Here is a 47,433-nt window from a genome sequence, read left to right as displayed (position 1 = left end):
TAGCTTCTCAGTGCCCTTAATGCCTTAGTGGTTCCTCCTTTCCCCAATAGCGACTCCGAGGAAAATTCTTAATGCCTGAGTGCCCTTAATGGTTTTGCCTGCTCTTCCTTAGTGTAGCTTCTCAGTGCCCTTAATACCTTAGTGATTCCTCCTTTTTCCAGTAGCGACTCCGAGGAAAATTCTTAATACCTGAGTGCCCTTAATGGTTTTGCCTTATCCCTTAGTGTAGCTTCTCAGTGCCCTTAATGCCTTAGTGGTTTCCCATCCTTTTTCAAAACCCAACCTTCACCATCAAATTAGGCGTAAATCCCAACCCCAATTTATCCACCTGTTGAATATCTACAGGTGGATCCTTGTCACGGTTGTACTGTATGAGAAATTGCCGGCCGAGCGAATTGTTTCTATTGTAAAGATTGAGCAGAGAGATGCCAATTTTTCCCGTCAGCCCACGATCTTTGGAACTGGTAAAATCGTAGAAGGCGGAGAAGTCCAGCCGGTGAAATGCGGGTAGTTTCGCATCGTTTAATGGTCCGGGCTCTTCCTGGATGCGTGGAATTCGTTCATCTCCACGAAAGCTGATCCTTATTTGGCCAGGCACGGTATACCGATTGCCCGAATGTATGCGCCAGCCTAATGAAAAGGACCAGTTGTTGTGCTGATAGGTATTCACGATCCGGAGTTGGTGGCGCCGGTCGTTGTCGGCTGGGAAATAGCCTGGTTCTGGTTCCGTAGGGCGTGTCCGGAAAGGGAATCGCCATTCCGTTTTACTAAGGGAATAAATGGCCCAGGTGCGAAAGTTTTTCCAACGCTTTTTGATGAGCAGGTCCAGGCCTTTGCTTCGGGAATCACCGTGCAGAAAGCCCTCGTTTTGTAGTGTGGACCCCAGCGTAGATAAGCCGTCGACCTGCTTGTGGTACAACTCCAGGTCGATCAACCATCCTTTGGGTTGGCCGCTGATGCCGAAACTGCTTTCCTTACTGGCCAATACCCGTGTTCGCTGCCCGTCAGCCATAGTCCAGAGCGGAGTAGTGGCGCTCAGCCGTTGCGCATCGAAGGTGATGATCTCCAGCGGGAATTGGTGGTTTTCTCCGTAACCGGCCTTGAGGATCCACTGATCGTTAAGCCGGAAGCTCCCACTGATCCTGGGTTCAGGATAGACCTTTTCGGTCGGCTGGTAATATTGCATACGTAGCCCAAACTCTGCCCGCCAGGGGCTCCCTTCGGGAGACCATACGTAGGTGCCGAAGGCGGCAATGGCGTCAGCCGATCCGTCCGTTACGGACACCCGGTTTAAAGTGTCGGCAAGTTCATTCGAAAAGCTGAAGTCCAGTTCATGGCCGTATCGTTGTAACTGCGTGCCCAATTTCAAGACATCGTTATCACGAACGGGGACATCGTAATTGACCCGAATGGAGGTTTCCTGCAGGGCACTGGACCGGTTTTCGCTAATTGCGTTCCGGAGGTTAACAAAACCAGTGTTCCCAAGATTAGAAAAATCAGTCAGTGCCGCCTGAATACTTAACTGTCGACGTTCCGAAAACCGATGGACATAGTTTAAGCTTGCGCCAGCGTTATTTGTCTCGATATTTTCCGAGAAAGTGCGGGGCACCCGCCCAAGCAAGTAGCCGTAATCATCTCGCTGCAGAAAGCCACTAATGGTGAGCTGTTGTTGATCATTGAAGTTGTACTGCCAGCGGCCGTTGAACTCTTTAAAGTCGAAGTCCTCAGTAATCGTAAGGTCGTTTTCCGCTGCATTCAGAATTTTCTCAAAGGCGTCCCCCTGGAATACCTGCGCGCGGTAACTTTGGTAGGTTGCAGCTTCGAGTAATCCGTTCATGGAGGCAGTGTACCCCAGGTGCAGGTCAGATTTGCCTTTTATCAGTGGCGCTTTTACAAAGGCATTTACGCCCAGTAAATTAAGCTCGGCACCGGCCCGGAGGCGTTCCGTAATCTCTCGATCCGTATTGATTTTGATGACCCCGGATACCCGACCGCCGAAGGCGGCCTCCGCCTGCCCCCGCCACACACTGACGTCGTCAACCAACTCCGCATTGAAGTTCGAGATCATCCCGAAGTAATGGCCGGAAGAGTAGACGGGGATGCCGTCCCACAAAACGAGGTTCTGGTCGCGGCTCCCTCCGCGAATGCTGAGGTTGCCGGCAGATTCTCCAATGTTGTTAACGCCGGGTAGTAAAGCCAGCATCCGGGTAATTTCGGTACCCGCAAAGCCTGGAACCGCTGGTGCCTGGCCAGGGTCAAAGTTCACCTGCCGTCCGTCTGGCGTAGCGGTGATCCCGTCCGTCAGGTATTCAGCAATTACCACGGAAGCCAACTCTATCGAAGATGGGGACAAGGTGATGGTGGGGCAACCCTTGCCCACGAAATCAGCAACGGCAAATTGGACCTGCTTGAACCCGAGCGACTGAATGGTTATTTCGTCGGTTAACGCAGCCGGTAATTTGCCGACAAACTTCCCGGATGCATCCGCGCTTACTGCCCGCCCCGTTCGAGCTACGCCAATGGTGGCGAAGGGTAATTCGGTGTTGTCATAGCTAACGACTTGCAGGCATAAATTCCAGGTTTTTTCTTCTTCCGGACGCACTGGACGAAGGGTTACGTAACCGTCATCTAGCCGTTTAGCCGTCAATGTATTAATGGCAAAAAGGCATTGGTCGATCTCTTCCCAGCTTGCATTGTAGAAGTGGCAATTGACATTTTTACTAGTCACTTCTTCTCGGGGGAAGGAAAAAATAAGGCCAAATTTTCTTTCTAGATGGGTGATGGCGTCCAGTAATGGAGTGTCTTTGAAATCAATCGTCAGCCGCAGGTCTTCCGTTGGCTGCGCGTAGCTGCCGAGTGGAAAAAGTAAGCAAAAGAAGACCAGCAAGTACCGCATGTTGTATAGATCGGTTTGTCGATCAATTTTTCTGACCAAATAGCTATCTGGGCAGGAGGGTGACCTTGTCCCCGTCCCGATTATATGTGGTGTATTTAAGCGGGTTAAGGATGTTCTCCAGTGCCAGGTCCAGGTCATCATTAGGGAAAGTGACGTCATAGGTCTTATCAAGATCCATTTTGGAGGTACGGACGACCTCCAGGTCATACTGGCGCTCGAATTCTTCCAGGATTTCGGATAGCGGACGATCAACAAATACCGAACGGTTTTCCAACCAGTCAAGATGCTCTGCTCCGTTCTTACTTTCGGTAACTTCTCCCGAAGTGTAAATGCTTACGGATTCCCCAGGAGTCAGCAGGTAAGCTTTTGGATTGGCGTTGAATTTTACCTGTACTTTCCCGGAGGTACAACTCACCGCCATCCTTCCCGCACGGCTGTACACATTAAAGGAGGTGCCGACCACAGTAACTTGCCCAAGCTCGGTTCGTACGATGAAGGGAACTTCGGATTTTTCGACTTCGAAGTAGGCCTCACCCGCCATGGTCGCCAGCCGTTCCTCTTCGGTTGGAACGAAAAGAAGGGTACTGCCGTCGTTAAGTTTTATCATGGAACCGTCCTCCAACTCAGCAAATTGCGATACTGCTCCATTCAGCACTTCAAAGTCCCGTTGGGGACTACGCAAAAGGAACCAGGCCATACAAGCCAGCGCAACGGATGCAGCCGCTGCGTACCAGACTTTTCTTATGGAGTTGTTCTTTTTTTGGCGCGCACGCAGGTGCAATTTTTCGGAGAGAGGAGCCGTGCGGGCTGCGGATAGGCGGGAGAATTCAGCCGCTTCATCAAATTCCGGCGGTTTCATCCGGCCTACATTACCGAGCAGCCGTTCGTAGTCCTTAAACTCAGGGCGTTGCCTCAAGTCGGTTTCTTCTGCCGCACTTAGCTCCCCGCTGAGCCAGCGGGCGAGTAAGGTGTCGTCATTATAAGATGGTTTGGCCATGGTAAAGGAGGCTTGCTCATTGTAATAATCCGAAGATAGGGATTTACCCTACCTCGGGGGGTGAAAGTTTTTTCCGGAGTAACCACTAAGGCACTAAGGACAATAAGAAGCAACACTAAAGGGAGGGGTAACCATTAAGGGCATTCAGGGTTGCTTCGCAACAAGGAAGTTTTCACGGAGGACAGCGCAGAGGGAGGCGCTGAGGATGCACAGATTCTTCAAACGTTGCTACGAGCGGCAGCGCGTACCTGCTTGCGGTAGCCCAATCAAATACCCGCATGAAGTTCGCGCAGTTCCACCAGCGCCCGGTGCATCCGCTTTTCCACCGCCTTCTGACTGATGTTCAGCAGTTCCGCAATCTCCCGGTATTTCAGACCATCGATCCTATTCATCAGGAAAACCTCGCGTGCACCGTCGGGGAGTCCCGCAATGGCTGTTTCCAGTTGCTCCTGGAATTCTTTTTCCCGCAACTCATCTTCCGGGGAGGCGTAAGCTGGCTCCGGACCGGCCATCCGCCACTCGTATTTACGGACAACCTTTTCTTTCTCTTTTTGCTTGAAGAAAATATTTTCCGCTACCCGGAAAAGCCAGGCACTGGCTTTGTCGGGTAAAACCTTTGCGCAGTTCTCCCACAGCCGCAGAAAGGCGTCCTGAACAATATCTGCAGCAATTTCCTTGCTACCCGTACGGTAATAGGAGAAGTTGCGAAGTTTAGGGGCAACTTCCTGAAAAACAGCGTAGTACACGGCTTCTTTGCAGACGCCTTCAGGAGTATTTGGTTCCATTTTTTCAGCTGGCACAGGAATAAATTTAAAAATAATTTCTTCGGTAAGGTAGGGTAAAATGAAGTTTGCGGATTGAAATAAGCGAACCGTAACGGCGGTGACGAGTCGAATGATCAACAACTTGTACCCCGCTGATAACCTGCGGAAATTCGCTAACCCAACGGGTCGGAAATTAACCCTCCGACCATTTCAAAAATGCTTTTCCATGTACGTATTCCCAAAAAATATTCGCTTACTTTTTCTGGCACTGGGCCTGATGTTAACCTTCACCGCCTGTGACAACGAGATCGCCCAGGATGAAATCACACCAGAGATCATTACTGAAGAGGAAATGCCCGAAGTTCTCATTGAAGCACTACCTCCTGACCCCACTACCAGCGACCCTGTCGAAATGCGTCGGCGCCCCTGCTTTCGCTTTGTTTTTCCGGTGCAGGTTGTTCTGCGAAATGGTACGGTAATCACGGCGAATGACGCCGAAGACCTGCGGGCGGCATACCGTCGCATTCGTAGTGCTGGTATCCAGGCCAACTTTGTGTATCCCTTTGACGTCCAACTGGCCAACGGAACTCAAGTTACGATCAGACGTTTCGAAATGCTGCGTCGCCTCCACCGTGCTTGCCGCGACATCAACGACGATGACCAGCCGCGCCCATGCTTCAACATCAATTACCCGATTAGCGTAGTTGGCCGTGATACCACCTTCGAGGTCAATAGCTGGAGGGAATTTCGCCGCGCCAATCAGGCCTTCAGTCCCCGTGGTGTAAGCATCGTCTATCCGATCAACGTTACCCTCGCAGAAACTGACCGCGTGATCACCCTCAACGGTGACCGTGAACTCTACCGCCTCCGCAACCTTTGCATTGACCGCGGTGACGACGATGATCGCGAACCCTGTTATTCCGTTCTCTACCCCGTTACGCTCAGCATCGGTCAGAATACCGTTACCGTAGTTAGCAGAGCCGCCTGGCGGGCAGTTGTTGAAGCTGCTGGCGAAGACGTAGATGTCAGCCTCAACTTCCCGATCACCATCGTTAACCGGGACACCGAAGAACAGATCAGTATCGAAAACGTAGCAGACTGGCGTGCCGCCAGAGAGCTGTGTGACTAATACTTGTAGGTAAGCAAGCCAAATCGTCGCGTTGACCCGGTGTAAGTATTTCTAGTGCTGCCGGTCAGTGCGATGGTTTGGCTCGCCCCAACCCGTCTAATTACATCCCTGAAATACTTTACCTAAACCCCCTTATTAAAAACCGTAATTATGAAAAAGATACTTGCATTCGCATTTATGCTAATTGTCCTGCTGCTATGCACTAATAATCTGGAAGCGCAACGAGCAAGAACTAAGATTCATAAAGGAGCACAAGGCCAAAAAACTGTTATCCATAAAGGGACGCGCGGTAAAAAGACGGTTGTTCATAAAGGAAGAAGAGGTAATACCACCGTTGTGCGAACGAATAGAACAAGAACCAAAAGAACGAAGGTCGTACACTACCATTATCGCCATTTACCCAAAAGAGGAGCAGTGGTGAAAACCGTAAACGCTAAAGCGATCACTGTTCGGCACCAAGGTATTGGGTTTCGCTACTATTCTGGTATTTGGTACAGGCCTAGTGGTACCAATTGGGTGATTTCTCGTCCCGCTTATGGGGCCCGTATCCGGGTGTTGCCCGTCGGTTATCGTAAAATCGTTGTTGGCCCACGGCCTTATTACTACTATTACGGAACCTACTATGTAAATAATAATAATGAGTACGAGGTAGTAGAAGCACCAATGGGGGCCGAAATAGATTCTTTGCCCGATGGCTACAATGTCACCACCGTAAATGGTAGTGAATATTATGAGTTGGATGACGTGTACTACATGCCAACAGAAAACGAAGCAGGGGAAGAGATTTTAGTGGTAGTTGATGATCCAACACAGTTATAATAGAAAATTCTTGTAAGTAGGAACAAAAAGAATTAATCCCATTGTTCAGTCCCTTAATACGGGCGTAGTGTGGCAAAATGCCGGACTGCGCCCGTTTTCTATGCTAAAAAGCGCGGCCAGGACTCCTCCCGACCGCGCACTATCGCACAACTATCATGAACTCAAAACTCAGGTTTAGTTCTTTTGCAGTTTGCCCATTACTTCCATCAGCATGTTGATACCGATGGCATCCATAGGATTGGCGCCGTTGGCGCCATTTCCGGAGCCGCCGATCACGATGCTGGGAACATTGACCTTCGCCAACTCGGCCGCTACACCAATGCGGGTCTCTTTTTCGATCTGGGCCTTTTCCAGGGGGGACAGACCAGCACTTACCTTGAGACGGGCGACCTCGGCGGAAGCACGACCTTCGGCCAGCGCCTTGTCGGCCTGGAACTTTGCCTGAAGCGCCTGCTCCTTACTCACGGCCGTTTGAGCCTGAGCACGGATCTCCGCTTCAATCTTAGCGGCTTCCTCGGTAGCGCGGACTTCGGCCACTTTCTGGCGACCACGCATCTCGGCGGTGAGGGCCTCCTGCTGAGCGGTGACCAACTCCTGCTTGGCGATGGCCTCACGGGTGCTCTGCTCTACCTTGGCCTTCAGCTTCTCGTTTACCACAGTTTCGTACTCCACAAGCGTTATCGCTACGAAGTTGGGCACGATCTCGTACTGCTGTACGTCGCTCTTGGCAAGGGCGAAACTACCATCGGCGTTCTTCCTTGGCGTATTCTCGTAGCTGCGGATCTTCTCTCCACTGATGGAATCGATACGCATCTCCTCGTGCTGCTCAATGATGTACTGACCATTGCGTAATTGGTACTTAAAGGCTTCGGCCAGTTCTGACTTACCTCCGCTGTAGTGCTTCTCAGAGTCCATCAACTGAAAGGAGTAGTTGGCGCATTCTTTTGAGTAGTCGGCCAGGCTGGCGGCGAGGCGGCTCTGCTCCCGGTAGTCCTTATGTATGGCCAGCATCCGCTCCTCATTGTTGGGGAGCTTCCACTTTACGGAGTAACCTACTTGGTTGGCGTAAGTACCATCAGCAAACTGACAACGGATGGGCTCCGAGAAGTAACTGATGTCTGACTTCCGCTTCTCCGGGCGTTCCACCTGAACAGTAACTACGTCGGCGTATTCAGTGGTTTTGCTGAAGAAACCGGCCCAATACATGCCGGGCTCAAATTGGATGAATTCATTTCCCGTAATGCCCTGTACTACTGTTCTGTAGCCCTGGTCATTGACCGAAAAAGGATTAAATAGTGCGGCCATTAACAGTAATACTACGGTGGTGGCTGCGAGAAGGATTTGCTTGGTGTTGAATTTCATAATCGGGGTGTTTTAATTGTCTTGTTTCCCTAAATTTAGGATCAAACATAAACGTGGCAAATAATCCTCGATTAGTTGGGATGAGAACTCGACGAAGCTGGATGGAAGAGTACTGTTAGCGATCGATTTGGCGCGAACGCAGGTGCAAAGAAGATTGAAAAGCAAGGTTGCCAAACCGTAAACAAGGTCCTCCCCCCTTGCTCCTTTTATCCGTACCTTGCATCCTGCGTCCGCGCCCCTTTGTTGGTGCTGTTGCTCTATTGGTGCTATTGGTCTATTGGGCCGGGACCAACAGACCAATAGCACCAACAGACCAATAGACCAACAGTCCAACACCACCAACATGCGTCAACTTCTCGAAACCGATCAAAAGGCCCTGGAAATCAACCTGAATCCCAATATTTATGGCACTTTTGCCGAGATTGGTGCCGGTCAGGAGGTCGCCCGTTATTTCTTTCAGGTGGGTGCTGCTGCGGGAACGATTGCGAAAACAATGAGTGCCTACGATAAGGTTTACTCCGATCAGATTTATGGTGTTGAACCCAGCGGTCGGTACGTCTGCGAAAGCCGTATCCACAAAATGATGGATCATGAGTATGAGCTCATGGTAGACCGCTTACGCCACGATAAGCCGGAGACAAATTTCTTTGTCTTCGCTGATACCATCGCTGCCATCAACTATTCCCGAACTATCCCCGGAGATGGGTGGATGGGCCTCCGGTTTCAGCTTGATCCGACCGATAGCACCCATAATGACCTGTTGCTACACGTCCGGATGCTCGATAACGACAACCAGCTACAGCAACAAGCCATCGGTATTCTCGGCGTCAACATGATTTACGCCGCCTACCATTACCACAAAGATCCGGAGACGCTCATTCTGAGCCTGCTGGACAGCCTCAAAGGGCGTATTTCGATCGACATGATCGTGCTGGAAGGTGCCAATTTCACCGTCGATAACCGCCTGCTCAGCCTGTGGTTGGTAAAACATGGCCTGACGGACATCACCATGTTCGACCCTCAAGGCAGGAGCATTCATCCCAGTGAATTTCTCTACCGCAAATCGGTCATGGTGGTGCGTGGCAGTTTCCGACCGATCACGCTGGTCAATGAGGACATGCTCAGGGCCGGTTATAAGCAGTTTCGGGAGTCCAGTACGGTTGATCCGAGCAAAACCTTCCTGCTCACAGAATTGACCCTCGATAACCTTCAGCACAGCGCAGAGATGAACGAACGTGACTTCCTGCACCGGGCAACCTTGCTGAACGCCCTGGGGCAAACCGTCGTCATTTCAAATTATGGCCGCTACTCTGACCTCATAAACTACCTGAGCCTCTACAAGGTCAACCCCGTAGGAATTGTTCTCGGGGTCAATGAGCTCCTGCAGCTTATCTCCGAACGCTTCCGCGATAACCAGGACGGGCGGCTGCTGGCCGCCTTCGGAGAAATTTTTACCCGCAACGTAAAGCTGTTCGTGTATCCTGCACAGCAGGAGGGATCTGCCGATCTTATGACGGCTCAAAACGTCCCCATCCCCGAAGGCGTAAAGTTCTTGTACAAGCACCTGCTCGATAGCGGGCAGATCGCAGACATCAATAATTTCCACCCCGAAAACCTTCACATTTACTCCCGTGACGTGCTTAATCTGATCAAATCCGGTGAGCCCGGTTGGGAAAAACTGGTGCCTGAAAAGGTCGCCCGGCTGATCAAGACAAATAACCTGTTTGAGTATCCTAGCGAGCAACTGTCGTTTGAATATTAGGGGCGCTTCGCGTGCCAGTCGCTTCGCTCCTTGTAGCATAGGTCGCTTACGCTCTCGTTGCAGGGCGCCTTCGGCGCGTTGCAGTAGTTGCAGTCACCCCATGAGGCAGCTCGCTCTGCTCGTTCGGACAATTTTTTGCTTGAAACCCCTGCAACATGAGCGCAGCGACCCTGCAACGTGAGCGAAGCGACCCTGCAACGTGAGCGAAGCGACCCTGCAACGTGAGCGAAGCGACCCTGCAACGTGAGCGAAGCGACCCTGCAACGTGAGCGAAGCGAATCCTGCAACAGGAGCGAAGCGACCCTGCAACGTGAGCGAAGCGAATCCTGCAACCTGAGCGAAGCGCCCCCTACTCAAACACCACCTTAAAGTACACCCGTACAGGTTCATCCCCCTGCACCACCTCCCAAACGGAGGAGGTTACCAGCGTTTTACCGATATAGTCCATTGTGGCCTGGTTTGGCTTGCCTCTGAACTGGACATCCGTTAGCGTGCCGTCTGGATTAACGAGGAAGCTCAGTTTGACCTTGCCCGATGGGAGTTCGGCGGGCTTGTTTGCTTCAATGCGTTTACGCAAGGCGTTGTACCCTTCTAAAGGACTGGCATAGCCTGGTTTCTCGTCGAAGACAATGCGGGTACTGGCTCCATTCTGTTGCCAGCGCGGGCGATCGTCTTCTGGGACAAACGCTTTACGCTCCAGGCTGATCTGAAATTTTTCGAGAAGATTGGTCAGGTCTACCTGCTCTGATTCATAATCAGGATGGGAGATCATCAGTGCGGTGGCAGCGGCGTCTGCGGGCAGCTGAAATACGCCGTTGCTATCGGTCCGTTCACCTAATGGCAGCCCCGGCAGGCGGACGAGTGCATTAACAATGGGATAACCGTTTTCGTTAGTGATTCGGCCATCGAGGTAGGCGCCGGCTCTTGGCACATTGCGGGGGTATCCAGCCGCTGAATCACCGTACGCTGCGGGCGATAGCGCCTCCTTTAGCCTTGCTCCGGCTCCTGCGTCGGTAGTAGAGGTCGGGGCGGCCGCTGGTGCGGTAGCTACGCTGGGGGCGGGAGCAGGTGGTGGCGTCCGTTGGGTACCTGGGACTACGGCGTCGTCAGCTATTTCTTCCGCTATCACTTCTGCCTCAAAAGCGGGTGATGGTGGAGGCGTTGTCCTTTGCTGTTTTTTCTGAGTGGTTTCTTTCCTCCTTCTTTCTGTAACCTCGTCTCGGGCAGCGGCCTTTAGTTCATCAGCTCGGGAGGTTGCACTGGTTTTGGGGCTGTCCTTAAGTTCGGTTTTCGGGCGCGGACGCAGGTCCGGGGTCGGAGATGAAGGAGCAGGGGAGGGTGACAATGCCTCGTCATTCGATTCCGTACCACTAATTGCCGGTTGAGCGGACACGGATGAAGGTTTGCCTGGAGATGTCTGAATTTTTTCAGTTTGTGGGACCGACTCCATTGCGAGGTCCCCCGTAGTATTGTCAAGCAGATAAGGCAGTAAAAACAGAGAACTGACCATTAATAACAATATGGCTGCCGCTGCCGCCCAGCGGTAGCGATTGGGGCGTGTGCGCACCAACCTGGCACCGGTTTGCCGTTGCTGCCGGGCAGCATCAAGCATCCGGCTTACGCGGGCAGCGTGATCTTCTTCCGGCGCAGATCGTAACCCACGCATGGCCTCGGCCAGTGAGGGATCATTTAGGGCACGACGCTCCAACTCCGCCTCCTCGGGGGCGGTTATGGCGCCGGTCAGGTAGCGGCGCAGTAGATTATTAGTGGAGCGGTTGGTAGAGGACACTATTCTTCAGATTGTTTTTCTTCCTGCCCTTCCAGGCAGATTTTAAGGTTCCGGCGGCCGTTCTGCAAGTGAGAACGTACCCGGCCTACGGATAGATCAAGTTGTTCGGCTATTGTTTGGTAACTCTCGCCCTCCTGGAGGTAAAACATGGAGACGCAGCGACGTTGTTCGTCCTTAAGCTGCTTCAGACAATGATACAGCGGGCGGGTGTCAGGAGCCTGATGATGGTTTGATTCAGTACTTAGATGCAGTAATCGATCCGACTGCATAAATACATCATCATTATTTGTTTGCTGTAAGGGATCGCGCTTCTCACGGCGCAGTTGCATCAGACAATGGTTCCGGATGGTCGTCTGTAACCAGGACCGAAAATTACTGATCTCGTGTTTCGGAAGCTTGTCGAGTAAAACGGCCCATATTTCCATGCCGGCGTCTTCTGCCCTTTGGGGCGTACCGAGGTACCGTAGTGCCAGGGCGTAGATCAGTTCGGCATGGCGCTCATAGAGTGGTAATAGATCGTTGGGGGAGCTGCTCTGTTTGAACCGCAGGAGCAGGTCCGCGTCGGAAATTTCCGACGCAGCCGTTTCTGTGGGAGTTTTGGTTCGGAGCAAGCGTAGCATCTGGGGCTAAGATAGGGCTCAGTGGTCAGTATCCAGGGTTCAGGAATCAGTGGTCAGTATTCAGGGTTCAGTAGTAAGAATTATTGACTTTTGAATACTGAGCACCGAATGCTGTGGACTAAATACCGAATACTGAACCCTGATTCTTAATACATCGGACATCCGCATCCAGCAGCCTTACAACCGCTGATGAAAAGAAGGACAATTGCAAAAAGAAAGAGGATGTATCGATTCATTTAGCTAAGGTAGGAAAGAGGTGTTACTTTTAGCATAACTTCTACCAATCAAAACAGACCATGTACCCTTCAATTTTTGACCAGCAAACCGTTACCGACCTACTCGAACGGATTGATAAGCTCACCCCGGAAACAACCCCTGAATGGGGGAAGATGGATGTCGCTCAAATGCTGGCACATAACAGTGTAGGCTTTGACATCACTTACGGCAAAATTCCCGTCAGCTACAACTTTTTTATGCGCTTCATGCTGAAAATGTTTGTGAAGGATACCGTTGTTGGCAATAAGCCGTACAAGAAAAACGGGCAAACTGCGCCGGTTTTCATCATTTCCGACGAACGTGATTTTGCCAAGGAGAAAGCCGAACTTGTGGCTAATATTCAACGCGTTCACGCTGATGGTGCTACGGTCTTCGAAGGTAGGGTAAGCCCTTCTTTCGGCAAGCTTTCGGCGCAGGAATGGAGCAACCAGTTCTGGAAGCACCTGGATCATCATTTGACCCAGTTTGGGGTTTAGGCCCGGCTGTGCCGGGAGTAGGTTATCGTGTTTTCAGGTTGTCCTCGATAACCCGACAACTTGATAGCCCGAGTCTTAAATCAACGTCGGAATCATCTCCCCGGCAACCTTCATTCCTTCACTTCCACCCATCTCAATGGTGTGGATATTGCCACGCAGCTTTAATTCGTAGTTGATGGTCGGCTTGGGGTCGATGTAAATGACGGGAACAGTGTCATCAGCATAACCAACCAGCCCCGCAGCGGGGTAAACCTGCATGGAGGTGCCAACTATGATGATCAGGTCCGCTTGGCGGACGACCCTGACGGCATTCTCAATTTCCGGTACGGCTTCGCCGAACCAAACGATGTGCGGGCGCATCTGTACCCCCCGGTCATTCGTGTCTCCAAGTTTGATGTCTCCGGGCCAATCCACAATGAAGCCATCTCCCTTCGCTGGCCGGGCCTTCAATAGCTCTCCGTGGAGGTGAATGATGTTGGTGCTGCCTGCCCGCTCGTGCAGGTCGTCGATGTTCTGGGTGACGACCGAGACTTCGTAGTGCTCCTCAAGTTCGGCGATGAGCTGGTGGCCAGCGTTAGGCTTTACGGTGTGCAGCTGCGCACGCCGCTGGTTGTAGAAACTCAGGACCAGCTCCGGATCCCGGGCGAAACCCTCCGGGCTCGCCACGTCTTCTACGCGATGGTTCTCCCACAGGCCGTTACTGTCGCGGAAAGTGGCGATGCCGGATTCGGCGGATACGCCGGCACCGGTGAGGATGACGATCTTTTTCATGGATGAGTCGCTTCGCTCCGGTTGCAAGGGTTGCAGATGAATACCCCTTTATCCAGGAACATATTTTTGAAAAAAGTTACCAATAAACCAAGGTGTGAAGGCCTGTAAAAGTTGCAAAGCAATATGGGATGGTGGAAGTAATTGCAGCGTCAAACTCTGCTATCGTTTTTTTCCCAGGCTCCCGCGTCCGCGCCATAAAAAAAGCAACGAGTAAAATATTAATATATCAACCAATTTAGCTTTTTTGCAACCCCTGCAACCCCTGCAACCCCTGCAACCCCTGCAACGTTAGCGAAGCGAACCCGCAACCGGAGCGCAGCGACCCCAACGAGAAAAGCCCTTCCCCGCACTGCGGAGAAGGGCTAAAGTTCTTAAACGACCCTCCGGGCTTAACCGGTCGGGTGTTTTACTTGCTGTAAGTCTGGTCGCTTACGGACAACTTCGCACGGCCTTTGGCGCGACGGCGAGCGAGCAGTTTACGGCCGTTCTTCGTGCTCATACGGCTACGGAAACCATGCTTGTTAACACGACGGCGCTTGGAGGGTTGGAACGTTCTTTTCATTGTACTTTATTTTGGGATCGGACGGGGGAGGACCGGCCGGAAGGTTCGTTAAGGGGCGCAAAGATAAGGGTTTGTAGTTTATCCTACAAAGTGTCACTTGAATTATTTATTGGTGCAGGTGGACCTTACCTTGCAGGTACATATAGATTTGAGCGGTTTTAGCGCTTTCCGCCGACTTGTTTTACTTCAAAATTGAGATTACATGTTTCTTTTTTTACGCAAATGGGCCCTTGCACTGGTTCTGTGTTATTGCACTGGCCTGCTCCCGGCCCAGTATGCTTTGCCCTCCGATCAGCTGGCAGGAATACCCGTAGAACGATTGCCCGCCCAAGATAATCGTGCGCTGCTCGAAGCAGAACTGGAAGCTCGAGCACCTGGCCGTGCCGACCGGTTTGCGGTGCCTATTGCTACGAAGATTCGACCTGCCACCCATGGTATTTGGTCAGAAGATGGAGCTAACGCCACCTGGCGGATGCGCATCAGCAGCCCCGGGGCAGAGACCCTGAACCTTGGATTCTCGGAGTATAACCTACCCGAAGGAGCAGAACTCTATATTCGTTCGGGCACCGGGAAATTTGGACCTTACTCAGCATCAGACAATGAGGAACATAACGAGCTGTGGACACCGGTCATGGCAGGAGATGAATTAATGTTGGAGCTCACTGTGCCAACGGCTAAAAAGAAAGCGGTGCAGCTGTACCTGACTTTCGTCCACCACGATTTTGTGAATGTCAACGAAGTACTTTCGGCCTCCTGTAACCTCGACGTAGGTTGTAGCGAAGCCGATGGCTTTGGTCTTGTCGATAACTACCGGGACATCATTCGCAGTGTTGCCCGCATTACGATAGGGGGAACGCTTTGCACTGGCTTCCTGGTAAATAATGTCAACGAGGATGGAAGGCCCTTGTTTATGACCGCCAATCATTGTCGCGTAACTACGGCCACGGCCGCCAGAGTAGTCGCCTATTGGAATTATGAGAACAGCTTCTGCCGGCAACCTAACTCCGCAGCAAGTGGCGCTAATGGTAATGGCCGTCTTGACGTTACCAATTCCGGGACCGTTCATTTGGCAAGCTATTTTCCTTCAGATTTTACGCTTCTTGAACTTGATGACCCGGTTAACCCCAACGCTAACGTGTTTTTCGCCGGCTGGTCTGCCGAAGCGGCGGTTCCTCAGGATACGATGATCGGCATTCATCATCCGGAAGGAGATGAGAAGAGAATCTCTTTCTCCTTTCAGGATACCTATCGGGCACCATATCTTGGCGCGCCGGACCCCAATGGGGATCACCTGGTGATCCCTGATTGGGACATTGGCACCACGCAAGGAGGTTCTTCCGGCTCCCCAATCTTTGATCGTTTCAAGCGGGTTCGTGGCCAACTGGAAGGTGGCCGGGCCGCCTGTGGAAACGACCTCCTGGATAGCTACGGTTATTTCCATACCAGTTGGGACGGCGGAGGTACGCCGGCTAACCGGTTACGGGATTACCTCGACCCCTGCGGCACTGGTACCCTGACGATCGACGGGCTTGAATATTCAAAATTAGCCACCACCCTGATTGCTGAAAATAACTGTCCCATCGGCTGTATTACCCAGGAAACGCGCCTGCCCTTCGTACTTGGTATTGGGTTTCGTACCGGAACGGCCCTCAGCATCCTCAGCAATACCGCCGGTATTGCCCCAATACTTTCAGCAGCCACCGCCGGGGGAGGAGAAACAGTGGAGTTGATTATTCCTGCCGATGCAGGCAGGGCACCCGGCACCTATACTATAGTGGTGGGCGCCTCTGGAGGTGCTGCCTCCGATGAAATTACGTTTAACGTTGACCTCAGCGCCAGAATGGCCGAAGCGCCCAGGCTGGTTAGCCCGGCAGACGGTGCGATAGGAATCCAGCCAGGCACCCGATTCACCTGGGACCCGGTAAGGTTTGCCATCGGTTATGACTTTGAGGCTTCTGTGAACAGTGACTTCTCTACGATCTTGGAGGCCAGCAGTACAACAACGGAAACCGAGGTTAGTCTGTCCGGCCCTCTCTCTGGTAATACCCGGCATTATTGGCGGGTCCGCACGATCAACGAGTGTGGTCCCGGCGATTGGACAACCATCTCTTTTACTACCACGGATATTTCCTGCGGCGCATATGACGGTAATGACTTACCTGCGGCAATTTCTGATCAGGGAGCTCCCGAAATCCGGGTTGAACTCGACATAAGTGATGCCTTCCAGGTACAAACCTTTGAACTTAGCCTGGACGTTACCCACTCCTTCATTGGTGATATCCAGGCGCGCCTGCGGTCTCCCCAGGGGACAGAAATTCAATTGTTCAACCGAATTAACAATGGGCGTTGTGCCGGAGAAAACTTGTCTGTTATTTTTACCGATGCGGCAATGCTGACGGCTGATGATTTCGACGGCTCGTGTTCAGGAGGCACGAACTCTACGCAGGGCGTATACCAACCTTTAGACGCATTCGGTGCTTTCGTCGGAGAGGCTGCCCGGGGGACCTGGACGCTTATCCTAAAAGATGAAGCTGATGACGACGGTGGTGCAATCACTGCCTTCAACATGTTGTTTTGTAATATCGAGGGCAATGAAGACCTTACCATACAAAGCGGAATTGATGTGCTGGAGTCTTGCCAGAACGAGTCCGCAACAGTAGCGCTGACGCTGGGCAGTGATTTTACTGGAAACGTTACGTTGAGTGTAGCTGCTGGTAACGAAGTACTGAGCAACTTTACCTCCTCCTTTAACGCCCCCGAACGGATCCTTACCGTCGATTTTACCGACTGGAGCGTATTGCCCGTGGGCGATTATACGCTGAATTTCACGGTGACAAACGAGGACGGAGCCGAGCGGGTCGCCTCCATTACCCTGCGAGTAGGCACCGTCGTCATCGAGCCTGCCCTGGTAAGCCCGGAAGACAACGTGGAAGTGCAGGAAGGCGAAGTGGCCTTTAGTTGGGACCCCGTGCCGGGGGCTGCTTCCTACGTGCTGCAGTATTCCAATACCCCGAATTTTTCCCTGATTACCTTCGAGCAATCAACCACTGGAACCGTAATTTCACGCATCGATCTGCCTACGGGAGAACCCATTTTCTGGCGGGTAATCTCCCGCAATGATTGTGGCGAGGCCATCAGCGATGTTCGTGAATTTCGGATAATTCCAGCCGGCACCCACGACTTTGGTGCGGGGCGTGTGCTCAGCGTATTTCCTAATCCGGTGAAGGGCCTGCTTACAGTAGATGCTTCCGGGAATTGGCCCGGAGGGCTGAACGCCGTTCTTTTTGACGCTACCGGACGTCAATTGGCCAGGTACCGTATGGATAATGCTGGTCGGACCCAATGGGACCTCGGTGCTATTCCCGCTGGTCTCTATTACCTGCGCTTCCGTGGGCAGGGGCGTGAGCAGACGGAACGGTTGGTTATTCTGCCTTAATTCGTTAGGGCTTCATAGTTTTTATGGCCGTGCCCGTCCCGATTTTGGGGCGGGCACGGTTTATTTGGGTGCTCACCCGGCGTGAATAAGAACATGGATGAATGGGGAATAGCTGCCGTAAGTACCGTTCGCAGCGGTTTACTTGTGGCTGCCTCCGGCGATCGTTTGCTACCATGGCGAACAAGCGTTGCGCAGTGAGTGGCAGCAACGGTAGCCTATTTATTAATTTACGAATTCTCTCATTCACTTGGCGCGGTCGCAGGTGCAGAGTAAGGGGGTTAAGGAGCAAAGGGGGAAGGGCCGTTGTCGCTGCGTAACGGATTCTGATAACTCAGAGAGACCATTTCAACTACGACACTACCGGGATTAACTATCTTCGTGCTTCCCCTTAAATCCCTTCCCTTGCGACAGTTACTTGTTCTTATTATTTCACTTTACTGCCTGCCCGTTGGTGCCCAGGCGTCTATCCAGGACCACATCCGTGACTTCGCCCGCGATCCGGAACTGGCCGGTGCGCAAATGTCCATAAGCGTAGTTGAAGTGGCCTCCGGCCGACTGGTCGGTGCGCACCAGGGCCAGACGGCCTGCATCCCCGCCTCCATCCAGAAGCTGCTGACTACGGCGGTAGCCATGGACGTACTTGGGCCTGATCATCATTTTCGGACGCAACTGATTATTACCGGAGAGGTGACTAAGCAAGGGGTATTGGAAGGGGATGTTTATATCGTTGGGGGTGGAGACCCCAGCCTGGGCAGCCCGTACCTGGACGGGGTACCCGGCCTGGAGGCTACCCTGGATCGTTGGCGGGAACGCCTGCACGCCGCAGGCATCAAACGAATTAATGGCCGGATCATTGGAGATGGTAGCTACTTCGGCTCCGACGGTCCCGCAGCCGGCTGGCCCTGGAGTGATATCGGCAATTATTATGGCGTGGGTGCTTTTGGCCTCAACCTCCACGAAAATTTTTACTTCCTTGATTTCCTGCAACGGGGTAGGGAAGGGGCTATACCTCCGGTCCAGCGTACCCGCCCCGAGGTGCCAAACCTGAAGCTGACCAACGAACTTCGGAGCGGGCCAAAAGGCAGCGGAGACCAGGCCTACATTTACGGTGCTCCCTTCGGCTACGACAACTACGTACGGGGTACCATCCCCGTTGGCTCCGGGAGGTTTACGATAAAGGGAGCATTGCCCGATCCTCCCTTATTTGCCGCGCAGGCCTTGTGTCGCCATCTGGAGGCTGGCGGTATTTCGGTTGCACAACCCGCCGCTTCTGATCGTGAGCTGGGGAGTGGAAGAACCGTTCCTGGCCGGGTAGTGGATACCTATGAGTCACCGGCACTCAGTGTTTTGGTGGACCGTACGAACCTCCGAAGCCTGAACCTTTACGCGGAAGCACTATTGCGAGAGATCAACAAGAGCAGGGGAAGTGAGCGCCATGCGCTGACGGAGACAGCCGGTGTAACCGATTGGCTGAAGACCGCCGGGTTGCCAACTTCCTCCGTTAGTTTAGAAGACGGTAGTGGCCTGGCTACCCGAAACTTCTTCTCCGCTGACTTTATGACCAGTTTCCTGCGGCACCAGGCAAGTGCCGAACGCTGGCGGGAAAGTATCCCGCTTGCCGGCAGGACGGGAAGCATGCGGGGTTTTCTGAAAGGCACCGCCGCTGAAGGGAAACTGTGGGCCAAAAGCGGCTCCCTTGGCGCCGCCAGGTCTTACGCCGGCTACGCTACCCAACCTGACGGTACGGAACTTGCGTTTACCATTATGGTTAATAACTTTACCATCGAAAGTCAGGACCTAAGAAAAAAAATGCACGCACTGATGCTTCAATTTTGCCGGAACTAACGGCAGCTTTTTCCGTTGTTTCCCGAGTACACCTTGTTAACATCCTAGCCTCCGGCCTATCTTATGCCGGGAAAACCTATCCTTCATGCGTCTTTTCCTTTCAGCTATTCTGCTTCTCACCCTTTTTGCCGCTTGTGTCGATACGCCCGATCCGGTAGTAGAGGACGATATCTACCTGCCCGAAGATGAGGCGCTGCAGGATAACCGCTCCCGTATGATCTGGCAGCAGCCCGGCGCAGTGATGGATGCAATGGGGGATATCCGGGAAAAGGTGATCGCCGATATCGGTGCCGGCGAGGGTTTTTTTGCCGAACGCCTGGCACCCATTGCCGACCGGGTCATCGCGGTGGAAATCGATGAAAAGTACATCAGTTACCTTGATACCCTTCGGCGCTTCGGACTACAAAAAGAATTCCGGCCCCGCCTGGAGCCCCGCCTGGCCACGGCGGATGACCCTCACCTGGAAAAATCTGAGGTGGATATTATTCTGATCGTTAATACGTTCATGCTCATCGAAAACAAGGTCGAATATCTTAAAAAACTCTACCCGGCTCTACGCTCCGATGGCCGTATTGTGATCGTTGACTGGAAGCGGAAAGACACGACCATCGGTCCCCCAAAGAATGACCGTCTGGCCCTGGGGAGCCTGGAAGATATGCTGCGTGATGCCGGATTCCGGGTTACGTCAAGTGACGATGGGACCCTGGAATACCAGTACATCGTTGTGGCGGAGAAGGAGTAGTGAATTGGAGAATTTTTGAAGGAGAGAATAGCTGCCGCAAGGAAGCGCTCGCTTCGCTCGTTTGGGGTTAGGGCAATCGCAAGCCTGCTCGTCCGCCGAGTGAGCGGGGTGTAAAGGACCGTAAAGCCTTTTCCCCTTGCTTCTTTATCCCTTTTCCTTGCACCTGCGGCCCCGCCCTACTTGTCCAGCCACCTGAGCAATAAAGGGATCAACAAAAGGTCACTTACCACCGCACTGCCCAGGGTCAGGCTGATGAGCAAACCGATCGTGACGCTGGGCGGGTGGATGCTGAACAACATAACCAGGAAGCCGAAAAACAACACGACGGAGGTAAGTACAATGGCTTTTCCCGCTTCGCGAAAAGTGAGGTGAATGGCTTCCTCGAGTTCCAGCCCCTTGTCTCGGGCAAGTTTGTATTTTGCAAGGAAATGGATGGTGTCGTCTACCGCAATACCGAAAATGATGGCGAAGACAATACTTACGCCAGCCTCCAATTCGATGCCGGTAAAGCCCAGTACCGCCCCTGCGAATAACAAGGGCAAAATGTTGGGCACCAGGCTCACAAACAGCATTTTCCAACTCTTGAAGAGCAGTCCCATCAGCACGCAAACGATCAGTATCGCCAGCCCGAGTCCCTGCAAGAGGTTCTCGCGGATGTATTGCGAGTTTTTGTCGATGATGACGCCGGTGCCGGTGCTCCGCACCTCAACCAGCGCGGTATCAATATTTGAGTTGACCCAGCTGTCGGTCCTGGCGAGGAAGGCCTGCGTGCTGTCTGCACCAAGGTCGTTTAAGCGACTGGTAATCCGGGCCCGCTTTTGGTCCTTGCTCATAAGCACGTTCAGGTTCAGCGCCGGGATTTGTTTGGACAGTCGCTGGTATTTTGCGTAAGTCTGTTCGTCATCGGGCAGCACGTAGGCATCCGGTCGGTTATTGTTGAACATCTGGTTGATGCTTCGGTAAATGGCGGTAATGCTGGCGGTGCTCCGCACCACATCAAACTGCTTGACGTAGTCCTCAATCTTGCCGATCTCCTGCATCACCCTGAAGTCAGTGATCCTGGCGGTATCCTTAGCCGTAACTGCCATCTCGAAGGGACGGAACCCGGCAAGCTCCCGTTCAAAGAACAAGAAATCGGTAGTAATCTTTTTACCGCGGGGTAAGGCGGAGGTAATCCGGTTGTTGGTCGTAATCTGACTAATACCGATGGCACAAAGGACGGCCGCCACGGCCATCCCTATCTTGATCTTTCCCGGGCTGAGGAGCGTGAACTTGTAGGCGCGTTCGAGCAACCGGTCCCAGAAGGCCTGTTGCTTACCGATCTTTACGATTTGGTCAACGCTGAGGTAAGAAAGCAGGGCCGTGGTGAAGAAGATCACCGTTACGTAAGCGATCATAACGCCCAGCGCTGCGTTGATGCCGAAGTTCCGGATCGGGTCGATCCGGCTGGTGAGCAGCGTCGCAAAACCGACGGCCGTAGTAAGCGAGGTAAGCAAGGTCGCCATTCCGATCTCCCTGATGGTGATCCGGATGGCCGTTTCCTTGTCTTTGCCCGCCCGTAACTCATCGATGTATTTGGACATGATGTGGATCACGTCTGAGGTGCCCACAATGATCATCAGAACGGGGTAGAGGGCGGCAATAGCGTTCAGCTCCCGGCCCAGCAGGCCGAGGGTGCCAAGGAACAGCAATAGGCCGAGCCCAATGCTCACAAGGGAAACAATGATGCCCAGCGGCCGGCGGAAGAGCAGGAACATGATCAGGAAAACCAGGAAGCCGGAGACCACGGCGGATACGGTGACTTCCCTGATCTGCATATCGACCATTTCTTGCTGGAAGTAGGCGGAGCCGAGGTAGTGGTAGTCTTCAAAATTGTAACCGCCAATCAGGTCTTCCACCCCGGCCATCAAAATTTTACTCTTTTCGATGCTGGAGAGTCCTTCTCCTTCCCCCGTTAAATTGATGAGACTTTCAGTTTTGAGAAGTACCACCAGGGCGGTCCCCTTTTCGTTGATGAGGTTGTTTACGAAGCGCTCGTCCTGCATGATCCGCAGGCTGTCAGCCGCGTAGCGGCTGGGGTCATTGCGGTGGATGGCCGGAATGGTGGTAACGGCAAAGGGTGTTTTCAGTGGGTAGCTGAACATGGTCAGCGACTGAACGCCTTCGATGTATTCGAGTTCCCGCGCGTTGAGGGCAAAGTCGTGAGCCTTGTCGAGGAAGGTAGAATCAAAGACACCTTGTTTTCTTTCCAGGGCAACCAGGAGGAAATTGTCGTCTCCCTCGAATTCTTCGATGAATTCCAGGAAGAACGCCAGGTCATCATCACCCCGGGGGAAGAACTGGGAAAAGTCGAAACTGAACTTCAGGTTGAAACAGCCATAAACGGCGGCTGCGGCAAAGAAAGAGAAGGCGATGATAACGGGGAGACGGTACTTGCGCATCTAAAATAGTCTGGTAGTCCGGTAGTCTAGTAGTTCAGTAGCGGCATAACATGAAGGCATGCCTGCACAACGGAAGGACAAGGACTACTCACGGAGTCGGTGTACACTTCCTAAGCGTTGCCCGAAGAAATGGTTGTTAAAAAGGTGTTTTACTGACCTACTTTTTACGCGACCCGCTCCCTTTTCGGGTTTCGGACTTCCCACCGGCGCCTTTGGGCTTACGTTTGTACACCAGGTGCATCCGGCTGGTGAGCGGATTGGCGCTGTCTTCGGCGTGCCGCTCCCGGTTAATGAAGGTTTCCCGGGCGAGGAACAGGGCACTGATGAAGGACTCCGGCGCGGCTTCATTTTTACCGACAATGTCGTAGGCGGTACCGTGGTCCGGGCTGGTACGGATGGCCGGCAGACCAGCGGTGAAGTTGACGCCCTTGCCGAAGCTGAGGGCTTTGAAGGGGATCAGTCCCTGGTCGTGGTACATCGCCAAAACGGCGTCGTAAGTGTTTTGCTTTCCGCTGCCGAAAAAGCCGTCTGCTGGGAACGGGCCCATGGCGAGAATACCTTTTTCCTTGGCAGCTTCCACGGCCGGGCGAACAACCTTGATGTCTTCTTCACCGATCCGTCCCTGGTCTCCACCGTGTGGGTTGAGGGAAAGCACGGCGATGACCGGCCGGGCGAGGCCGAAGTCGGCCCGCAGGCTCTTGTCCATGATCTCCAGCTTCTTCATGATGGCGGCTTTGGTCACGGCTTTGGCGACTTCGGCGACGGGGATGTGGTTGGTCACTACGCCAACGCGCAAATCGTTCGAGACAAGGAACATCAGGCTTTCTTTGGCGCCGAGCTGCTCGGTGAGCATTTCGGTGTGGCCGGGGTAGGGGAAGCTGTCGGGTGGCATGACCGATTTATTGATCGGGGCGGTAACCAGGGCGTCCAGCTGGCCGTCTTTGAGTTCGGCTACGGCGCGTTCGAGGGAGGCTGCGGCGGCGCGGCCGCCGCTTTCGGTGGCTTCGCCTGGGGTGAAGACGGTGTCTTCGGGCAGGCACTCGATCAGGCTGATGCGGCCATCTTCGGCATCATCGGCCTGTTCAATGACGTCGTATCTAAAGGCAGGTGCATCGTTAGCGGGCTTGTACTGCTGCAGAGCAGCTGCCGAGGCGTATATGACCGGCGTCACCAAGTCCAGGATACCCTCCCGGGAAAGTGCTTTGATGACTACTTCGGGGCCGACGCCGTTTACGTCTCCAATTGAAATGCCGATGCGTAGAGGGTCCATGGGGAGTATAATTTGGGGCAAATATAGGTAGACGGTCGCTACGCGACCTTTGTAGATTGATAGATTGGTAGCCTATCAATCTATCGCATCTACCAATCTATCAATCTAAGAGGCGTGCGGCAGCCTAAAAGTCTATTACACTATCACATCTATCAATCTACAAAGCCCGATTATCTTTGCCCAATGCGCACGCTACTTTTCTTAACCCTGCTGACCCTCGCCGCCTGCGGCTCCACCGAGGAAGACCCCGTCAACATCCGCCTGACCATGGATGAACGGCAGCGAATTGACGATTTGGTCAAAATACATATGGACAGCATCCGGCCGATTGTGGACAGCCTGTGCAAGGCCACTTTTGCTGACCGGGTGGCGGTAGCCACCGACAGCATCATCCAGCGCAGATTGGAAGAAGAAGCGCGCCTGCGGGCCAGAATCCCCCAAAACCTCCGGCAATGAGCAAGCGCATTAAACCCTTTACCCTGGTGTTAATCCTGCTGGTTATAGCCACTGCCTGCACGCCGGAAGTCGTTGATTCCACGGCCCTGGTATACGAGCGTTACCTGGAAAGAGCCGGGGCATTGACCGGAAATTTACTCAACGAATGCCAGGACGACGTGATCGAAGCGGCACTGGAAAGAGCCGATTCCCTGCTCATCGACCGCGCCCGGCGGATGCGGCGCATCGAGGGCCGGCCACCGCGCCCGAATCGGCCGGGGGCACCACCTGTGCAGGAGTTGTCGCAGCCTTTGCCGCTGCGGCCGCTGTTTCCCTTCGAGATACGGTTTGATACGCTGCTGCGGGATAGTCTGTACCAGGATAGCTTGCGGTGGGATAGTATTGATCGGGGGTTGTTGCCGGAGGTTGAGGTTTTGCGGGATAGTTTTTAGGGGCGGGGGCGCTGGTGCTGGGGTGGGAGATTATGGAGCAGGGGTAGCAGGCCATGCTCAACTATGCAATTGCAGAAATTGCGTGAGTGAGGGGTTCCGTCGTTGGCTTTGCCAACTCTATCACCCCTCTCTACCCTAGACGTCCCTTCGGGACTTTGAGTAATAGTCCCGAAGGGACGTCTAGGGTAGCGAGGGGTGATGCGCCGATCCGCAGGATCAAGCGAACCCCTCGCGAGCTTACGGGTTTACCCCACATGAATAAGCTGCTAACGCTCCTGTTCCTGTTTACTTTACCCCTAACCGCACAAAAGATGATTGCTCCTCCCGGTGCTACCTGTGATCCCCTGACTGGCCTTTGTACACCAGCGCCGCTCGGCGCTGCTGCCGGGGCAGAGGTTGAATTTCGTGACGACGTTGAAATCATCTACGTTGGTGACCCGATGTGTTCCTGGTGCTGGGGCATCTCTCCCGCCCTGAACCGCCTGGAAAAGGCGGCTGCGGCCAACGGCATCCCTTACCGGATCGTCCTCGGCGGACTGCGGCCCGGCGGCGGGGAACCGTGGAACGAGGAGTTCAAGGGTTTCCTTAGCCACCACTGGGAAGAGGTGAACAAACGCAGTGGTCAACCCTTTGGCGACAAGCTCTTCGAGCGGGAAAACTTTAACTACGACACGGAACCGAGCTGCCGCGCCGTAGTCGCGGCCCGCAGCATGGACCCCGCCATCGAAAGCCGCTTCTTCGAGCTGACCCAGTACGGTTTCTACGTGCTGAACGAAGACCCGTCCGAGACGAGTTTCTACGCGCCCATCTGCGAAAAACTGGGCCTCGACTTCGACCGGTTCAAAACACTGTTCGAGAGTGCCGAAATGAAAGCGGCTACTATGGCCGACTTCCAGCTCAATCGGGGGTGGGGTGTGACGGGCTACCCGACGGTGGTCTTCCGAAAAGGAGACCAGATGGTAGCGATTGCCCGGGGGTATGCGGAGTTTGAGGAAATGTGGGGGGCGGTGAACCAGCTGAGCCAGGAAGAGTAAAGATGGAAGGGGCTAAGGAGCAAAAGGTGGAAGGGGCGGTACAGTATCCGTTGGGAGGATTGGCCGTCCTTTAAGTTTGTCTGTCGGCTTAAGCCAGCCAGGGTGAAAGGGCCGTCGGGCGGATGTTTGAGTCGTATGCGTTAGCCCCGCCCCCTAACCCTGCTCCTCCAACTTTCAATGCATCCTGCGGCCGCGCCCCAAAAAATCGACCTCTCCACTTGATTTTATCGCTGAGCGGCGTCTAAACCTCGGTACCTTCGCTTATCCACAAAAATCACCCATGCATTTTCGTCTTCTTTGCCTGCTTTTATTGGGCACGCTCTCCACACTCTCTGCCCAGCAAACCCACCCCAACCTCCTACTGATCATCGCTGATGACCTCGGGGTAGACCGAGTCAAAGGGTACCATGATGGCGACTTGATGGCAACAACGCCAACACTGGATAGCCTCCGCGCCGCCGGCATCACCTTTACTAATGCCTACGCTGCCCCGATGTGTTCTCCCTCCAGAGCAGCGATGATGAGTGGCAAATACGGTGTCAATAATGGTGTTCCTGGTGTTCCAGGAAACCTGGACCTCGACCAAATCTCTATTTTCAAAGAGCTTTCGACCGTCACCAATGGTGCTTACGCCGATGCTGTTATTGGCAAATGGCACATCGCTCAACCTTCCTATGCCGAACATCCGCTTGACCACGGCGCGGACTACTATATGGGACTCTTAGGTAACACCACAGACTATTTCGCATGGGACCGCACGGAGAATGGAACAACCAGCCTGTCGACCGAATACGTTACCACAGCCCTTACCGATGCTTCTATCACCTGGGTAAATGAACAAACGGACCCCTGGTTTCTTTGGCTGGCTCACCCGGCACCACACGGACCCTTTCACGTGCCGCCAGCAGGACTGTATACGATAGAAAATACCGACAATACGGTAAGGCAATACGTCGCCATGGTAGAATCTGTCGATCACGAGATCAATAGGCTGCTTAATGGTATGACAGACTCCGTTCGGGAAAATACCTTGATTGTATTCGTTGGGGATAACGGAACACCCGCTCAGGTTTTACAAGACTACCCGACCCGGCGCGGTAAAGGCACCTTGTACCAGGGTGGAGTTCGTGTACCGTTTATCGTTGCAGGTAAAGGCGTTGATCGCCAAGGTGTGCGGGAAGATGCCCTGGTGCACCTGGCGGACATTTACGCAACATTCCTCGAAGTCGCCGGCGCAGATCTGCCGGGAGGCATTTACAACAGTCAGAGTTTTGCCCATCTCCTGAATGCTGGAAGCATGGAAGTGACACGTGATTATAATTACACGGAAATAGGCAGTGGGAACAATCCAGGCTGGACAATCCGTAGCAGTCGCTACAAACTCATTAATTGGGACAACGGGGTCCAGGAATTCTACGATGTCGTCGTGGATTCTTTTGAACTGATCGACCTACTGGCGATGCCGCTGACGGACGAAGAAGCCGACGTTAAAGCAGACCTGGAAGCCGAAGCCTTAGCGATCCGTACGGGCTGGTCTTGCCGCGATCACATCCAGAATGGGGTAGAAACAGGCATTGACTGCGGTACCGATGATTGTGGTGCCTGTACGACCAGTACCACGCAAATTAATAATGCGTTGGCCATTGATATATTTCCGAATCCCGTCAGGGAGCAGTTCACGGTTTCCGTTGCAGATCAGCCAATTGAAACGGTGCGGGTATTTGATGGCCATGGGCGATTACTGATGGAACGTTCCGGCAGTCAGGCCCGACGTTTGACACTCAACGTTGGCGAACTGAACGCGCGGCTGTTGCTGGTGGAAGTGAAAACGGCCGAGGGAGTGGCCGTCAAGAAAGTAGTTAAGTGGAATTGAGTACAACCATGACCGTAGCAGTTATTTGTTTATGATGCCCTTAAGCCAGGTCCTTTCTTCTGTTTAAAGCCCATTCTCTAATTCTCCCATTCTCTTCTTGGGCGGGGCCGCAGGTGCAGGGTCAGGTTGCCGGGTTGTCGAGTTGTCGGGTTATCAGGTCGTCTGTAGCTCCGGGTTTCGGTGTGCTTGGCAGGTGTCTCCTTTAGCAGCGTAACAAATAGGCCACCGATAACCCGTAACCCGACAACCTGATAACTCGCCCCTGCACCTGCGGCCCCGCCAAAAAATGCTCTCCCAAAAAACTTTACCTTCAAGTGTAACCATCTTCGAAAAGCCGGGTAACCCTTTTCGAACCCCACATACATGCGTACTGACGAAGACATAATGAAGACCGTGGCGAACGGCGACCTGCAACAGCTCGGTGAGCTGTACCAGCGCTATCGCCGGCCGATCTATGGCTTCCTGCTCAAGCGGGTGAACGTACCCGCCAAAGCCGAAGATTTGCTACACACAACCTTCGAACGTGTGATCAAGTACCGGGGCTCTTTTCGGGAAGGGAGCACCTTCCGGAGTTGGCTTTTTACCATTGCCCGGAATGCTATGCACGACGGGATGAAGCAAGAAAGCCGCATGCCGATCAAAAATGGGGTGGACATAAGTAACCTGTCTTTGCTCACCCCTTCTGCCCAATGTGATTGGGAACTTCGGGAAACCGACAACCAATCGCAAGCCGCGCTGGCCGCCTTGCCCGACACTTACCGCGAAGTGGTAGACCTGGCCTGGAAGCGCGGGTTGAAATACGCCGAAATTGGAGAAGTCCTGGGTATCTCCGAAGCCAATGTTAAAGTGCGGATTCACCGCGCCACCAAACAACTACGCGTTAATTACGCCAAACTGAACCAACAATGAAACTGATAACTGAAGACATGCTGGTGGATTATCTGGCCGGGGAGCTCCCCGCCGATGATCGTGCCCTGGTCTGCCAGGCCCTGGCCGAAGACCCTGCTCTGGCCGGGGAGCTGGAGGAGCTGGAGTCGTTGATGGAAGACATCGCCCTGACCCCGGAGCCCGAACCCTCTGCCGCAGCGGACGAACGCTTCGAACTGATGCTTGCAGCTGAAGTGGGGGGAGAGAACACGACCTCGTCGATTCACGAAGACCAGGCGAGAGCAATCTCCGTAACACCCGCTGCTACCGTTCGTCGCCTGCCGTACTACCAGCGACCTCTGATGAAACTTGTAGGGATCGCTGCGGCCATCCTGCTCATCTTCCTTGCCGGCCGGATTTCTGTTGCCGGCGGTGAAGCTGACCTCAACGAAGAGTTGGCCTCCACCCGGACCCTAATGCTCGACTTGATGAAAAACGAGCTTACCTCCGAGCGCATCCGTGCCACCACCGTAACCTTTGAACTGGAATCGGCTGACCCCGAAACTACCCAACGCCTGGGTTACATGCTTCGCAATGATGAAAACGCCAACGTGCGCCTGGCGGCGCTCGAAGCCCTCCGCCGATTCCCAAATGACCCCATGGTGCGTGAAGAACTACTTGCCGCCATGAGCGAAAGCCCGCCCGATGTGGTGCGTTTCGAACTCATCGAGACCCTGGTCCGGGCAAATGAAAAACGTATTCTGCCCTACCTCGAAGAAATCATGGACGCCGATTCCCTGCCCCAGGTGGTTCGGGACGTGGCGGAGATGGCCAGCTTCAAATTAATTTAGGCGAGGTGCCGAGGTCTCAGGTTGTCGGGTTTTCTGGGTGTCAATATCACGACAACCCGACATCCTGATACCCCGAAAACTTGACAACCCGATTCCCCAAGTGAATCCCCCAAATAACTCAACAACTCGATAAAATTCAAACTTAAGATGAAAAACATACTCTTCCTCTTCCTTTCTTTATCCTCTTTCTTCCTTTTCGCTCAGGCGGAACACCGTGTATCGGTTGGTAATAAAACGATCGAATTCCGGGAAATCGACCGCCTGGTGATTGTTGGGCATGATGAAAAAGACCTGAAAATTACGCGTAAGGGCGGCGACTCAAGAGAAGACGAACGTGCCAAAGGCATGCGTAAAATCAGTGCCAGCGGTAAAACAGATAACACCGGTTTCGGTATTTCCTCTCAGGGTTTTGATGATAAGGTCGTCATCGATCAGGTAGGCAAGGGCGATGGGACCATCATGGTCTTTGTCCCCAATAGTTCCGTCGTTAAGGTCGTACAGTCTACCTACCGGGGCGGTGACCTGGAAGTGAATAACTTTAAAGGTGAACTCGACGTGAGCATGCATTACCATAAAGTGAAACTGACCAATACCTACGGCCCGTTGGCCATCAACACCATCTATGGAGGTATCGAAGCGGCGTTTTCTTCCGGTCCACCTTCTCAGGATATTCGCTTACATTCTACTTATGGGAATGTTGAATTGATGCTACCCAAAAATACTGCGGCTAATCTGCGACTAAGCACCAGTTACGGTAGCATGTATACTGATTTTGATATTGACGTTAAGGCGAATATGGCCAACGCCGAAGGGCAAAAAGGATCGGACCACGATCATGACCATGGTGGACTGACCGGAACCATCAACGGCGGCGGGAAACTCGTTTCTTTGAACGCTACCTACAAGAACATTTACCTCCGGAAATTAGAGTAAACCCAACCTGCAACCTGCACCTTGCAACCTGCAACCTGTAACCTGCAACCTCCATCCTGTAAACTTTTTCAACATGAAATTCCTACTCAGCCTCCTTCTGGCGGCCAGCCCATTTTTTGTCTTTTCCCAAAGTGGGCGGCAGGAAATCCCATTAAAAGACGCCCGTGAAATTTTCGTTTTTGGCGATTTAAGCGGTGTGCACATTACCACCGGTGGCACCAATACAATTGCCGTCAATCACGTACTGACGGTAAACGGTGAGGACCAGCAGGAGCTGCGTCAACTGGACATCGTCCGTGAGGGCAGGACGATCAGGATCCTGGAAAAGAAACCTACGGCGGAGTTGATCAAGGATAAATTCCCGGGTGGCGGGATGAACGTCGCCCATGGACCCGAAAAAAAAGAGTGGGGAGATTACGGCGGCAAAAAAGTCGTAGCCTATCTGGAAATCGTGGTGCCTGCTGGCGTGAAAGTATCTGCCGAAACAGTTTACGGAGGGCTTAACGCCCGGGGCGTGACGGAAATGCCCATGGCCAAATCTAAGTACGGAGTGGTTGAGGTAGTCTTCGCTGCTAACGCCAGCATCAACGGACTTGACTACGAAAGCGAATACCAATCTGTAGACGTAACCCTGCCCGCCAATACCTCCGGAAATCTGCACCTCCGGACAACTTTCGGAAACATGTTTACCGACTTCGACTTTCCCATCAAAGCAAATATGGATCAGGCTGGCCACGATCATGGCCCAAAGAGCCAACCCATCGATGCGGAGCTGAACGGAGGAGGGAAAGACATCACCCTAAGGGCCAAATACCAGAATATTTACCTCCGGAAACTGGAGTAGCGTCAAGTTGCAGGTTGCAGGTGTCAAGTTGCAGGTTGCAAGTTGCAGGTTGCAGGTTGCAAGTTGCAGGTGTCAAGTTGCAGGTTGCAGGTTGCAAGTTGCAGACTGTAGGCGATTCCCTTGTTGGTATCCTTTGCAACCAGCAACCAGCAACTTGCAACTTGCAACCTGCAACTTGACACCTGTAACCTTTCCCCATCCGCCAACGGCACCTAAGCGAAACCCCGTCTTTCCAAATCAACAAACCCAGTATCATGAAGCGCCTTTTTCAATTGCTGCTTATCAGCTTTCCCATTTTAGTTTTTGGTCAGGGAGACCAGCAGGAAATTGCCCTGGAGGGCGCTACGGCTATTCACATCTATGCAGCCTTCAGTTCCGTTTCGGTAACCACGGGTGGTCAGGGTGTAGTAGCGGTAAATCATACTTTCACCGTTGATGGCACCGACCGGCCAGACCTTCGCCTCCTTTCCATTGAACGCAAGGATGGGGTGCTGCATCTAAGAGAAGTTAAGCCTACCGCAGACCTCCTGCAAGGGGAGTTTTCGGGGAAGAACAGTAACCAGATTACCGGCGGAAGGGAGGGCGGCAAAGGCGTTGTTAACGGCGTAATGGTGGATGCTACGTTGGAGATTGTAGTGCCGGCAGGCGTTACGATCGAGGTGGAAACTAACTATGGCGGGATCAAGGCCGTCAATGTCGACGGCCTGGTCAAGGCCCATGCGAGGTATGGCGCGATAGACGTAATCTTCGCCACGGTTAGCCCAATGCCTGACCTGGATTTATACAGCAATTATGGCACGGTAGACGTCACCATCCCCACCGGACGGGGCGCCAATCTCGACCTTGTCACCGAATACGGTGAATTATTAACCGACATGGAAATTCAGATTGATAAAAAGGCCAGCGAGGAAAAAGACTTTTTCCAGCGGGTCATCGGCACCATCGCCGGAGGGGGCGCGAGGATAAAATGCGAAGCTCCTTATGGGGACGTGTATCTCCGGGAGGGGTAAGCGCCTTCGGCGCGTTGCAGTGACTCACTGCGTTCGTTGTTGCAGAGGTCGCTTCGCTCCTTGTTGCAGAGCGCCTTCGGCGCGTTGCAGGTTGCAGCTACCGCATGAGGCCGATCGCTCCGCTCGTAAAATTCTCGATTCTCGAAGGGTGATTTGCTGCGCAGTACTTCGTGCGCTCGATTCTTGATTGGCTACCGCGCGAGGCAGCTCGCTTCGCTCGTAAATTTGCGATTTTAGTAAAAAAAACTTAAAAGAATTTGCTCAGTTGCCTGGTGCAATTTTTTTTGTGCAACCCCTGCAACCCCTGCAACCCCTGCAACCCCTGCAACCCCTGCAACCCCTGCAACCCCTGCAACCCCTGCAACCCCTGCAACCCCTGCANTGCAACCCCTGCAACCCCTGCAACCCCTGCAACCCCTGCAACCCCTGCAACCCCTGCAACCCCTGCAACCCCTGCAACCCCTGCAACCCCTGCATAGAGTAGTCTCAGCTCCGGGCCTCAAAGCGCTACATCGGTACCGCTAGAGGACCCGGAGTTTTTATCTACCGCATCCCGTAATCAAAACCGATTTTGAGCAGATCGACCATTTCAGGTGTGATCTCTCCGGGGCCGCTGATGCGGATGGAATGGCGGAATTTGTCTTTTTTAATGGCGAGGTTCGATTTGTGTATGGCGGAACTGCTTAGCTCCCCCGAGGAATAAAAACTTAACTCCAGCAGCTTACTCATGGGGCGGACGATGAGCCAGGCACGTTTATTCGTGAAAACAATAGCTTTTGTTGCTGCGCCGATGTGGTTGGGCTCCCAGTCCATCACCGCCAGTAGCACCTCGTCAAAAGCTAGCACCAGGTCATCCGGTTTGCCGGCAAAGATGTCGTCGACCGTGATGTCGTTACACATGTGCGACTGGTTGCTGGAATGAAAGGGGCGCTGGCATTTGGGGCAGGTCCACATGGGTAGTAATTTGGTCTGTTGGTCTGTTGGTACTATTAGGTTGGCACCAATATACCAATAGTACCAACAGACCAATGAAGGGGCGCGGTCGCAGGTGCAAAGAGGTGATCTAGGCAGGCCGCGGGTCAGGTTAGTTCGCCGAGTAAATCTTCAAGATCCAGCTGCAGGGTGGCCATTTTTATACTTCCGTCGGGGAGAAAGGCCCATGTTTCGCGTGGTCGGTCCCAGTAGAGTTCCACGCCGTTACCGTCTGGATCGTCGAGGTAAATTGCTTCAGACACCAGGTGATCCGCCGCGCCGGTCAGCGGATATTCAGCATCGAGTAAACGCCGGAGGATGACGGCCAGGTCCCTTCGGGTGGGTAAAACAATGGCGGTATGAAAAAGACCAACGCCTCTTTTTGATGCTGGCGGCATCCCTGCACTTTGCCAGGTATTCAGGCCAATATGATGGTGGTAGCCTCCGGCGGAGAGGAAGGCTGCCTGGGGACCGAATCTGCTGGTCACCTGGAACCCCAATAAGTCACGATAAAACTTTAATGATCGCTCCAGGTCAGCCACCTTAAGGTGAACGTGTCCGATGCGGGTGGCGGTGGGCGTTTGGTAATTGTTGGCCATGGAGCGATGATTTTATACGGGAGAAACATCCGCTTTGTCGGGAAGGATGAGCTAGGGGAGAAATTAAGGCCTGCAGCGTTTCCTTGCTCCTTATATCCCTTTCCCTGCATCCTGCGGCCCCGCCCTAATTAGTCTTGTAGTTCATTAGTCGGTAGTCTGGTAGCGCTATCGCAAAGGGGTGCTCGTTACGCTAGGTGAAATGCGAGGTTGCTACTATTAGGCTAATCCTGTGGTAGCAGACTACGGAACTACTAGACTACCGACTATTAGACTACATCCCCTTTGGCAGATGAAAACCACCATTTCGCAGAATAGTGAAGCGCTATGTCCCCGTCTTCCCGCATCTTGTGGTCTTAGTACCACCCACATGAAAAAGTCCTTGATCGCCATATTACACGTTGGGTACTGGTTTGTCTACCTACTGCTGGCGATGATAATGATGTATGCTGTGTCCAGTAGCGGCAGCCTTTCCGAAACAGTCGGTGAAGAGGTAATTGCCACCGCCTTCTTCTTTATGGTGCTACTACCTGCCGTGGTAACCTTTTATACTTTTTACCTGGTGCTGTTTCCCCGGTATTTCGGTCGCAAACAATTCGGCCTCGCCTTCTTGATTGGTGGATTGGTGTCCGTGGGGACCACCTTGTTGGGTTTTGCCATCCTGGGGACATTCTTTTACCCGGAATGCGTAGCAGAAATGGACCTGCCCGGATTCCTGTTTTTTGTGTCCATAGTTTCCTTCTTTAACCTGCTGGGTGGCGTAGTCGCCTTTGTACTTCAGGGTTTCTCCACCTGGTTTGAAGAGGTTAAAATCAAAGAAGCGCTCCAGGAAAAAAACCACGCCATGGAGTTGGCATTGGTCAAATCCCAACTCGATCCGCATTTCCTGTTCAACACCATCAACAACATCGATGTACTTATCCTGAAGGATGCCGATGAAGCCTCCGACTACCTCAACCGCCTTTCGGATATTATGCGCTTCATGCTCTACGAGACAAAAACAGAAACAATTGCTTTGAGCAGGGAAGTGGCCTATATTGAAAAGTACATTGCGCTGCAGAAGATTCGGACGGCCAACGAAACCTACGTCGATTTCCGGTTGATTGGCTCACCAGCCGGCAGGGTGATTGCCCCCATGGTGTTCATCCCGTTCATCGAGAACGCCTTTAAGCACACGACCAATAAAAAAGTGGAGCGGGCCATTCGCATCGAATTGGAAGTGATGTCCGAAGCTGTCCGGATGAGCTGTGTCAACCGGCTGGATCCTTCCCGGAACCCGCCGGTCGCCAAAGGCGGCCTGGGCAACGAACTCATCCGTAAGCGTCTGGAACTCCTCTACCCCGGAAAGCACCACCTTGAGGTGCGGAACGAGCTGAACGAGTACCACGTCAATCTCCTCATCACCACCTGATCATGGAAAACTACCGCTGTATCATCATTGAAGACGAACCACTGGCGATGGAGCGTACCCGGATTTTCGTGGGCAAAGTCCCGTACCTTCAACTGGCAGCTACCTTCGACAATGCCCTGACCGGACTGGCCTACCTGAAGGAACACCCCGTTGATATGCTGTTCCTGGACATCAATATGGACGAACTCTCGGGGGTAGAGCTTCTTGAGAGCACTAAAATATCCAGCCAGGTCATCATCACTACGGCCTTTCCAGAGTATGCCCTGAAGGGCTATGAACTGAACGTAACGGATTACCTGCTCAAACCTTTCACCTTTCCCCGGTTTTTACAAGCGACGGAAAAAGCGCGGGTGCAGCTGGCCGAACCAGCCTTGGCGACCCTGGATTATCTCTTCGTAAAGACGGAGCACCGCCTCGAAAAGATATCCGTTCCGGATATTCTCTACATCGAAGGTATGCGGGATTATCGCCGCATTCACACCCGCAACAAAAGGATCATGACCTTACAGACCTTCGGAGAGCTGGAGCGATTGTTGCCAGCAGACCAGGTTTGCCGGGTACACAAGTCCTATATGGTCGGAATGGCCAACATCGAAGCGGTGGAACGAAGCCGTATCCTTATCGGAAAAGAACGGATTCCCGTTTCGGAGACCTACCGCTCCGCCTTCTTTTCGTGCATTCGGCAGGAGTGATTTGACGGGCGATAATCCCCATTTTGAAGAAGAATAGCTCGGTTTTGCATAGTAAGATTGTGAGCAGGCGAAAGCCTGCGGAAGTTTGTCAGACAATAACCCCAAAACTTCCTGACATGACTACCTCTGCGCCAACCCATGACTTTTCCGTTCCATCACTTTCACGGGCAGATAGAACACTTGGATGGACGACGACCGGCTGGTTCGCCGTGGCGGTCTTCGGACAACTTTTTTTCGCTGCTTATGTCGCGATGTTCTACGGCGGCACCGCACTAAATGGAGCATTCGATCGCTGGGATGATGTAGGCTACCAGGAAGGAAGTACCGTCCGGAACATCGTAATAATGGTGCACCTTCTTGTTGCTATGACCATTATGGTTGGTGGTCCATTACAGTTCATTACCGCAATCCGGCAGCGATTCCCCGTTTTTCATCGCTGGAATGGCCGGGTCTATGTTTTACTGACGGCCCTGGGCGGCCTGTCCGGGTTGTACATGATCTGGACGCGGCAGTTGGACGCTGCTCAGGTGAACAAAATGGCGATGAGCCTGGAAGCCTTGCTCATCGTTGTCGCAGGTTTTCTCGTCTACAGATTTGCCGTAAAAAGGAAGATGCAACAACACCAGGCGTGGGCCTTTCGCCTTTTTCTGGTGGCCAGCGGTGTTTGGTTCTTTCGGGTCCTCCTCATGTTCTGGTTCATGGCAACCGGCGGATTATGGATTGATACGGAAACGTTTACCGGCCCTTTTCTAAGTTTTATCGCTTACGCCCATTACCTTCTACCGCTGGCCGTTTACGAGCTTTATCTGCTTGCTAAACGGCGGGGCGGGGTCAACGGCCGCTATGCGATGGCGGGGTTAATGGTGGTTTGTACACTCATCACGGCCATTGGTGTATTTGCTGCGGCTATGGGGATGTGGTTGCCGGAGATGTAGGGGGGGAGCCGTTTTTTTTTTGGCGAGGCCGCAGGTGCAATACGAGGTTTAAAGGAGCAGGGTAATAACTGATTGCTGCCTCTTTTGCTCTAATTAACTTTCCTTGTATCCTGCGGCCCCGCCCCCAAAGGACCCTACAACATCACCTTTCCATTCAACCACTGGTCCTCAAAAATCGGGTCCTGCTTATTATAGAACCGCATGGCCGCAGCGTCGTCGGCCACCACTTGCCATTTGAGCAATGCGCAGTTGCGGTCACGACCACGTTGTAGCAGCGCATCCCAAAGCAGCTGGCCGATACCCTGACGGCGGTGGCGCTTACTGATGACAAAGTCTTCAAGGTAGATCATCCTACCCTTCCACGTGGAGTATACGTAACAGTAGAGGGCCATTCCGACAATCTCTTCTCCGTTATCCGCTACAATAGCATGAAAAAAATCGTCCTTAAAGTCTTTTTCAAAACGTTCGACGGTACTGGTGAAATGCTCGGCTTCGCCGAGATGGCTGGCCAGTTCGGCTACGAGGGAATGCAGGGCGGGGATGTCGTCGAGGGTGGCCTGACGGATTTGAATGGACATATAACTAAATGATATTGGCTAAATAAGTACTAACAAACTGATGCTAAAGGTTGTTGACCGATACCGATAAGGTCTTTTTACTCCAACACCTCCAGCACTACTTTTACTTGTACATTCTTACACAAAAAGAGGCTCTTTCCTTCAAGAAAGAGCCTCCGCAATAAGGGGTTTTAGGGGTGGTTCCTAAACTACTAGCATATACATTGTCTTAAAAGGCGGCTTTATTAAGGATGTCCACGATCTTAACTCGTGGAGGCACAGTAGGCTCTGTATCTCCGGACAGGTCTAAGAAATCGTCGTCATCTCCATTAATAAAGAACCATAGCACCTCGGGGTTTTCCAGGTGCCATTCCTTGATGTAGCCCTCCAGTACGTCATGGCGACGCTGTAGCCGCCGTAAATTTTCCAGAGCACTGGGGGAAGTAGTGCCCTGAGACTTACAGCGCCGGAACTGGTAATCCAACATGGTGATATCGCTGTCGATATTCCGAATCCGTTCAATGATTAGCCGTTGGTTTTGGGCTATTGTTTTAGAGCGGCCATTGACTTCATCAATTTGAGTCCAGATATCGGCGGCCCACTTGTCTCCAACCTTTGCTCCCCTGAGCGCCGTTTGGTAAGTGATCACTTCATCCTTGTTAAGTGCAAGAACGTTGTCGAGTTTCAGCGTCAGGGCAGAAAGTTCCTTTTTTAGGTAGGTGCCCCGGTCCAGTGCGTTCGCAAATATGCCCGTCTCGGAGCTATTATACGCTCGATCATCCCGGCGTTGACGTAAGTAACTGACGAATTTAATGGTCATTACGTATACTGCAATGAGTAATCCCGTACCAAGGATGGTAACTGCTACTAGTCGAAAGAAAGCTTCGATTACGTCAAGGTTGGCCATGATTAGTCCATAAACCCACACAAATAAACGGATCAGGGCTGCGGCTGTGGTGACGCCGAAGCCAAGCCAGAAAAGGATAGCTTTATCTTCTTGTTTCATAAGGAGTGTACTTTGAAGGGGTCTAAAGTTCTGCTGTTGGTGGTCCTAAGTAAGTGACGAAGGTTTGTTGTTGTTCAAAAGGTTGGCTTCCTGGCTAGCAGGTTGGAAAAGTGTGTCCAGATTATGGCAGAGATCAAGGTGCCGGCCAGATATATTGTTCAGGCTTATGCTCCAAGTTATGTTTCCGACGGAAGGCGATCGCTTCGCGCTCGTTGTTAAAGGGACCATATCCGACCTTACTGCAATCGATGCCCTTCACGTAAATCTTTAATCGTAATTCCGTTGGGCCACTAAGGCTATTGAAAGCTTTACCTGGCTTTTTATAGCATCCAACAGGTACTATGAAGAACTTGCGCTGGTTTTTTGTCTTCTCCCGCACATCCTTATATGTATGGTTCGTAGGTGGGGGAGGTGGAGCTTGTGGTACTTGCTGCATTCCTGTCTTACCGTCTAAACGGGAGAGGTCGGAATCATTAACTGGGGACGGCTTGCCTTTACGATGGTCGCCGGTTTCTTGAGACCTGTCGTAAGTGTTGGGACTGGCTTGCTTATTGGGGCTGGTGTCTTTTTGACCGGTGGGGTTGGCTTGGATGGGATCAAATAGGGTGGAGATGCGAAAATTGGGATCGGAGAAGAAGTAGAGGATAGCTATTACGATTGCTACTCCGATTATGAATTGGAAGATGCCTCCGGCTCCACGGTCGACAATTACGTCGCTACTGCCGTTGTTATTACGACTCATAGCGAACATTGCCTTGAAAAGCAACCAGATGCCGAAGGAGAGTGAGAGTATAACTATCGCTAAAGCTGCGATTAGGAGGTGATTCTGTTCAATGTACATGGCCTGAGGATTGTGCTGTGAGGAGTGTAAGTGGAAAAGATCAATCCAAAGGTACGAATTTTCAATTCATTTTTTATAATTTATCTTTTCAAAATATGAATTGAGAAATGATTTTACTTTTAGCGACATGTTGTGAAGTGCGATTTTTGCCAGGTTTGTAGCTTGGGTTTGCTTAATGATAGCACCAACGCTGTAAGCAAGTGTTCAACTGAACACTTGCTTACAGGACTATATAGTGGCTTGCAACTGTTGAGGATTTTGAAGCTTCTCCACTCTATTCTTTTGACTTAGGCTTCAAAGTCCTTAATGATATACGTGAGACAAGATTCTCATTTTTGGCATTTGGGGTAAGTACAGGCAGGTGCCCACGGCACTACTTAAGTCCACAGTTACTTTAGGTGAAAGGACCCTGAGGTCTAGACAAAAGAAGAGCTTTGTGTGACTTTTAAGAGAAGAAATCTATGTTGAGGAGGTTTGGAAATCTGTAAAGAGAATCGTAAATTCATTTTAAGAAACACGAGTATTTTGAAAAGTGAATTTAAAAAACTATCTTTGCAGCCGCTTTTTAACGAGGCCTGTAACTTTGAATCGTAATCTCACAATTGAAATAAGCCTTATGGAAATATTAGAAGGACATATGCCCTGCATCGAATTTATTATAACATATGAAGACTTGGAAATACCCAAGGATAAGACTATCAAATACCCCACTAGTAAAGATTTAGACAGTAAGGACCTAATAAAGTGGTTTAATGATAATGTAGGAGTAGCTAACCTTTTAGAAGGATCGGTTGATGTAAAAGGAGTTGTCCGGGATGAGATTGGTGATAAGGCTTATTATGAAATATTAAAAAGTCTCTGCCAACTAAAAAAAAGAATAAAAGTTCATCTTCCAGAGACGAAACTTGATAGACAAGATATTGAAGGCTCGATAAAAGCACATTCTGGTAAAGACATTCCTTCTGGACCAATAGATAAGTTTGATACTTTGTCAAGAATTGTAAATAATTCTAAGGATTTATTTGATGGCTCCTCCGTCAGGATAAATAAAGCTAGAACAAAATTATATAATTTCTTCCTTGATGAAACGGGAAAAAAAATTATTAGATTTATTGTAGATAAAAGAATTTCTGGAGAGTCTCAAAAAGATATTGCTGATTTACTAAATACAGTAGAAAGTTTTAAAAGATACAATCAAAAGCCATTTAATTTTAGTCAAGTTAATAAGCTATATAGTACTACAACTTCTTTTATAGAGAGGTTTTCTAATTCGGAAATTTTGATGGATAGGTTAGTTAAGCAAAGGAGGAAAATTGCTTCATTAGGAGCTTATTTAGCTCTCGACCCACAAGATTATAGTTTTGAGGAGAAAGACTTACCCTATCTTGCTGAAGAGAGTAATATGGCAGAAAGTAGCCCCCCAAAAGAGGCGAAAAAACTTGCTGTCAAAATATCACTTGAGAATGACGTGTTGATTTTAGGAAAGCCTGATAATTTTATTAAATCAAAAAGACTTCTTTTAATAATTTATTCTTTTTCGGAAGAGAAACAATTTTTAAAAGGAATTTCGTTTGGAAACAAGTCAAAAATAGAAATTGATCTTAATAAGGAGGCAAAGCTTTTTCCTGGTGGGTACGTTTATCAATTAATTGACGAAGATTCTATTCATTTTAATGATGAATTATTTTCTAAGGTTAGAGAAGAGGAAGATATTTACGAGCCTAAATTTGGGAAGTTTTTCTTTTCTTCCGAGTTGTATCAATTGCCTAGAAATTATACTTGGTCGAAAACAACTCACAAGGGTAAAGTCAATTATCAACCGCTTATGGTTAAGGTTGAAGAGATTCCATCTGGTCTCCAATAAAGTGAATTACTCCCCACTGTGAGGGATGGCTAATTAACAAATCGTCGTTATTTATCAATGAAGCCATGGCGTTTTGATAAGCAGGACCAAATTTTTCATTATTGCTTATTTGTTTTAAAAATTCTACAGTGAACTTAACGGCTACAGTCTCATTGAGCTCCTTCGAACTGTAGATGATATTTCTGGCACGTGCGGCCAAGAATGCGCTGAAAAAAGATCTTGGCACATTACCCGTGCGAGAATGACCTACACTTCCTTTGCAAGTTAGCAGTAAAGTTATTTTTACTTTTGATAAGTTCAAATTAAGTATATCCGATTGGTTAAGTACCAAGTGATGAGTTTCGTCACCTTCTTTTGACTTTAGCAAAAAGCCTAAGTGATATTTATGATCGCTTGATTTTGTGCTGTGCCCTAAGAGGACTACAACGTGAGCGCTTTTCAATTTCTCCTTTAGGTCTTGGACTGTATGCTTGTCCGGATCGAAATTAAAATGATCTCCACTAAATTCATCGCCCTCTTGAGCAAAGGCAACATCTCCTTCCTTTACACGGAAGAAGGCTCGTTGAAATCGCTCAATTAAATCTATTCTTACATCTTCATCTTGACCACCCTTCCTTGTAAAAGCAGTCAACATCAGACCTTTGTCTTTCTCATTTTTCTCAAAGTTTTCTAAAATGTCTAACATGCCAATCGAAACCTGCTGAGAGATCAGATTTTTTTTAATCAGGTAGAAATCTTTTATAAACCGTCTACTCTTGACTTCTTGAGTAAGTAAGGCAGGCCAAGGGATTTTCCAGCCCCATTTATCACATACAATATAGTATCGGTTAACAGTATTGCCATCAACTAGAATAGGGGAAATCAATGTTTGGTATAAGTTGGCAAGCCCAGTTTTAAACTTTTTGTCAAGAGTAAAGATTTCTTTATCACCTGAGAGTTTTTGAATGGCATCAACGTTTGCGTTTTCCAATTGAATGAATTGACAGCAATAATCATCGACTTCACTTATTAACTTCTTTAAATCGTGTACTCCTCTAAACGGTTCCAGAGGCTTTAATTTTGTTAATCGTGGACTATTTCCCACAATCTGCCTATTGCCATCCCCTTGAAAGGTTAATACATAGGTAAACCGACTTCCAACAAAATGAACCATCGCTCCTCCCGGCTGATCATTGAATCTTTCACAGATGACATTGATGTCAGATTCAGGTTGGTAAAAAGCAAACCTGCCAGGATTCTTATTGCTCAAATAGCGCTCAAGTTTTTCAAGTTCACCTTTTCCAAGGTTGGTTTCGCTTTCATCATTAAATAATTCTTCCAACAGTATCAATGCTATGCCATCTTGAGGGTAGGGTACTCTAGCTCCTCCTGCTATACCTTGCGCCTGAGCACGTTTGATGACTTGGTATAAATGAGGCGAAAATGCTCTGCTAAAAACATCAACGATGAGCTTCTTTACCTCAACCTTCTGCTCTTTGGAAATACGATCAACGTACTCCTCCGTCAGTAGTTTCCAACAAGGCTCTAGCATTGATTCATATACTAGGTGCGTTCTTCTACCCAGGTCTTCATGCGAAACAACAGATGATAATTTGTTTAGGTACTCTTCTTCTATCTTCTTTGCCGTTTCGTAATGAACACGTATTTTTTTTAGAGTATCATAGCTAAACACACCCTTCGATTGGCTAATCAAATAGGTCGTATCCATGAGATGATTCAAGGAAGTGATTAACTGGGCGTCTGATAGACAGGTGAACGAATCGGCTCCAGCCTTTGTAAGGTCATTGGACGTATTGGCTTTTATGGCTGACCATGCATCATTTTGTGCGGACTCCCAAAAAGGAATCGCTATGTCGATATTCCTATACTCAGGATAATACTTGTAGGCATTTCCCGACAAAATTTTTGCTAACGCACGATTGTTATAGGCTCGGGCAATAGTAGTATGCGGCTTTTTTCCAAAAATTTTTTTTCGTTGTTTTAATTCCTTAGTGAAATACTTCGTAGCCTTTTTTCCATCCTTATGTCTTTCTGGGTGGAAATTTAACCTTCTCCCATTTTTCAGGATTCTAGTTACGTTTAACATCCCCTTTAGTCGAAGTACGTGTGATTTTCTGCGGGTTCTCTTTTTCTTGTATTGCTTCTTCAAGATAAAGGATACGTCTTTCAACAGATCCTTTACCTCAGCAAAAAGTTGTTTTGATGAGTTTTCATCTTCAGTGCGTCTGGCCTCATTCCGTTTAGCGTGGGCTTCTAATTCCAAGATTTCTGCCTCGAACAAGTGCATGACATCAGTATCGTCTTTTCGGACTAAGGGGCAACTCTTTTTAAAAAAATGTTTAGCCTTTTCAAGGTATTGTCCAGTCAACTCAATATTGTTGGTTCCGCCCACATCCGGCCCCCGACGTGGTGTCAATAAACGGGGGTAAACACTGAGTATCCGACCACGGTAATAATCAGTGTACTTGACTTCTTCGGGTTGTTCAGCATGATAAGCCATCACGTAGTGCGCTGACATGCCAAGATGACATAACGCCTTTGGTAAGTCGTCCCATCTCCAACAACACTTCGCGGAGAGTAAGTGAACCCTCATTAGTACATAGTTGGAAAAACCTGCGATCGGCACCTTATGTAGCTTGGCCGCACGTTGGAAAAGGTCATAGGCTTTAAAGAATTTGCTTTCGTCATAAGCCACAAATCCCTGAGTAATCAATACTTCGGCTGAATTATTCTTAATTACTTTAGGTAATTTCTTTAAATCGGCCCTTATCGATTTTATATCTCCCCAAATAAACCTTAGCCGTTGACGGAACCCCCATATCTCTGCGTCAGAGAGATGACTTAGGTTTCTACTTACCTTTCTTTCCCATAGGTCAATCCAGTGTTCTATTCCTGGCCCATAGTTTGAACCTTTTATACAGGCATTAAAATATTTTCGTCTTTCATATACTTCACGAGAGGTCGTAGATTGCATATCGTCGTGTGAATTTCAGGCCCTGAGTAGTTGTAGCAAAAGCTTAGATCGCAATACTACGAAAAAGATAATTGATAATTGATGTAAATATTAATGCGTATGCTGGTTGTCAAACAATATTTTCTTAACAAGAATGCTTGTTTTAGTTACCATAAATCCACCTAGAAATGCGCTCAAATCAAAGGCCTAAATACCCGAAACTATACTAGTGAAGATCTCAATTTGCTGATTCATAATCACCCCAGTATATCCTTCACCACGTGTCCCCCCACATCCGTCAACCGAAAATCCCTGCCCTGGAACGGGTAAGTTAACCGCTCGTGATCAACACCCAACTGATGAAGTATGGTCGCTTGTAAATCATGCACATGCACGGCATCCCGGGTCGGGTAGTATCCGAATTCGTCAGTAGCGCCGTAGGTGAGGCCGGGGCGAAGGCCTCCGCCAGCCATCCACATCGTAAAGGCTGCGCCGTGGTGGTCCCGGCCTTTGAACGGGTTCGTCACGCCGGCGCGGTTTTCCTGCATGGGCGTACGGCCAAATTCTCCTCCCCAAACGATGAGGGTGTCCTCCAGCATTCCACGCTGTTTCAGGTCAGTGAGCAGGGTGGCCATCGGCCGGTCCACTTCCTGGCAACGGGCCTTGAAGCCACCGTGAAGATTCTCAAAGTCATTACTGCCGTGGCTGTCCCACCCCCGGTGGTACAACTGGATGAAACGAACGCCCCGTTCGGCCAACCGGCGGGCCAACAGGCAGTTGTTGGCGAAGGAGTTCTCCCCGGGCTGCGTGCCGTAAAGCTCATGGATGTAGTCCGGCTCCTGGCTGACGTCCGTTGCTTCCGGAACCGTCATCTGCATCCGGAAGGATAGTTCGTATTGCTCGATGCGGGAGAGGACATTGGGGTCCCCAACCTCCTCATGCTCCCGCCGGTTTAAATCTCCAATGGCGTCCAGCGTACGGCGGCGCACGTCGCGGGAAATACCGTCAGGGTTATTGACGTACAGCACCGGGTCCCCTTTTGACCTGAACTCTACACCCTGATAGTTGGAGGGTAAGAACCCACTTCCCCACAAACTCTTGCCCCCACTCGGAGCCGATTGCCCGGATACCATCACAATGAAACCCGGCAGGTCAGCATTGTCCGTCCCCAGTCCATAAGTAACCCACGAGCCGAAGGAGGGTTTGCCGGGCTGCGTACCGCCGGTATGCATGAAGAGTTGGGCCGGTGCGTGGTTGAATTCTTCGGTCGTAACGGCCTTGAGGAAAGTAACTTCGTCGACTTTTTTGCTGAATTCCGGGAGTAATTCAGACACCCACGCACGGCTGTCACCGTGCTGCTGAAACGCAAACTGTGGCCCCAGCATCTCCGGTACGCCACGAATGAAGGCAAAGCGTTTGCCATCCAGGAAAGACGGCGGACAAGGCTTGCCGTCCAGCTTAGCCAGCTCCGGCTTGTAGTCAAATAACTCCAACTGGGAAGGTGCGCCGGCCATATGCAGGAAGATGACCCGTTGCGCCCGGGGTGCAAGGTGCAACGCCCGTTCCAGGGCATCACCGACGGCGTCTTTTTGAGGTGTCGGGCCGTCACAACCCAGCATGCCCAGTGCCATGCCGCCAATGCCGAAGGCGGCACCCCGGAACAGTTGGCGTCGGGTCAGGTAGCTTTGGGAGCGGGCCCACCATTCTTTTTCTAGTTGGTTCATTATTCAGCGTTTGACTAAAACCTCGTCTAAATTCAAAATAGCGCGGCAAACGGTCTGCAGCGCCGCCGCCTCCGGCGGAATGGAATCCGGTAAAGTATCCGTGCGGAAGGCAGTCAGGTTAAGCAGGTAGAGCTCTTTCAGCCGGGCGAGCCGGAAGCTGTCGGGTGCGCGCGCGGTAGCGCGCTCGTAGGCCAGGCCAATCTGTTCCCTGGGGCGGTCTGGCCTCTCAGTACGAACTGCCTCTGCCAATGCTGCTCCGGCCTGGACAAACACGGGGTCGTTGAGGGTCACCATGGCCTGTAGTGGTGTGTTGGTCCGGATGCGGCGGGAAACGCAAAGGTCCCGGGGCGGAGCGTCGAACAACAACATGGTGGGGTAGGGGCTGGCACGACGAAAGAAAGTATAGAGGCCGCGCCGGTGGTTTTGCCCATCAGAGCTGGTCTTCCAGCGTGCGACGTGGCGGATGATGTTCCAAACGCCTTCTGGCTGGTAAGGCATTACGCTGGGACCATAAATTTCGGGGTTCAAGAGGCCGCTCACCGCCAATGCCTGGTCCCGGATATGTTCGGCACTCAGCCGGAAGCGTGGTCCGCGGGCCAGCCAGCGATTCTCCGGGTCGTAGGCCAGAGAGGCTTCGTCGAGGGTACTGCTTTGTTGATAAGTTTTAGAGGTGACGATCGTTCGTAACAACGACTTCAGGCTCCAGGCCTGCTCGTGGGTGAACTCGAGTGCCAACCAATCAAGTAACTCCGGATGGGTGGGGTTGTCACCTTGAATACCAAAATCCTCCACTGTTTTTACGATGCCCCGGCCGAAGAGTTCTGCCCAAATCCGGTTGACCAGCACCCGGCCGGTCAGCGGGTTGTCCTGGTCAACGAGCCACTGGGCCAGCCCAAGTCGGTTTTGGGCAAATACTTTACCCGTTTTATCGTAGGTGGCGGGCGGGCGTGGTAGTAAGGTATCGGCTTCCATCAACCAGTTTCCGCGTACGAAGAGGCGGTTTACGCGGCCGCAGGAATCCTGATATTCCTGAAGAACGGGTACCTGCAGCGGACGCTCCAGCTCAGTGATGGCGGTTTCGAGTTTGGCGATGACTTCGTCGGTCAGGGTGTCGGCCGCCACCCTGCTTTTTAACCTTGACAGCTCCTGCTTTCGAGCCGTGGAATGAAGCGGGACCTTGGGATAATCCGACGTCAGGTCCGCATCGATGGTATTGTTGAAGTAGCCCTTGACGGTGTAGTATTCTTCATGGCGGATGGGGTCATACGGATGGCTGTGGCACTGTACACAACTGAAGGTGGCGCCCTGCCAGATCTCCATGGTCACGTTTGTGCGGTCGAGCACGGCTTTGACGCGAAATTCCTCATCATCCGTACCACCCTCGTCGTTTGTCATCGTGTTGCGGTGGAAAGCGGTGGCCAGCAAGTCCTGATCTGAGTACTGGGGCAGCAGGTCGCCGGCAAGCTGCCGGATGGTGAAACTGTCGATCGGCATATCGCGGTTGAAGGCATCGATGACCCAGTCGCGGTACAGGTAGATGGTACGTCGGATGTGGTCTTTTTGGTAGCCCTGCGAGTCCGCGTAGCGGGCCAGGTCAAGCCAGAAGGTAGCCCATCTTTCGCCAAA

At 51.5% G+C, this 47,433-nt stretch carries 38 protein-coding genes (1 of these 38 running past the window's edge); 20 read left to right on the top strand and 18 right to left on the bottom strand.

Annotated elements, in window-relative coordinates:
- Positions 1 to 271: 271 nt before the first annotated feature.
- From B036_RS0102520 to B036_RS0102510, 3 genes are all read right to left on the bottom strand, one after another.
- On the bottom strand, positions 272 to 2,896 hold the full coding sequence (locus B036_RS0102520; protein ID WP_020567112.1) for a TonB-dependent receptor: 2,625 nt from the start codon (positions 2,894 to 2,896) through the stop codon (positions 272 to 274).
- A gap of 43 nt (positions 2,897 to 2,939) precedes the next feature.
- A complete protein-coding gene (locus B036_RS0102515) occupies positions 2,940 to 3,893 on the bottom strand; it encodes a FecR family protein (RefSeq protein WP_020567111.1) in 954 nt (317 codons plus the stop codon).
- Positions 3,894 to 4,159: 266 nt separating this feature from the next.
- Entirely contained in the window at positions 4,160 to 4,693 is a 534-nt protein-coding gene (locus tag B036_RS0102510) for an RNA polymerase sigma factor (RefSeq protein WP_157472006.1), read from the bottom strand.
- 190 nt (positions 4,694 to 4,883) lie between these two features.
- Between B036_RS0102510 and B036_RS0102505 the strand changes: the two genes are divergently transcribed.
- Positions 4,884 to 5,786 carry a hypothetical protein gene (locus tag B036_RS0102505; RefSeq protein WP_157472005.1) on the top strand — a complete coding sequence of 301 codons (903 nt, stop codon included), beginning with the start codon at positions 4,884 to 4,886 and terminating at the stop codon, positions 5,784 to 5,786.
- A 150-nt stretch (positions 5,787 to 5,936) separates the two neighbouring features.
- A complete protein-coding gene (locus tag B036_RS33385) occupies positions 5,937 to 6,605 on the top strand; it encodes a DUF6515 family protein (protein WP_157472004.1) in 669 nt (222 codons plus the stop codon).
- Between the two features lie 174 nt (positions 6,606 to 6,779).
- Here B036_RS33385 and B036_RS0102490 read toward each other — a convergent pair whose 3' ends face one another.
- A complete protein-coding gene (locus B036_RS0102490) occupies positions 6,780 to 7,967 on the bottom strand; it encodes a flotillin family protein (RefSeq protein ID WP_020567106.1) in 1,188 nt (395 codons plus the stop codon).
- Positions 7,968 to 8,310: 343 nt separating this feature from the next.
- Here B036_RS0102490 and B036_RS0102485 point away from each other — a divergent pair, with 343 nt between their 5' ends.
- A complete protein-coding gene (locus B036_RS0102485; protein ID WP_026231603.1) occupies positions 8,311 to 9,729 on the top strand; it encodes a hypothetical protein in 1,419 nt (472 codons plus the stop codon).
- Positions 9,730 to 10,078: 349 nt separating this feature from the next.
- Here the strand turns inward: B036_RS0102485 and B036_RS0102480 are convergent, their stop codons facing one another.
- Entirely contained in the window at positions 10,079 to 11,518 is a 1,440-nt protein-coding gene (locus tag B036_RS0102480) for a carboxypeptidase-like regulatory domain-containing protein (protein WP_020567104.1), read from the bottom strand.
- A complete protein-coding gene (locus tag B036_RS0102475) occupies positions 11,518 to 12,138 on the bottom strand; it encodes an RNA polymerase sigma factor (RefSeq protein ID WP_020567103.1) in 621 nt (206 codons plus the stop codon). Before B036_RS0102475 ends, B036_RS0102480 begins: the two co-directional genes overlap by 1 nt.
- Positions 12,139 to 12,434: 296 nt before the next feature.
- On the opposite strand from B036_RS0102475, the gene B036_RS0102470 reads away from it, so the two are divergent.
- Complete coding sequence (locus tag B036_RS0102470; protein ID WP_020567102.1) at positions 12,435 to 12,890, top strand: DUF1569 domain-containing protein; 456 nt, start codon at positions 12,435 to 12,437, stop codon at positions 12,888 to 12,890.
- 75 nt (positions 12,891 to 12,965) lie between these two features.
- Here B036_RS0102470 and B036_RS0102465 read toward each other — a convergent pair whose 3' ends face one another.
- A complete protein-coding gene (locus B036_RS0102465; protein WP_020567101.1) occupies positions 12,966 to 13,661 on the bottom strand; it encodes an SIR2 family NAD-dependent protein deacylase in 696 nt (231 codons plus the stop codon).
- A 406-nt stretch (positions 13,662 to 14,067) separates the two neighbouring features.
- A complete protein-coding gene (rpmH, locus tag B036_RS32815) occupies positions 14,068 to 14,223 on the bottom strand; it encodes a 50S ribosomal protein L34 (protein ID WP_071596751.1) in 156 nt (51 codons plus the stop codon).
- A 202-nt stretch (positions 14,224 to 14,425) separates the two neighbouring features.
- On the opposite strand from rpmH, the gene B036_RS0102460 reads away from it, so the two are divergent.
- The 3 genes from B036_RS0102460 to B036_RS0102450 all read left to right on the top strand — a co-directional run bounded on the left by B036_RS0102460 (position 14,426) and on the right by B036_RS0102450 (position 20,246).
- Positions 14,426 to 17,659, top strand: a complete 3,234-nt coding sequence (locus B036_RS0102460) for a proprotein convertase P-domain-containing protein (RefSeq protein WP_020567100.1) — start codon at positions 14,426 to 14,428, stop codon at positions 17,657 to 17,659.
- A gap of 402 nt (positions 17,660 to 18,061) precedes the next feature.
- Positions 18,062 to 19,504 carry a D-alanyl-D-alanine carboxypeptidase/D-alanyl-D-alanine endopeptidase gene (gene dacB, locus B036_RS0102455; RefSeq protein WP_020567099.1) on the top strand — a complete coding sequence of 481 codons (1,443 nt, stop codon included), beginning with the start codon at positions 18,062 to 18,064 and terminating at the stop codon, positions 19,502 to 19,504.
- Positions 19,505 to 19,589: 85 nt separating this feature from the next.
- Entirely contained in the window at positions 19,590 to 20,246 is a 657-nt protein-coding gene (locus tag B036_RS0102450) for a class I SAM-dependent methyltransferase (protein ID WP_020567098.1), read from the top strand.
- Positions 20,247 to 20,422: 176 nt separating this feature from the next.
- On the opposite strand, the gene B036_RS0102445 is transcribed toward B036_RS0102450, so the two are convergent.
- Complete coding sequence (locus tag B036_RS0102445; RefSeq protein ID WP_020567097.1) at positions 20,423 to 22,687, bottom strand: efflux RND transporter permease subunit; 2,265 nt, start codon at positions 22,685 to 22,687, stop codon at positions 20,423 to 20,425.
- A gap of 157 nt (positions 22,688 to 22,844) precedes the next feature.
- A complete protein-coding gene (gene pdxA, locus B036_RS0102440; RefSeq protein WP_020567096.1) occupies positions 22,845 to 23,957 on the bottom strand; it encodes a 4-hydroxythreonine-4-phosphate dehydrogenase PdxA in 1,113 nt (370 codons plus the stop codon).
- Between the two features lie 183 nt (positions 23,958 to 24,140).
- Here pdxA and B036_RS0102435 point away from each other — a divergent pair, with 183 nt between their 5' ends.
- The 9 genes from B036_RS0102435 to B036_RS0102395 all read left to right on the top strand — a co-directional run bounded on the left by B036_RS0102435 (position 24,141) and on the right by B036_RS0102395 (position 32,256).
- Entirely contained in the window at positions 24,141 to 24,413 is a 273-nt protein-coding gene (locus B036_RS0102435; RefSeq protein ID WP_020567095.1) for a hypothetical protein, read from the top strand.
- Positions 24,410 to 24,844, top strand: coding sequence for a hypothetical protein (locus B036_RS0102430; RefSeq protein ID WP_020567094.1), 435 nt, complete (start codon positions 24,410 to 24,412; stop codon positions 24,842 to 24,844). Before B036_RS0102435 ends, B036_RS0102430 begins: the two co-directional genes overlap by 4 nt.
- Positions 24,845 to 25,098: 254 nt before the next feature.
- Positions 25,099 to 25,878, top strand: a complete 780-nt coding sequence (locus B036_RS0102425) for a DsbA family protein (protein WP_020567093.1) — start codon at positions 25,099 to 25,101, stop codon at positions 25,876 to 25,878.
- 280 nt (positions 25,879 to 26,158) lie between these two features.
- Entirely contained in the window at positions 26,159 to 27,751 is a 1,593-nt protein-coding gene (locus B036_RS27755) for a sulfatase-like hydrolase/transferase (RefSeq protein WP_052333902.1), read from the top strand.
- A 363-nt stretch (positions 27,752 to 28,114) separates the two neighbouring features.
- The gene (locus B036_RS0102415; RefSeq protein ID WP_020567090.1) at positions 28,115 to 28,660 is read left to right on the top strand and encodes an RNA polymerase sigma factor; all 546 of its coding nucleotides are present in this window, start codon (positions 28,115 to 28,117) and stop codon (positions 28,658 to 28,660) included.
- Positions 28,657 to 29,469, top strand: coding sequence for a HEAT repeat domain-containing protein (locus B036_RS31535; RefSeq protein WP_020567089.1), 813 nt, complete (start codon positions 28,657 to 28,659; stop codon positions 29,467 to 29,469). The genes B036_RS0102415 and B036_RS31535 overlap by 4 nt, the downstream gene beginning before the upstream one ends.
- Positions 29,470 to 29,616: 147 nt before the next feature.
- Positions 29,617 to 30,402: a DUF4097 family beta strand repeat-containing protein gene (locus B036_RS0102405; protein ID WP_020567088.1), complete on the top strand. Its 786-nt coding sequence runs from the start codon at positions 29,617 to 29,619 to the stop codon at positions 30,400 to 30,402.
- Positions 30,403 to 30,475: 73 nt separating this feature from the next.
- Positions 30,476 to 31,246, top strand: a complete 771-nt coding sequence (locus B036_RS0102400; protein ID WP_020567087.1) for a DUF4097 family beta strand repeat-containing protein — start codon at positions 30,476 to 30,478, stop codon at positions 31,244 to 31,246.
- A 254-nt stretch (positions 31,247 to 31,500) separates the two neighbouring features.
- Entirely contained in the window at positions 31,501 to 32,256 is a 756-nt protein-coding gene (locus B036_RS0102395; protein ID WP_020567086.1) for a DUF4097 family beta strand repeat-containing protein, read from the top strand.
- Between the two features lie 543 nt (positions 32,257 to 32,799).
- Here the strand turns inward: B036_RS0102395 and B036_RS0102390 are convergent.
- Both B036_RS0102390 and B036_RS0102385 read right to left on the bottom strand, forming a co-directional pair.
- The gene (locus B036_RS0102390; protein WP_020567085.1) at positions 32,800 to 33,156 is read right to left on the bottom strand and encodes a DUF5655 domain-containing protein; all 357 of its coding nucleotides are present in this window, start codon (positions 33,154 to 33,156) and stop codon (positions 32,800 to 32,802) included.
- Between the two features lie 179 nt (positions 33,157 to 33,335).
- The gene (locus B036_RS0102385) at positions 33,336 to 33,827 is read right to left on the bottom strand and encodes a VOC family protein (RefSeq protein WP_020567084.1); all 492 of its coding nucleotides are present in this window, start codon (positions 33,825 to 33,827) and stop codon (positions 33,336 to 33,338) included.
- 367 nt (positions 33,828 to 34,194) lie between these two features.
- On the opposite strand from B036_RS0102385, the gene B036_RS0102380 reads away from it, so the two are divergent.
- From B036_RS0102380 to B036_RS0102370, 3 genes are all read left to right on the top strand, one after another.
- Positions 34,195 to 35,235 (top strand): sensor histidine kinase, encoded by a 1,041-nt coding sequence (locus B036_RS0102380; RefSeq protein WP_020567083.1) that lies wholly within the window; start codon positions 34,195 to 34,197, stop codon positions 35,233 to 35,235.
- 2 nt (positions 35,236 to 35,237) lie between these two features.
- Positions 35,238 to 35,927: a LytR/AlgR family response regulator transcription factor gene (locus tag B036_RS0102375; protein ID WP_020567082.1), complete on the top strand. Its 690-nt coding sequence runs from the start codon at positions 35,238 to 35,240 to the stop codon at positions 35,925 to 35,927.
- A 116-nt stretch (positions 35,928 to 36,043) separates the two neighbouring features.
- Entirely contained in the window at positions 36,044 to 36,862 is an 819-nt protein-coding gene (locus B036_RS0102370) for a DUF2306 domain-containing protein (RefSeq protein WP_026231601.1), read from the top strand.
- 134 nt (positions 36,863 to 36,996) lie between these two features.
- Here B036_RS0102370 and B036_RS0102365 read toward each other — a convergent pair whose 3' ends face one another.
- The 3 genes from B036_RS0102365 to B036_RS0102355 all read right to left on the bottom strand — a co-directional run bounded on the left by B036_RS0102365 (position 36,997) and on the right by B036_RS0102355 (position 39,266).
- Entirely contained in the window at positions 36,997 to 37,440 is a 444-nt protein-coding gene (locus B036_RS0102365) for a GNAT family N-acetyltransferase (protein WP_020567080.1), read from the bottom strand.
- A gap of 208 nt (positions 37,441 to 37,648) precedes the next feature.
- The gene (locus B036_RS0102360; protein ID WP_020567079.1) at positions 37,649 to 38,425 is read right to left on the bottom strand and encodes a hypothetical protein; all 777 of its coding nucleotides are present in this window, start codon (positions 38,423 to 38,425) and stop codon (positions 37,649 to 37,651) included.
- A gap of 133 nt (positions 38,426 to 38,558) precedes the next feature.
- Positions 38,559 to 39,266: a hypothetical protein gene (locus tag B036_RS0102355; RefSeq protein ID WP_020567078.1), complete on the bottom strand. Its 708-nt coding sequence runs from the start codon at positions 39,264 to 39,266 to the stop codon at positions 38,559 to 38,561.
- 616 nt (positions 39,267 to 39,882) lie between these two features.
- Here B036_RS0102355 and B036_RS0102350 point away from each other — a divergent pair.
- Positions 39,883 to 41,130, top strand: coding sequence for a hypothetical protein (locus B036_RS0102350; RefSeq protein ID WP_020567077.1), 1,248 nt, complete (start codon positions 39,883 to 39,885; stop codon positions 41,128 to 41,130).
- On the opposite strand, the gene B036_RS0102345 is transcribed toward B036_RS0102350, so the two are convergent.
- The 3 genes from B036_RS0102345 to B036_RS0102335 form a co-directional block, all read right to left on the bottom strand.
- Complete coding sequence (locus B036_RS0102345; RefSeq protein ID WP_020567076.1) at positions 41,096 to 44,104, bottom strand: CHAT domain-containing protein; 3,009 nt, start codon at positions 44,102 to 44,104, stop codon at positions 41,096 to 41,098. The genes B036_RS0102350 and B036_RS0102345 overlap by 35 nt on opposite strands.
- 236 nt (positions 44,105 to 44,340) lie before the next feature.
- Positions 44,341 to 45,807 (bottom strand): DUF1501 domain-containing protein, encoded by a 1,467-nt coding sequence (locus B036_RS0102340; RefSeq protein WP_020567075.1) that lies wholly within the window; start codon positions 45,805 to 45,807, stop codon positions 44,341 to 44,343.
- 3 nt (positions 45,808 to 45,810) lie between these two features.
- Positions 45,811 to 47,433 carry the 3' portion of a PSD1 and planctomycete cytochrome C domain-containing protein gene (locus B036_RS0102335; protein WP_157472003.1) on the bottom strand. Its footprint extends 639 nt past the window's final position, so the window shows 1,623 of its 2,262 coding nt (coding positions 640-2,262); its start codon lies beyond the right edge, outside the window; its stop codon occupies positions 45,811 to 45,813.

The organism is Neolewinella persica DSM 23188, assembly GCF_000373105.1.
GTDB classification, from domain to species: Bacteria; Bacteroidota; Bacteroidia; order Chitinophagales; family Saprospiraceae; genus Neolewinella; species Neolewinella persica.
This window is presented reverse-complemented; position numbering and strand designations above follow the sequence as displayed.

Excerpts from the sequence above, each read along its gene's own strand:
- B036_RS0102405 (WP_020567088.1), top strand. The coding sequence starts at position 29,617 with ATGAAAAACATACTCTTCCTCTTCCTTTCTTTATCCTCTTTCTTCCTT.
- B036_RS0102430 (WP_020567094.1), top strand. The coding sequence starts at position 24,410 with ATGAGCAAGCGCATTAAACCCTTTACCCTGGTGTTAATCCTGCTGGTT.
- B036_RS0102345 (WP_020567076.1), bottom strand. The coding sequence starts at position 44,104 with ATGCAATCTACGACCTCTCGTGAAGTATATGAAAGACGAAAATATTTT.
- B036_RS0102370 (WP_026231601.1), top strand. The coding sequence starts at position 36,044 with ATGACTACCTCTGCGCCAACCCATGACTTTTCCGTTCCATCACTTTCA.
- rpmH (WP_071596751.1), bottom strand. The coding sequence starts at position 14,223 with ATGAAAAGAACGTTCCAACCCTCCAAGCGCCGTCGTGTTAACAAGCAT.
- B036_RS0102470 (WP_020567102.1), top strand. The coding sequence starts at position 12,435 with ATGTACCCTTCAATTTTTGACCAGCAAACCGTTACCGACCTACTCGAA.
- B036_RS0102355 (WP_020567078.1), bottom strand. The coding sequence starts at position 39,266 with ATGTACATTGAACAGAATCACCTCCTAATCGCAGCTTTAGCGATAGTT.
- B036_RS0102505 (WP_157472005.1), top strand. The coding sequence starts at position 4,884 with ATGTACGTATTCCCAAAAAATATTCGCTTACTTTTTCTGGCACTGGGC.
- B036_RS0102445 (WP_020567097.1), bottom strand. The coding sequence starts at position 22,687 with ATGCGCAAGTACCGTCTCCCCGTTATCATCGCCTTCTCTTTCTTTGCC.
- B036_RS0102465 (WP_020567101.1), bottom strand. The coding sequence starts at position 13,661 with ATGAAAAAGATCGTCATCCTCACCGGTGCCGGCGTATCCGCCGAATCC.
- B036_RS0102485 (WP_026231603.1), top strand. The coding sequence starts at position 8,311 with ATGCGTCAACTTCTCGAAACCGATCAAAAGGCCCTGGAAATCAACCTG.
- B036_RS0102385 (WP_020567084.1), bottom strand. The coding sequence starts at position 33,827 with ATGGCCAACAATTACCAAACGCCCACCGCCACCCGCATCGGACACGTT.
- B036_RS0102340 (WP_020567075.1), bottom strand. The coding sequence starts at position 45,807 with ATGAACCAACTAGAAAAAGAATGGTGGGCCCGCTCCCAAAGCTACCTG.
- B036_RS0102425 (WP_020567093.1), top strand. The coding sequence starts at position 25,099 with ATGAATAAGCTGCTAACGCTCCTGTTCCTGTTTACTTTACCCCTAACC.
- B036_RS31535 (WP_020567089.1), top strand. The coding sequence starts at position 28,657 with ATGAAACTGATAACTGAAGACATGCTGGTGGATTATCTGGCCGGGGAG.
- B036_RS0102460 (WP_020567100.1), top strand. The coding sequence starts at position 14,426 with ATGTTTCTTTTTTTACGCAAATGGGCCCTTGCACTGGTTCTGTGTTAT.
- B036_RS0102415 (WP_020567090.1), top strand. The coding sequence starts at position 28,115 with ATGCGTACTGACGAAGACATAATGAAGACCGTGGCGAACGGCGACCTG.
- pdxA (WP_020567096.1), bottom strand. The coding sequence starts at position 23,957 with ATGGACCCTCTACGCATCGGCATTTCAATTGGAGACGTAAACGGCGTC.
- B036_RS0102395 (WP_020567086.1), top strand. The coding sequence starts at position 31,501 with ATGAAGCGCCTTTTTCAATTGCTGCTTATCAGCTTTCCCATTTTAGTT.
- B036_RS0102380 (WP_020567083.1), top strand. The coding sequence starts at position 34,195 with ATGAAAAAGTCCTTGATCGCCATATTACACGTTGGGTACTGGTTTGTC.
- B036_RS0102435 (WP_020567095.1), top strand. The coding sequence starts at position 24,141 with ATGCGCACGCTACTTTTCTTAACCCTGCTGACCCTCGCCGCCTGCGGC.
- B036_RS27755 (WP_052333902.1), top strand. The coding sequence starts at position 26,159 with ATGCATTTTCGTCTTCTTTGCCTGCTTTTATTGGGCACGCTCTCCACA.
- B036_RS0102400 (WP_020567087.1), top strand. The coding sequence starts at position 30,476 with ATGAAATTCCTACTCAGCCTCCTTCTGGCGGCCAGCCCATTTTTTGTC.
- B036_RS0102490 (WP_020567106.1), bottom strand. The coding sequence starts at position 7,967 with ATGAAATTCAACACCAAGCAAATCCTTCTCGCAGCCACCACCGTAGTA.
- B036_RS0102350 (WP_020567077.1), top strand. The coding sequence starts at position 39,883 with ATGGAAATATTAGAAGGACATATGCCCTGCATCGAATTTATTATAACA.
- B036_RS0102520 (WP_020567112.1), bottom strand. The coding sequence starts at position 2,896 with ATGCGGTACTTGCTGGTCTTCTTTTGCTTACTTTTTCCACTCGGCAGC.
- B036_RS0102365 (WP_020567080.1), bottom strand. The coding sequence starts at position 37,440 with ATGTCCATTCAAATCCGTCAGGCCACCCTCGACGACATCCCCGCCCTG.
- B036_RS0102515 (WP_020567111.1), bottom strand. The coding sequence starts at position 3,893 with ATGGCCAAACCATCTTATAATGACGACACCTTACTCGCCCGCTGGCTC.
- B036_RS0102390 (WP_020567085.1), bottom strand. The coding sequence starts at position 33,156 with ATGTGTAACGACATCACGGTCGACGACATCTTTGCCGGCAAACCGGAT.
- B036_RS0102360 (WP_020567079.1), bottom strand. The coding sequence starts at position 38,425 with ATGAAACAAGAAGATAAAGCTATCCTTTTCTGGCTTGGCTTCGGCGTC.
- B036_RS0102475 (WP_020567103.1), bottom strand. The coding sequence starts at position 12,138 with ATGCTACGCTTGCTCCGAACCAAAACTCCCACAGAAACGGCTGCGTCG.
- B036_RS0102450 (WP_020567098.1), top strand. The coding sequence starts at position 19,590 with ATGCGTCTTTTCCTTTCAGCTATTCTGCTTCTCACCCTTTTTGCCGCT.
- B036_RS33385 (WP_157472004.1), top strand. The coding sequence starts at position 5,937 with ATGAAAAAGATACTTGCATTCGCATTTATGCTAATTGTCCTGCTGCTA.
- B036_RS0102375 (WP_020567082.1), top strand. The coding sequence starts at position 35,238 with ATGGAAAACTACCGCTGTATCATCATTGAAGACGAACCACTGGCGATG.